51 protein-coding genes, 1 other RNA gene and 1 pseudogene (1 of these 53 running past the window's edge) are annotated in these 51145 nt (G+C 40.1%); 20 read left to right on the top strand and 33 right to left on the bottom strand.

The features are described from left to right. Nucleotides 1-115: 115 nt before the first annotated feature. The 10 genes and pseudogenes from N473_RS26945 to N473_RS23005 form a co-directional block, all read right to left on the bottom strand. Nucleotides 116-367 (bottom strand): annotated as a pseudogene (locus tag N473_RS26945) (transposase family protein). A 198-nt stretch (nt 368-565) separates the two neighbouring features. Next, nucleotides 566-1456, bottom strand: a complete 891-nt coding sequence (locus N473_RS23045) for a helix-turn-helix domain-containing protein (RefSeq protein WP_063369989.1) — start codon at nt 1454-1456, stop codon at nt 566-568. A gap of 85 nt (nt 1457-1541) precedes the next feature. Continuing rightward, entirely contained in the window at nt 1542-2588 is a 1047-nt protein-coding gene (locus N473_RS23040) for a S66 family peptidase (RefSeq protein WP_063369988.1), read from the bottom strand. A gap of 192 nt (nt 2589-2780) precedes the next feature. Continuing rightward, nucleotides 2781-4967, bottom strand: coding sequence for an OsmC domain/YcaO domain-containing protein (locus tag N473_RS23035; protein ID WP_063369987.1), 2187 nt, complete (start codon nt 4965-4967; stop codon nt 2781-2783). Nucleotides 4968-5200: 233 nt separating this feature from the next. After that, entirely contained in the window at nt 5201-5419 is a 219-nt protein-coding gene (locus N473_RS23030; RefSeq protein WP_039609151.1) for a DUF6500 family protein, read from the bottom strand. 84 nt (nt 5420-5503) lie between these two features. Then, nucleotides 5504-6403 (bottom strand): helix-turn-helix transcriptional regulator, encoded by a 900-nt coding sequence (locus N473_RS23025; protein ID WP_063369996.1) that lies wholly within the window; start codon nt 6401-6403, stop codon nt 5504-5506. 81 nt (nt 6404-6484) lie between these two features. Then, a complete protein-coding gene (locus N473_RS23020) occupies nt 6485-9577 on the bottom strand; it encodes an efflux RND transporter permease subunit (RefSeq protein WP_063369986.1) in 3093 nt (1030 codons plus the stop codon). Beyond that, a complete protein-coding gene (locus N473_RS23015; RefSeq protein ID WP_063369985.1) occupies nt 9561-10733 on the bottom strand; it encodes an efflux RND transporter periplasmic adaptor subunit in 1173 nt (390 codons plus the stop codon). The genes N473_RS23020 and N473_RS23015 overlap by 17 nt, the downstream gene beginning before the upstream one ends. Next, nucleotides 10723-11610, bottom strand: a complete 888-nt coding sequence (locus N473_RS23010) for an ABC transporter six-transmembrane domain-containing protein (RefSeq protein WP_063369984.1) — start codon at nt 11608-11610, stop codon at nt 10723-10725. Before N473_RS23010 ends, N473_RS23015 begins: the two co-directional genes overlap by 11 nt. Before the next feature lie 168 nt (nt 11611-11778). Continuing rightward, nucleotides 11779-12825: an energy transducer TonB gene (locus N473_RS23005; protein ID WP_063369983.1), complete on the bottom strand. Its 1047-nt coding sequence runs from the start codon at nt 12823-12825 to the stop codon at nt 11779-11781. A 374-nt stretch (nt 12826-13199) separates the two neighbouring features. Here N473_RS23005 and N473_RS26390 point away from each other — a divergent pair, with 374 nt between their 5' ends. Then, nucleotides 13200-13373 carry a hypothetical protein gene (locus N473_RS26390; RefSeq protein ID WP_155735717.1) on the top strand — a complete coding sequence of 58 codons (174 nt, stop codon included), beginning with the start codon at nt 13200-13202 and terminating at the stop codon, nt 13371-13373. A gap of 229 nt (nt 13374-13602) precedes the next feature. On the opposite strand, the gene N473_RS23000 is transcribed toward N473_RS26390, so the two are convergent. After that, complete coding sequence (locus tag N473_RS23000; protein WP_063369982.1) at nt 13603-14529, bottom strand: ADP-ribosylglycohydrolase family protein; 927 nt, start codon at nt 14527-14529, stop codon at nt 13603-13605. A 217-nt stretch (nt 14530-14746) separates the two neighbouring features. Between N473_RS23000 and N473_RS22995 the strand changes: the two genes are divergently transcribed. From N473_RS22995 to N473_RS22980, 4 genes are all read left to right on the top strand, one after another. Further along, nucleotides 14747-15244 (top strand): hypothetical protein, encoded by a 498-nt coding sequence (locus N473_RS22995; protein ID WP_063369981.1) that lies wholly within the window; start codon nt 14747-14749, stop codon nt 15242-15244. A 50-nt stretch (nt 15245-15294) separates the two neighbouring features. Further along, entirely contained in the window at nt 15295-15957 is a 663-nt protein-coding gene (locus tag N473_RS22990) for a hypothetical protein (RefSeq protein ID WP_063369980.1), read from the top strand. Nucleotides 15958-16146: 189 nt separating this feature from the next. Then, nucleotides 16147-16504: a transfer-messenger RNA gene (ssrA, locus tag N473_RS22985) on the top strand. A 352-nt stretch (nt 16505-16856) separates the two neighbouring features. Next, nucleotides 16857-17045 (top strand): hypothetical protein, encoded by a 189-nt coding sequence (locus tag N473_RS22980; protein WP_046357316.1) that lies wholly within the window; start codon nt 16857-16859, stop codon nt 17043-17045. A 255-nt stretch (nt 17046-17300) separates the two neighbouring features. On the opposite strand, the gene N473_RS22975 is transcribed toward N473_RS22980, so the two are convergent. From N473_RS22975 to N473_RS22920, 12 genes are all read right to left on the bottom strand, one after another. Beyond that, nucleotides 17301-18209 (bottom strand): reverse transcriptase family protein, encoded by a 909-nt coding sequence (locus N473_RS22975; RefSeq protein ID WP_196766464.1) that lies wholly within the window; start codon nt 18207-18209, stop codon nt 17301-17303. A 37-nt stretch (nt 18210-18246) separates the two neighbouring features. Further along, entirely contained in the window at nt 18247-18537 is a 291-nt protein-coding gene (locus N473_RS22970; RefSeq protein WP_063369978.1) for a helix-turn-helix domain-containing protein, read from the bottom strand. A gap of 22 nt (nt 18538-18559) precedes the next feature. Then, entirely contained in the window at nt 18560-18811 is a 252-nt protein-coding gene (locus tag N473_RS22965) for a hypothetical protein (protein ID WP_063369977.1), read from the bottom strand. A 668-nt stretch (nt 18812-19479) separates the two neighbouring features. Then, on the bottom strand, nt 19480-20829 hold the full coding sequence (locus N473_RS22960; protein WP_063369976.1) for a zonular occludens toxin domain-containing protein: 1350 nt from the start codon (nt 20827-20829) through the stop codon (nt 19480-19482). 2 nt (nt 20830-20831) lie between these two features. Further along, a complete protein-coding gene (locus N473_RS22955) occupies nt 20832-21248 on the bottom strand; it encodes a DUF2523 family protein (protein WP_063369975.1) in 417 nt (138 codons plus the stop codon). Further along, the gene (locus N473_RS22950; RefSeq protein ID WP_063369974.1) at nt 21248-22750 is read right to left on the bottom strand and encodes a hypothetical protein; all 1503 of its coding nucleotides are present in this window, start codon (nt 22748-22750) and stop codon (nt 21248-21250) included. Before N473_RS22950 ends, N473_RS22955 begins: the two co-directional genes overlap by 1 nt. Before the next feature lie 96 nt (nt 22751-22846). Next, nucleotides 22847-23113 (bottom strand): hypothetical protein, encoded by a 267-nt coding sequence (locus N473_RS22945; RefSeq protein WP_063369973.1) that lies wholly within the window; start codon nt 23111-23113, stop codon nt 22847-22849. Between the two features lie 17 nt (nt 23114-23130). Beyond that, on the bottom strand, nt 23131-23376 hold the full coding sequence (locus N473_RS22940) for a hypothetical protein (RefSeq protein WP_063369972.1): 246 nt from the start codon (nt 23374-23376) through the stop codon (nt 23131-23133). 2 nt (nt 23377-23378) lie between these two features. Then, complete coding sequence (locus N473_RS22935; RefSeq protein WP_063369971.1) at nt 23379-23705, bottom strand: hypothetical protein; 327 nt, start codon at nt 23703-23705, stop codon at nt 23379-23381. A gap of 140 nt (nt 23706-23845) precedes the next feature. Beyond that, nucleotides 23846-25966: a replication endonuclease gene (locus N473_RS22930; RefSeq protein ID WP_081221382.1), complete on the bottom strand. Its 2121-nt coding sequence runs from the start codon at nt 25964-25966 to the stop codon at nt 23846-23848. A gap of 5 nt (nt 25967-25971) precedes the next feature. Further along, a complete protein-coding gene (locus N473_RS22925) occupies nt 25972-26502 on the bottom strand; it encodes a 3'-5' exonuclease (RefSeq protein WP_063369970.1) in 531 nt (176 codons plus the stop codon). Nucleotides 26503-26515: 13 nt separating this feature from the next. Then, nucleotides 26516-26755, bottom strand: coding sequence for a hypothetical protein (locus N473_RS22920; protein WP_063369969.1), 240 nt, complete (start codon nt 26753-26755; stop codon nt 26516-26518). Between the two features lie 86 nt (nt 26756-26841). On the opposite strand from N473_RS22920, the gene N473_RS22915 reads away from it, so the two are divergent. Continuing rightward, entirely contained in the window at nt 26842-27261 is a 420-nt protein-coding gene (locus N473_RS22915; protein ID WP_081221380.1) for a helix-turn-helix domain-containing protein, read from the top strand. A gap of 76 nt (nt 27262-27337) precedes the next feature. On the opposite strand, the gene N473_RS22910 is transcribed toward N473_RS22915, so the two are convergent. The 5 genes from N473_RS22910 to N473_RS26385 all read right to left on the bottom strand — a co-directional run bounded on the left by N473_RS22910 (nt 27338) and on the right by N473_RS26385 (nt 29817). Beyond that, nucleotides 27338-28114, bottom strand: coding sequence for a hypothetical protein (locus N473_RS22910; RefSeq protein ID WP_155735716.1), 777 nt, complete (start codon nt 28112-28114; stop codon nt 27338-27340). Between the two features lie 97 nt (nt 28115-28211). Beyond that, a complete protein-coding gene (locus N473_RS22905; protein WP_063369966.1) occupies nt 28212-28901 on the bottom strand; it encodes a phospholipase D family protein in 690 nt (229 codons plus the stop codon). An 8-nt stretch (nt 28902-28909) separates the two neighbouring features. After that, entirely contained in the window at nt 28910-29179 is a 270-nt protein-coding gene (locus N473_RS22900; RefSeq protein WP_063369965.1) for a hypothetical protein, read from the bottom strand. Continuing rightward, nucleotides 29161-29673 carry a hypothetical protein gene (locus tag N473_RS22895; RefSeq protein WP_063369964.1) on the bottom strand — a complete coding sequence of 171 codons (513 nt, stop codon included), beginning with the start codon at nt 29671-29673 and terminating at the stop codon, nt 29161-29163. The genes N473_RS22900 and N473_RS22895 overlap by 19 nt, the downstream gene beginning before the upstream one ends. A 6-nt stretch (nt 29674-29679) precedes the next feature. Continuing rightward, complete coding sequence (locus N473_RS26385) at nt 29680-29817, bottom strand: hypothetical protein (protein WP_155735715.1); 138 nt, start codon at nt 29815-29817, stop codon at nt 29680-29682. A 74-nt stretch (nt 29818-29891) separates the two neighbouring features. Between N473_RS26385 and N473_RS22890 the strand changes: the two genes are divergently transcribed. From N473_RS22890 to N473_RS22880, 3 genes are all read left to right on the top strand, one after another. After that, complete coding sequence (locus N473_RS22890) at nt 29892-30884, top strand: tyrosine-type recombinase/integrase (RefSeq protein WP_063369963.1); 993 nt, start codon at nt 29892-29894, stop codon at nt 30882-30884. Nucleotides 30885-30996: 112 nt separating this feature from the next. Then, nucleotides 30997-31440, top strand: a complete 444-nt coding sequence (locus tag N473_RS22885) for a hypothetical protein (RefSeq protein ID WP_155735714.1) — start codon at nt 30997-30999, stop codon at nt 31438-31440. 207 nt (nt 31441-31647) lie between these two features. Further along, on the top strand, nt 31648-32721 hold the full coding sequence (locus N473_RS22880; protein ID WP_063369961.1) for a GTP pyrophosphokinase: 1074 nt from the start codon (nt 31648-31650) through the stop codon (nt 32719-32721). Between the two features lie 317 nt (nt 32722-33038). On the opposite strand, the gene N473_RS22875 is transcribed toward N473_RS22880, so the two are convergent. Further along, complete coding sequence (locus N473_RS22875) at nt 33039-34175, bottom strand: hypothetical protein (RefSeq protein WP_063369960.1); 1137 nt, start codon at nt 34173-34175, stop codon at nt 33039-33041. Nucleotides 34176-34342: 167 nt separating this feature from the next. On the opposite strand from N473_RS22875, the gene N473_RS22870 reads away from it, so the two are divergent. Next, nucleotides 34343-35248, top strand: a complete 906-nt coding sequence (locus tag N473_RS22870; RefSeq protein WP_063369959.1) for a DUF1444 family protein — start codon at nt 34343-34345, stop codon at nt 35246-35248. A gap of 368 nt (nt 35249-35616) precedes the next feature. Continuing rightward, complete coding sequence (locus N473_RS22865; RefSeq protein ID WP_063369958.1) at nt 35617-36498, top strand: GIY-YIG nuclease family protein; 882 nt, start codon at nt 35617-35619, stop codon at nt 36496-36498. A gap of 91 nt (nt 36499-36589) precedes the next feature. Here N473_RS22865 and N473_RS22860 read toward each other — a convergent pair whose 3' ends face one another. Further along, nucleotides 36590-36874 (bottom strand): helix-turn-helix transcriptional regulator, encoded by a 285-nt coding sequence (locus N473_RS22860; protein WP_063369957.1) that lies wholly within the window; start codon nt 36872-36874, stop codon nt 36590-36592. Between the two features lie 226 nt (nt 36875-37100). Between N473_RS22860 and N473_RS22855 the strand changes: the two genes are divergently transcribed. Further along, a complete protein-coding gene (locus N473_RS22855; RefSeq protein WP_063369956.1) occupies nt 37101-37364 on the top strand; it encodes a helix-turn-helix domain-containing protein in 264 nt (87 codons plus the stop codon). A 204-nt stretch (nt 37365-37568) separates the two neighbouring features. After that, nucleotides 37569-38147, top strand: a complete 579-nt coding sequence (locus tag N473_RS22850) for a hypothetical protein (RefSeq protein WP_063369955.1) — start codon at nt 37569-37571, stop codon at nt 38145-38147. Nucleotides 38148-38278: 131 nt separating this feature from the next. On the opposite strand, the gene N473_RS22845 is transcribed toward N473_RS22850, so the two are convergent. Continuing rightward, complete coding sequence (locus N473_RS22845) at nt 38279-42277, bottom strand: response regulator (RefSeq protein WP_063369954.1); 3999 nt, start codon at nt 42275-42277, stop codon at nt 38279-38281. 285 nt (nt 42278-42562) lie between these two features. On the opposite strand from N473_RS22845, the gene N473_RS22840 reads away from it, so the two are divergent. From N473_RS22840 to N473_RS22820, 5 genes are all read left to right on the top strand, one after another. Continuing rightward, a complete protein-coding gene (locus N473_RS22840) occupies nt 42563-44137 on the top strand; it encodes a hypothetical protein (protein WP_063369953.1) in 1575 nt (524 codons plus the stop codon). Nucleotides 44138-45010: 873 nt separating this feature from the next. Further along, entirely contained in the window at nt 45011-45292 is a 282-nt protein-coding gene (locus tag N473_RS22835; protein ID WP_063369952.1) for a helix-turn-helix domain-containing protein, read from the top strand. A 20-nt stretch (nt 45293-45312) separates the two neighbouring features. After that, nucleotides 45313-45888, top strand: a complete 576-nt coding sequence (locus tag N473_RS22830) for a hypothetical protein (RefSeq protein ID WP_063369951.1) — start codon at nt 45313-45315, stop codon at nt 45886-45888. 364 nt (nt 45889-46252) lie between these two features. Beyond that, nucleotides 46253-46534, top strand: coding sequence for a hypothetical protein (locus N473_RS22825; protein WP_063369950.1), 282 nt, complete (start codon nt 46253-46255; stop codon nt 46532-46534). Nucleotides 46535-46986: 452 nt separating this feature from the next. Beyond that, entirely contained in the window at nt 46987-47574 is a 588-nt protein-coding gene (locus N473_RS22820; protein ID WP_063369949.1) for a hypothetical protein, read from the top strand. 12 nt (nt 47575-47586) lie between these two features. Here N473_RS22820 and N473_RS22815 read toward each other — a convergent pair whose 3' ends face one another. Both N473_RS22815 and N473_RS22810 read right to left on the bottom strand, forming a co-directional pair. Continuing rightward, nucleotides 47587-48297, bottom strand: a complete 711-nt coding sequence (locus tag N473_RS22815) for a substrate-binding periplasmic protein (protein ID WP_063369948.1) — start codon at nt 48295-48297, stop codon at nt 47587-47589. Nucleotides 48298-48445: 148 nt separating this feature from the next. Then, nucleotides 48446-49948 (bottom strand): DUF3612 domain-containing protein, encoded by a 1503-nt coding sequence (locus N473_RS22810; protein WP_063369947.1) that lies wholly within the window; start codon nt 49946-49948, stop codon nt 48446-48448. A 266-nt stretch (nt 49949-50214) separates the two neighbouring features. On the opposite strand from N473_RS22810, the gene N473_RS22805 reads away from it, so the two are divergent. Both N473_RS22805 and N473_RS22800 read left to right on the top strand, forming a co-directional pair. Next, on the top strand, nt 50215-50700 hold the full coding sequence (locus N473_RS22805; protein ID WP_039609169.1) for a malate synthase: 486 nt from the start codon (nt 50215-50217) through the stop codon (nt 50698-50700). A 247-nt stretch (nt 50701-50947) separates the two neighbouring features. Then, on the top strand, nt 50948-51145 hold the 5' portion of the coding sequence (locus N473_RS22800) for a cation:dicarboxylate symporter family transporter (protein ID WP_196766465.1). 1929 nt of this gene lie beyond the right edge of the window; only the first 198 of its 2127 coding nucleotides appear in the window; its start codon is at nt 50948-50950; its stop codon lies off the right edge, out of view.

Below are 51145 nucleotides of genomic sequence, written 5' to 3'. Positions count from 1 at the left end.
GATAAGTGCTTTCCTTGCTCTGGTCATTTCTACTCAACTCAACTTAGACTGGATATTTAAACAGTAGTCAAGTACAGCAATTAATGCAAAGAATATGTGCCTGTCCTATTTAACTTCATGTCCTATTTAACTTCATGACCCGTGCAATCGTGTCGTGCCGAGGCACACCGTTCGATAGTGCTATAAATTTTCGTAACCAAGATAGTTTGTCATAGGCAAAATCTTCAATTTATTCCCAACCTTGGCAACCAGCAATTACGGCACTGATTGTTAGAAACAGAATATCGAATAATGGATGTTGCACTTTGCCTTGTTGGCGTGGGTCATCAATGGAAGAAAAGTGTTCGAACAACGTATTGGCTGACATAATTGAGCTGCTTAATATCAAAAGCAGTATAAGATCATAAAATTATGTCAAGGTAAAGTTCATGATCTTGCCCTGACATAAAACTTACTTTGAGAGCATTATTTTCATCCATGGTCTAAAGCATATTATGAATAATACCCAATATATATATTTTAAATCACAGCAAAGCCATAACTCACATGAAATATGGCTTCTCAGTCAAAGTTTAATACCATCTTGCTTTGGTGTTTCGCCAAACTGGTTTTTATACGCTTTGATAAAATGAGAAATATTGGTATAACCAACTTCAAGCGCGATATCTGAGATGGATAATTTCCCTTGCTCAACTAAGGATTTGGCATAGTTTACACGTTGCTTGATCAACCATTGTTTTGGCGGTTCATTAAATTGTTGTTTAAAGTCTCTTTGAAAGCCCGATACGCTTCGTCCTGACAGTTTTGCCAAGTCTGAAACTGAAAACTTTAATACCGTTTTGTTTTCAAGTAGCCTTTTCAGATTTCTTCTCGCTGGTAGTGTATGGTCAGCCATATTGAGCGTGACGATTAAGTCGTCACCGAGTATATGAAGTAAAAGATACAATAACTCTGTCAGTTTAGAGTTTAACACCGGCGTAATGTCTATTTCCTGTTCGACGTATAATCTCAGCTGTTTAAAAAAACCTTCAACTAAACAATGCTCAAGCTTCAACGACGGTTGTACATTCCTCTTGCCTTTAGGCTGCTGTAAATGGTTTGAAATTAAAAATTGCTCAATAATACTTCTATCAAAAAAGACCAACCACGCTTTTAAGTTATGCGTACTATGTACAAAATCTGAATGTAAATTTTGACCCTGACATAGCAAAACGGATTGACCCGCTTTGAGTTCAATCGACTGATTATCCCAACAAGTGAGCGTTTCCGTCCCTTCTTCTACATGAACAATGCACAGCTGATTTGTGTAAAATTCCACATCAACCAAATTTTGATCCAAATCTTTGCTGTAAATCGCACAACCATTTAAGGCTGCCTTTTTATGCACATCAGAAAGTGCGCCAAGCGCCTGTGGGATCACCAACACATGCTGCTGACAATAATTTGCCGTATTCATCCTTGTTGCCTTTTCACTTAATAAATTACAGATAAGTTACATGCAGCTAATTTAGACCATTTTGTCACAATTAGTGAAGTGTAATTTACGCTTTAAACGCACTTCCTAACAATTTTAGCTGCTTGGCTGTTATATCAATCTGCAAATCACAACCCAGCGGTAAAATCACCTGAGGATCTGTATGGCCAAAGTCTAAATTGGTCACAACCGGCAAGCTATGGCACTCAAATTCGTCACGAATAACAGATAAAATCACCTCATCCAACTGTGCTTTTTCATCTGCACTGTAATCCCGTGCACGACCGACCAATAGCCCAGATAATTGTTCGAATACCCCCATCACACCATAATTACGAAGCCAATATTTCACATAATCAAGGGTAGGTTTCTCTTGAGAGGTCTCTAGAAATAACACTTTGCCTTGCCAAAAATCAGCAGCTGGCCAATATTGCGTACCTTTTAACATTTCAAGTACTTCGATACAGCCACCAAAGAGCTGCCCCGACACTTTACCTGCATCAACTGGGTTATCGCCAAAAAACCTTGGTCCAACATTACTTTGCGTTGGATTTAGCTGCCCGGCAGTAGAAACGCTGGACCAATCAGGGTATCCATCATAAAAGTGTGAAAAGGTGGGTAAGGTTGTGTCTTCAAGCTCACCGTATAAAAATGCTTTTATATACGCGCGATATTCTTCAGGCAAATTGTGTATCTGGGCAAGCCCCGCCATGACGGAGGGCCCGTTGAATGTTACTAAGCCTAACTGATTCACAAACACAGATACCGCGGTAAAGTCAGAGTACCCCATAAATAACTTGGGGTTAGCCTGAATGATTTCAGGGTCTAAGTACTTCAGTATACGCGCAGAATCTTCTCCGCCAATCAAAGAAATAATACCGTGTACATTACCATCTGCAAAGGCGCAGTTAATATCCTCAGCTCGGGCTTTGGGGTTATCAAAGACTTCTTTGGCTCCCATTTTAGTTGTCGGGTACTCAAGGACATTAAACCCCATTTCAGTAAGGTTTTTTATGCCCAATTGATAGATATGTGGAAAAACACAAGACAACCCCGCGGATGGCGACAGGATAGCGATATTACTGCCCGCTTGCAGTGGCTTCGGCTTTATCATGTAAACCCTTTTTAACACGTAAATGTAACAAGCAATATATAACTTAATCAGTAAGTTAGGTAAAGAGCATTATGAGGTAATAATATGATAGTTAGTATAAAGTGCAGAATTTATACTGATAAATAAAGGTGCAATGCAAGATAAATTTGAAAGTAAAAGCCCTAAACTGAGTTAGGGCTTTTAATATTAAGCTTATTTATTCGCTGCGATGGCTGCACGCGCTTTGTGCAGTTTAGTATAGCTTTCAATCAGTTTAAGGTGCTTATCTAGCCCTTCTAACTGCGTGTTTGTCTCTGTTAAGCCATAAAACTTCACGTCACCATTGATTGAACCAATCACATTGTCCATGTTTTCCTGTCCAAACATGCGAGTCAGGTTATGGATATAGTCTTCAATTTCTAGCTCTTCATCTAGGGCGATTTCAAGCACAGTATGCATCGCTTGATAGAAAAGTCCACGCTCAACGGTGTTGTCGTTGTATTGAAGGAAAGACTCAACCAAGTCCATAGTTTCTTCTAAATCACCTAGCGCCAAGTAAATCAGTAATTTCAGCTCAAGGATAGTTAGCTGACCCCAGACTGTATTTTCGTCAAATTCAATACCGATCAAGGTGATAATATCTGTGTAGTTATCTAGCTGGCTCTCTTCTAAACGATTCACCAGATCCGCCAACTCTTCATCAGACAGTCTGTGTAAGTTAAGAATATCTTCACGGTACTGAAGTGCTTTATTGGTGTTATCCCAAATAAGGTCTTCAGCTGGATATACCTCTGAATAGCCCGGTACAAGAATACGGCAAGCCACACCTAAGTCTGTAAACTCAGCAATATATGCTTCTTTACCAAGATCTTTTAAGATACCAAATAGCTTGTCACACTCTTCTTCGTTTGTGCCAGAGAAATCCCACTCAACAAAGTCATAGTCTTTCTTCGCACTAAAGAAGCGCCATGAGATCACACCGGTTGAATCAATAAAGTGCTCAACAAAGTTTTCTGGCTCAGACACCGCCATGCTGTTAAAAGTTGGACGAGGTACATCGTTTAGGCCTTCAAAGCTTCGACCTTGCAGTAACTCAGTTAAACTGCGCTCAAGTGCAACTTCTAAACTTGGGTGTGCACCAAATGACGCAAATACGCCCCCTGTTTTTGGATTCATCAGCGTCACACACATCACAGGGAACTGACCGCCTAATGACGCATCTTTGACTACAACTGGAAAGCCTTGCGCTTCAAGCCCTTTGATACCGTCAACGATATCAGGGTATTTAGCAAGCACCTCTTGAGGTACATCTGGTAATACAATTTCTTGTTCTATGATTTGCTTTTTAACTGCACGCTCAAAGATTTCAGACAAACACTGTACCTTGGCTTCTGCCATGTTGTTGCCTGCACTCATGCCGTTACTTAAAAACATGTTTTCAATTAGGTTTGACGGGAAGTAAACCGTTTCACCATCTGAGTGACGCGTATATGGAATTGAGCAAATACCGCGCTCAACATTACCAGAGTTTGTATCTATCAGGTTTGAGCCCTTCAGTTCGCCCTCTGCGTCATACACATCGCGCGTGTATTCGTCCAAAATCTCGCTCGGTAATTCATCGTTTGGACCCGGCTTAAACCACTTTTCATTTGGATAGTGCACAAAGTCGCTATTTGCGATTTCTTCACCGAAGAATTGGTCATTGTAAAAGAAGTTGCAGTTTAAACGCTCGATGAATTCACCCAGCGCTGAGCAAAGCGCGCTTTCTTTCGTTGCACCTTTACCGTTAGTAAAGCACATTTGCGACGCCGCATCTCTGATATGCAGTGACCACACATTTGGCACGATGTTGCGCCATGACGCCACTTCAATCTTCATACCCAAATCAGACAAAATACCCGTCATATTGGCAATCGTTTGCTCTAATGGCAGATCTTTACCAAGAATGAATGTATTAGCATCTTGCTCAGGATTCACCATCAGCATAGCTTGCGCATCATCATCTAGACTTTCAACATCTTCAATTTGAAAGTCAGGACCCGTTTGAATTACTTTTTTAACCGTACAGCGGTCAATTGAACGAAGGATACCTTTTCTGTCTTTTTCAGAAATGCTCTCAGGAAGCTCAACTTGAATCTTAAAGATTTGGTTGTAGCGGTTTTCTGGGTCAACGATGTTATTTTGTGATACACGAATACCGTCTGTCGGGATGTCACGAGATACGCAGTAAACCTTCACGAAGTAAGCCGCACAAAGTGCCGATGAAGCTAAGAAATAATCGAATGGGCTCGGTGCAGAACCATCACCTTTATAACGGATCGGCTGATCGGCAATGACACTAAAATCGTCAAACTTAGCTTCAAGTCTAAGGTTGTCGAGAAAATTAACTTTAATTTCCATTGAATTCTTCCACAGTTTTGTGCAGCTGCTCGGTAAACGCAACCCAACAGCAAAAAATGATCTTAACTGTGCAATTATCTTCTTTTTCGTGCCATTAGTCTTGGGTTAATTGCAAATATCAGCAAATAAAATTGGCTTTTAGCCGACCAACAGCAGAGTTCTGGGTAAAATTCACACTTAGACTCGGCTAAATATTCAAAAAGTGCTAAACCACTTGGTTATCTGAACAAATGTTAGACGCCCTGCTGCACCATCTCTTTTATTTTCAGCGCTTTTTCAAAATGATCTAATTGGTGCGTTTGGATCCACCATGTTGCCGCTTCCATTAATAGCTCAGGATCGCTATTTTTGTTCGCAAAGAAAGCATAAAATGATACCCCAACACCCTCTCCCTTTTTTTCTATTTTCTGTTCACACACTTGAATGATTTTATCTCTAAGGCTTTGTCTCATAATAATTTTATTATATTAAAATTTTCGCCATGTTACTTGCATTGCGACCTTTTCTCAATCGTGTTCAGACATATCTATCAGACTTTATATCTTTATAGGTACTTGAAATGAAAAAGTTACTCCGCCTGTATCCGTCATTTCGATGTCACGAATGATTTCAACCAAATACCCCTTTTCGTCCAACTGATAGCCTTGAGACTCGATGATACTAAATAGCTGCTCGAGCGCAGCGGCGTATCCCGCATCTGACACCACATACACATCACAGCAAAAGTAATGCCCTTCAGCCACGGATAAGGTGTGTTCAGATACAGAGGCTTGCCAATCACCTATGTGGGTTTCGATATCTTGCCAGCTTTTTTCTAATTGGTTGATTGGTGTCATTGCCATGATCCGTGTGGACTTCTCACCAAAGGTATCAAAAATCGTATCCCAGTCATTGCTCACATGCGGCAAATACTTCATGCCCCTTTGAGGGTACCACACCAATTCACAAGGCAGCTTGGCTGCCAACTTGTTTTCAATCGTGCCCTGCTCAGCAGGGTGAGCAAGCTTACTGATAATTTCAGCCGTTTGACGTGGTGTGCCACTGACGCCAAGCTCCCTCACTTGCTTCGCCGTTAGACCCAGCGCTTTTTTAAGTGCTTTACCCAGTGATTGAGACGACGAAAACCCACACTCTTGTGCAATATCAATGACCTTATAATCTTGCTCTGCAAAGAGATAATGCACCACATACTGCAAACGTAACCGGCTCAAATATTGCCCCGGCGTTTCGTTAAATAACTCAGTAAATTGACGGTGAAAGTGAAATGGAGAAATAGCACTTTGTGTCGCAATTTGCTCCCAACTTAGCCCTGACGCTAAATCTTCATGCATCAACGTCAAAGCGGTAGCAAAGCGAGTTTGGACATTCTTAGGTAACGACTCTAATAAAGCGTACTCAGGCACCAATACAAAAGGGGTTGAATTTTGTTCAGACATAAGCGAGATAATTGTGGCGAATGTCACAACTATCTCGCGCTCAGCAGATAAAAGCAATTTTCACTGTGTAAACAATTGTAGTTAGCTACTTTGCTCCAGTAAGCCAGAGGTTTGCGCCTTTGGCTGCTTACGGCAAAATAACCCAAGCAATACAGGGATGAGTATCAAGGTGACAGTCGTTGCAAACAGCTCGCCAAAAATAAGAGAAACAGCCGCAGGCTTTAAATATTGTGCCTGCTCTGCTTGCTCAAACAACAGTGGCAGTAAACCACAGACGGTCGTCACCGTGGTTAAAAATATCGCTCTAAAACGACTGAGCCCCGCTTGTATTAAAGCCTCATTCAATGGTGTGCCCGTGCGGTAAAGATAGTTAAAACGGGTGATCAACACCAAGGAGTCGTTAATCACGATCCCCGTCATCGCCATCATGCCAAACATTGACAATAAACTAATGGGCAGGTCCATAATGTAATGCCCAAAAATAGCGCCAGCAAAACCAAAGGGGATCACCGCCATAATGATCAACGGCTGCCAGTAAGATTTAAGCGGAATGGCCAATAAAATATAAATGAGGATCACTGTCATCCACATGGCTGATTTAAACCCTTTCGACACTTCTGATATCTCTTCAAACTCCCCGCCCGCTTTTATTTTTACAGTCGGATACTGCTGTTCAAGGCGACTTATCTCAGTTTGCAGGTTGACCAGCACCTCCTCTGGCGACTGAATATGTCTATTTTGTTTCCAGTACACATTGACCACCTCGGCATGCTCTCTTCGATAAATCACTTCTGGCACTTGTTCAAAATAGAATGTAGCGACATCCTCTAATCGAACGCTATGGCCTGAGTCTAATGTCAATATACTGTGCTTTAGCTGCTCGATACTTTGACGCTCATGCTGCGCATACCGCACTATGACCTTGGTCTCTTGGCCTTGATCTAGCAATCTGTGTATTTCCCTATGGCCAAACGCACCGCCAGAAAAGCTGGCAATATGATGCTGAGTCAAACCCAATTGCTGACCATACTGATTGAGTACAATGCGCACCTGCCATTGTCCGCCTTTGGCGTCATCATAAATATCCGACACTCCCGCTTGTAACGACAGCGCTTGTGAGAGCTGGTTGCTCACTTGCTTGGCTTGTACTTTTTCAGGCGCAGTGATTGAAATAAACGTCCCACCAGCGGGTGCTTCTGAAGCTGAGAACTGCACCGAGTAGGCACCTTCCACCACTCCTGTTTGCTTACGCCAATTATCAGTGAGTACATGACTTGGTAAGGTGCTAAGCGCCTCGTTTGAAAGTTCTAATGTGACCTCAATATCACCATATCCATCTGACCAAGCCAGTGCATTGACAAACGGCTGCTGCGCTAATTCAAAATCCCTTTGAAGCATATCAGACACTTTTTTCGCAGCGCTTTCTAATTGACTTAATGCGTTAGCTTGCAATGGCAAAGGCGCGCCATCTTGCAATGACACTTTGGCTGTAATGTAACGCCCAGGAATTTCCGGAAATACAGCGCTTCGGATCGTCCCAGTCGACCACATGCCATAAGCTAACGTAATAAACGCGGTAAAAAATAATAAGCTCGCTACCTTATAGCGATTGGATAAACTAAGTGCGGGTTGGTATACCTTGGTTTTTACATTGTTCAACAGTGCTTGTGCTCGCTTTTGCACCCAACTCACTACAGAGGGAGATTTGAGCTTGCTTGTTGTTGAGGCGCTCAAGTGTGATGGTAAAATAAACTTACTTTCAATGAGCGAAAATAACAATGCGAGGATCACCACCACGGAAAAGCCCGCCAAGAGCTTGGCTAACTCATTGTTGATCCACAACATTGGCGAAAAGGCGGCAATGGTCGTCAAAGCACCAAATATGGTTGCCACCGACACCGACTGAACGCCTTTAAATGCAGCCAGTTGTCTACTTTTATGCATTCCCCGCTGTTCATGAATGGCCTCCCCGACAACCACCGCATCATCGACCAATATCCCCAGCACTAAGATAAAACCAAATAAGGTAATGTCATTAATACTATGATCGGTCAGCTGAAGAGCCCCCAAGGTACCAAATAGCGCCACCGGAATGCCCGCAGATACCCAAAATGCCAATTTTAAGTCTAAAAAGATGCCAAGCAATACAATCACAATGAGCAGTCCTTGCCATGCATTATTACCCAGTCTAAATAGCTGATCTTCAATATAAGGCGCCATATCAGCCATGGTACTTAGCTGAACATCAGCCGGTAGGTGCTTACGCATTTGTTCAAGCGTGTCATTGACCGCTTTGCTCACATGCAGCAAATTATCTGACTGACTGGTACTTACAAGCAATGCGATGGCATTTTCACCATTGTTGCGCACAATCGAATGGGTTTGCGCGAAGTCACGATATACCTGTGCAATATCAGATAACTTGATTGTCCCTTGAGCATTGGTTACAACAGGAATACTGCTAAGCTGTTGGATGCTATCAGCATAGCCATCGCCTCGTAAAAGCAATCGACCACTTTGGCTTTCAAGCTCTCCGGTTCTGGTTTCTAAAGAAAACTGCTCTATCGAAACGGCTACTCTTTCCAATGTCAAACCGAGCTGGGCAAGTTTAATAGGATCAGGCTCAATCACCAATTGCGGACTACGGCTGCCCCAGTTGTCAACGCGAGAAATATCGGTATGCTTCTTGAGCGCCACTTCAACCTGTCTTGCTATAGGTTGTAAATCTTCGCTTGCACGCGGCGCAGAGACAATCACAAACGCTGCCAAATTGGTAAACTCGTCTTTACTGACAATAGGTCTCTCTGCCAATGTCGGAAACCCGACAATGGCATTAACCCGCTCTCGCACCTCACTCAATAGCTGATCTATATCTGTATCTGTCGTTTTACGAATGGTGACTGTCGATGTCCCTTCACTCGATTCACTGATTACTTGCTTAACGCCAGCAACATCACTCACGGCTTCTTCAATACGCTGAGTAACACCTTTATCAATTTGCTCAGCACTCCCTCCGGGATAAGACACAGAAACAGAAATAGCCGACGGTGGGATCTGCGGAAAAGACTCGACCCGCAATTGCCCCATCGCTAAAACACCGCTGGCGATGATGGCAAACATCAATAAGTTTGCCGCCACTGTGTTATCAATAAACCATTTAGTAAGCCAGCTCATCAGCCCCTCCCTGCGTATCTTGATTACCTGCAAATTGTGTGTGACTGTTGATAGCACTCACTTGCGTGCCCGCTATCATGCTAAGTAATGGGTAAACGACCACTTGTTTGGTATTTAAAGTTTCTGTATTGAAACGAATGTGTACATGTTCCTCATTGTGAGAGAGCACCTCTACCGCTTCTTTTTGTAGCGTATTATTTTCACTTAGTGTCCATACGTAGCCATCTCTGGTCACCGCACTTTGCGGGACTTGATATGACATGAGCGGCTCTGAAAAAGACACGCTTACCTGTACTGGCTGATTTGGCAACAATGGCGATACGTGTGCATAAGGGTTAACAACATTCAAAACCAACTGGCGCTGGCGAGTCGTTAAGTCCACATTGGGCGCAACATACCTGAGCGCTGCCGGCCAAGTGTTGCCCGCACGGTCTGTTACATTTATCCTAATTTGTTGACTTAATAACTGAGGATGAAATTTTTGCCATAGAGGTTCCGACACTGGCACCACCACATCCATGCTGTCACTGGCTGCCACTTCAAAAAGCGCCTGTCCCGCAGTTAACAAGTCATTGGGGCTAACCAACCTCGATAATATAACCGCATCAAATGGCGCAATAATATTAGCCTCTTGCAATCGCTTTTGGCTGCTTTTTAATGCTTGTTTTGCTTGTGCTAAGTCAGATTTAGCAGCCGCAACTTGCGGCTCTCTTTTAGCGAAGCGACTTTGATTTTTGGTCGATAGCATACTCAGAGCAACAGATTGCTCGTGCAGCTGTCGCTCTAATTCAAGCTCAGCATGCACCACGCGACTGTTGGCCTGTGCCAGTTCAGAATGAAGATGGGTCACATCCAACTTAGCCAACGGTGTGTTTTGCTCAATGAGCGTGCCCGGCTCTAGTTGTTGATCTAACCAAGCTAATTGGCCGTCACTGGTGACTTTTAATTGAGTCACAAATCGTGCTCGTGTATTGCCAATTAACGCCACGGTTGGGTAGTGAGGTTTGGCCATTAAAGTTAATGTTGATACAGTTGGCTTAGTCTCAGAGTTAACGACTGATGGTTCAGGTTTGACCGCTAATTCATCCACAATCACCAATGCGATAAAAATTGCAAATAACCCAGCGCCGATGGCAGCCCCCTTTTTATACTTCATAACTTGCTTCCTTATCATTAACAACTGACTCATCTCGATTGAGGCGCTGAGTAATTTCTTCTAAGCGCGAAAGCACCTGCAGCGTCACAGGCAACATAATGGCGGTATCAACAAACTCGAGTGAATACGTGAGAATGGAAAAAACTTCACCCGTAGACGGACTGGGTAACATATTGACTAACCATAAGTTGCCGAGCACCGACACAAAAAGCAGTGAAAAAATGCAGCCGTACACTAGGGCCTCTGTGTCAGAAAGGGCAATTTCATGTTTTTTGAGCTTTTCTAGGTGGGCGCTTAAAGCGGCAAATGGTTTACCACTTAGTATTTTGACTTGCTTCTCAGTTTGGTCATTCAATCTGCCGTTGAGGTGTTTAAATGTGCTATGACAACACCCATAAACCAATAACATCGCACAACTTGCAGCCAATACACTCAATGCAAAGTAAGTGTGAAATGTCGCTAAAATGATCACGATGGACACGAGTTGGATCCCTGCCGTCATCAGTGCAGGTAAGTCATTTTCTAGAAAGTCCACCAACTCTCGAGACATCATAAGACGAGCATTTTTGGCGGATATATCTGTACCACGTAAATTATGTGCAACCGTTTCGGCCAACTTAACACGAATATCACCATACACCCGCGTATCGTAAAATCGACGCAGCACACTTACGACCACCAAACCAAATAAGCTCGCCGCAAAAGCAAGTAAAGGCGCAGTATTGTTCTCCAAGACACCGTCAATGGCATAGCCTATTAATAGTGGCAATAAGATCAGCAAAATATTTTCTGCCACAACCATTAGCCATGTCATAGCCACCTTAAAGGGGCTTAAGCTAACAACAGAAAATAGTGAAATGGAATTTTGATTGGACATAACACACTCCTAAATACTTCTAGTGCGCAGTATGGCCAATTGAGGGGAAGAAAAAGTGTCCCCAGTTGCTGTTTTGTCACTATTGCACTTAAAAACCCACAATAGTTTGAACATAAGTAGAATTGAATGGCGTGTGCATAAAACTTGACCACACGCCATTTTAACTAACTAGACCTCTTCTCCATGTGGCGTTTCGACTAGGTGAAATGACGCACCCTTTTCTCCGTACACGTACACCTGGCAGCCTTGCCAATTTTTCGGGATATTCCACTTCAATCCAGGCTTTACATCATACGATGAGAATTGATTTTTACACCTGACTTCTAAAGAAGATAAGCTGCCATTGATATCAGCAATCGTAAATGCGTTTCTTACCAATTTATGGCTCCACACAGATCGCTTGATTTTCCCTCTTACCCAAATCGTTTTACTGTCGTCTTTTATTAAGGCGTGAGCTTTATCGATAAATGGCTTTAACTTGTTAATCGATGCTTGTGCATCAGGAAATTCAGACAAACGCTCAAATGTATGTAGTGCATAAAAGAGCAGGTTATGCTCTAGGTTTAAAGCGGTTGCTCGACTCAAAAAAGCAATAAACATATCATCTGGTATATACCCTTTTCTAGCTTTTATAACTCTTATGATCGCGTGCAGCTCGAGATATTTATCTCCTATTGCAGCATAATAGCGCGCTTTTGCTACCCAATAATATGTATCTTCAGTAAAGTTTTTAAGCTTCCGCTCTCGCATTTCACCAAATAATTCAGGTATTGCCTCCAAATCATTGCTATCAATTTTTTTACCGATTTTTTTATAACGATTCAAAAATGAAGAAGAAACACTACGAGGCGCACCTTGGAGATAGAATGACATTTGAACTTGGTTTTTACATTGCTTAACTGGCTTATTATTTTGCAATGCAGGCTTAAATTTCCATTCATTCACAGCCTTAAGTGCTGAACGCTCAAATGAAGCATGTCCTGACGAATATTCTATAACTGGTGATTCAACTTCGCCTTTCTCATTGATGACATAACTTAGTTGTACCCAGCCTTCTCTACCGCGATTAGCAGCTAATCTTGGAAATTCTGCAGCGGGTTTATTTATCGGTACTGCGTCGATAACCTCTCCACTTAAATCCTCATCTGTTTGTGCCGCGTTTGCCGCATAAGTTAAAGTAGACGCAGCGAGTAGCAATGCTGAAATAAAATTCATATTCTTCCTTTTTGATTGAAATAAAGCACATGCCAGATAAAAATTTATCAAAGATATATTTCAATACGCTCATTTTATCACCGTTACAATTCGAGATTTTATAGCTTGGTTATAATGGATGATTACAGCGGGCATGCACTGATTTTATTTTCGCATATCGCAATAATAAAAATAAACAAATACAGAACCCTTTTTAGGTAAAAACCAAAGCCTCGATTATTTTTAAATCTAAAATTTGAGTTATTAGCTTAGATAAGATGATAAATTTTCAATAGCCTTAATATGAATTAATGCATAAGCTCAAAATACTTTCTGTGTGCACAGACACACAAAGTGAAAAATATCATCAGCAAGTTTGAATAAAAGGACGCATTGTGAAACTAACACTTGATAAGAAGCGCATTAAAGATCTGAGTAAACACAAGCAAGCATTACCTGACGCACAAACACCTAATGTGGCAGGTGGTTGTAACTCTGGCTGGACAAATTGCTTTGGTAATACTCAAGCGTGTTGCTCGCAAGGTACTTGCTATAGCCGTTATTGCTAATACCCCCTTAAAACACCATTATAGCCGCAGCTTTTACGTGGCTTTTTTTAATACCGAGTATGAAACCCATAAAGTACTCATCTACCAATGTATAATCGAAATAACCACGACAACTGCCACTTTTAGCATGCGATACATACCGCAATAAAAACGAGATATTACAGCTAGAAAATTTAAATTTAACGCGAGAAGTATACTTGTTAGCTTCTAACTGATGAGTACCAAACGCTTAATTAATCGATTCAATGCGTTCTTGATAGTGTAAATAAATTTGACCTGCTAACTGCTCAACCAAGGTTAAATCTTCGATGCGATTGTCGTACTCAATCATCGACAACCCACCATTACATGCGCCCCAAATGGCCCCAGCCATTGCAGCTATGGTATCTGCATCCCCTCCCAAATCACAAATTGCTTGCACCATGTCAGAAAATGATTGCCGTCGATATGTGAAAGCAAAATAAAGTGCCGTAATACAAGACTCAGTCGCGAGCATGCCATTACCGAACTCATTCTTTATTAACGCTGAGCTGTGCGCCTTTGCATCGACTATATAATCGAGACATTTACGAAGTTTAAGTTGATAGACTGGATCAACGGCACTTGCACATAGAGTTTGTAAGATCCCAATCGTTTCAACACCTCTCATTGATAAATGCGTCGCTTTAGCAATTAACTGCGCCCCTTCTATTGCCAGAGGATGGGCATGCGTGATCTCTGCGCTTTTATGTACATACTCATTTAAACTCTCTTCACAACCTAAACAACATAATGCTGCAATTGGCGCTCGCATAGCGGCTCCGTTACCCATAGAGCCCTGCGCGAACTTTTTTCGATTGAGACTCTCCCATGATTGCCCGTTTTTGATGCCTTTAAGCAATGAGGCAGCGCTTGGTCCATATCCTCGAGACCACTTATAGCTGTGAGCAAATGTGTGTGCAAGATGGGTTTGATCTATGTGTTTGTGAGTTAAAAATGACTGTGCAATATCAATAGACATTTGCGTATCGTCTGTATACCTTCTTTGTCCGGTTTTTGTTCGCCCTAAAAAACGCCATAAAAGCCGCTCTACTGGACCTCCTTCATAAGAAGCAGCCAACGCATCGCCAATCGCAAGCCCCTTGAAGCATCCAACAAACTTACTTTTTTCAATCATTATTTAGACTCCAAAGGTATTTTAAAAAGGCTAAGTAATAAAAATTAATACCTAATTTTAGCTGAATACTGAATGAAAGCACTGCAAAACTATATTTACCATCAATGACTTAAATACCTAACACCCAACCAAATGTAAATTAATTATTAATAAATGAAATTAAATGTTATTATCACTTTGGCTTTAACGCCTAATTAGATAAATACAAGGAATGAAGATGGAAAGAAAAACTAAAAAAGTCGCTTTATTATTAAGCGCACTATTAGCCACAACCAGCCTATCAACTTTAGCTGCTGACAAAACGCTATACCGAGCGTACAAACATGGAAATCACTTTTACACAACCAACGTGACTGAAATGCTTAATGCAGTAGGGTCTGGGGGCTTTACCTATGAAGGCCCAGCTGTCACTTTAGTCAGCTATGACGATAACGATGCTAATAAAGCATTTTATCGTATGCATAACCCAAATGCAGGCCCTGGTGGAAATCACTTTTACACATCAGATATAAACGAAGCACTTAATATAAAGTCTTTAGGTTATGAGTACGAAAGTACTGAGGGTTATACCACTCACTCTCAAGCTAAAACTATCTACCGTGGCTTTAACAGTGAACTGGTTAACCATTTTTACACTGCCGATGTCGTTGAAATGCTCAACGCAACTTCATCTGGCGGCTATGTTTATGAAAAAGAGGAAGGTTACGGTAAATAGACCCAGCTTGGCATCAGCTCAATTTGGCTGATGCCTTTTAGGAAATGAATATGACATACTCTAAAACCCATTATTTGTTTATTTTATTAACCTTGGTATTGTTGCTTGCCAATATTGCAGCGCAACTTGAGTTAACTAAATTGTCTGGGCAAATTAGCAACCTTGAACAACAACTCACTTTGCAATCACAAAAAGATAATGACCCCACCGCAGATGTGAGTACAGAACTACAAGATATACAAAATCGATTGCATCTGCTTGAGCAATCCGCACAAAACACCGCTCATCAAACGTACGCTAAAAAGCAGACAATCAACCCTAACAACAAACCATCAACGCTTTCAGCACAACAAAGAGTAGATCAAGAATTTTTAGCAGGCCGGACCCAGTGGCAAGAACAATATTTACCAACCTTGCAAGCCGACTCAGATAAAAAAGCACAAATGATGGTCGCGCATTTATCACAAAATGATGCACTCACCTACAACCAACAGCAACAAGTCTTTTCAATATTGCGCGACAACTTCATTGAAGTGGCCTATGTGATAGCTGATACCGATACCTACGCAGGTTTTGACGCATTTAACGCACAGGTCAAAAAGCTAAACCAAGTCAAAACAGAACAATTGTCACAAGTATTAAGTGCAAAACAACTATCACAATTACACCAAGTTGACTGGAACGCCCGATTTAAACAGCATGCATTACATTAATGGCATGAACAGACAGAGTTCAGGATACTTTACAAACAAAGCGGTTAGTTAATCAGCAACTAACCGCGAGCGTCACACAAAAGCCATAAAAACTATTGCTAAGCCAATATATTAGGGCTACAATGCCCGAAAATAACAGCTTAACTTAGCATTAAAAGTAAACTGTTATGTACTGAATGAAAGATTTCAGGGGCTGATTAGGATTCGACAGGATTCATGAAGCCTGAGGTGCATGTCGAGGGGCGGTTGGCCTCGTAAAAAAGCCGCATTTAAAGTAATCGCAAACGACGATAACTACGCTCTAGCGGCATAATAAGCCCGCTAGCACTCCTCCAAGAAATGCTTGTGGTTCTGGATTTGGAGTGTCACCCTACATAAGATCGCTACGGAAACCCTGGCCGGGGTTGAAGGGCTAAATATAAGCGGCCTCGCCTTTACTTATCGTGTTCGTCCGAGACTTAAAGGTTAACCAATAGACGATACTAAACATGTAGGACCGAGGGTCGACGCTTTCTGGACGGGGGTTCAAATCCCCCCAGCTCCACCACATTAAGTGTTATAAAACAGCCAGTTAGAGAACTTCTTTAACTGGCTTTTTTGTGTCTACTGCAAAACATCCAGTTTCCATCCACTTTTTTAAAAGCATAAACAAAACCCTTCCCCGCGCGGGGCGGTCACTCGCCGTGACAGGCATTTAATTTGTGCTCTTTCATACATTCTTCTCGCATCAATAAAAATAACGGAACCCCCTACGGGCTACCCCCGTGATTTATTCTTGACCCGCTCATCATTTCTGAAATGGTCGTTGTCACTCAATTAAGCGCGGGCTAAACCGCTCGCAAGCGAGCAACCCTAACTGAATTGATTAACACTCAGAGCACTTGAAAGGACCATTTGTCATGACTAAGAATCAAAAGTATGAAGCGAAATTGAAAGCGCAAGGATTAAAAAAGACCACTGTGTGGCTACCTGAAGAGCTAGAACCAGAGCTAAAGGAGTTGCTGGAGTTCTTTAAAAACAACAAACACTGTGACCCAGTTCTGGTTGCTCGCAATAGAGAGACGAATAAGTTTACGAAGATTTCTTGAGCACTTGTTAGCCCTCGAAATAGAAACTCGGGGGCTAGAGTCAATACGAGTCATCGTTGACCTACCTTCAAATTTGATTACATCAGGTAGTCATGTGCCACCAAAAACCGCTCAACTGCAACTCAATATCTGATGTTCACCTAAATCGTATTTGGACAAAGATGTGTCAGCACCTTTGCTAAATTAGTAATTAGATGAGGTATTGCAAAGTCCCTAATCAAGCGGCCAAATTCATTCACCCAATTAATATTACAATTAATTGCTAAGCTTAACTCTCTTAGCTGATGGTTTTAGTAGATCGAGACTTTCTCTGTACTTTTTCCCTTGATGCTCATTCAATTGCTTTAACTTCGCTACTAAGGAACTTGCCGAGTTGAATGCTTTCGAATATTCGTCATACGAACAAGTATTATCTTTAAATAGTGCTTCTAGTCTATGCACCGCACTTCGAACTCGTTTCTTTTCTTTTTTTCCAAAGCTTGGCCGCTTACCGTTCACCCCAACTCGGTGTACCATTTGATGCATGCCGTTACTCAAGACCTCGTGTTTCGCTTTATTTGGCTTAACACCAAAATGCTTCAACATACCGTATATAGAAGCTATAACGTTGCTTATCTCTGCCTTCTCAATATAGCCTTTAGAAGAGACAGTTATATCGTCGACATAGCGAGTATAAGTAAGGTTCTTAGCTTGAAATAAAGATACTAGGGCTGACTCCTTTTCCCACATAACTAGGTTTGCAATATAACTACTACAAACGCCCCCTTGTGGAACCGTACCATTTAGAGTGACTAACCCAGTGAGAATACTAGCCACTTCTTTAGGAAAGTGGAAAAGACGCATGAACATCTTTTCGACATCAGACTGACGTATGGTAGGAAAAAAATTTGTAATATCTTCACATATGATAATAGTACTCTTGGTATGTTTCCTTACGTTTCCGATATAGGATCGACCAGAGATTGCACCTTGAATGTAGTCAGGATAAGAAACATTCTGGAACAACTTTACCTTTAGTGTCTTATGTATATCTTTAAGCGAGCGATAAGCATCATAAGTAATACGCTTGTCTCCGTTTGCCTTTGTTTTAATTCCAGCAACCCGATAGAAATCGGATGCATTTTGGGCAAAATGACGAATACGAGGAACTGGAAGTTTAAGCATTCTTGAAAGCGCTTCTACACTTCCAATTGCTCTCAAGCTATATGTCGGAGTCAGTGTCATCGATAAGTTGATACATGAGTGACTCAAGCTTATTTGAAAGCTCGTCACTGAATGGTAAGTCTTGCTCCTGCGATGTTAGGAACATAAAGACTGAAGTTGGGATGTCTAAAGCATGGCATAAGTCTTCAACCAGACCTAGATTAGGCTCTCGCTTACCTTGCTCTAACAAAGTAATATACGAGGCACTTTTACCTATCCTGTCTGCCAAGTCTTTTTTCGACATTTTTCTGTGCTTTCTGCACTTCTCTAGCGTATTTGAAAAATTCATAATAAAAAATTAATGGTTTACTTTACGAATCGAAAATTGAGAGAACCTTATCAAGTAATTCAGCCCCTTTATGGATTACGCTTAACAAAACTCCGAACGTTTCCAAAACCTCTCGTTTGGTAGTCTTTGCCTGCGAATTCCCAGAAAGTTCAGCGTCAATCTGCTCAATTAGCGCCTCAACTTCTGACTTCGTATTGCTATCTATATCATCATGCTTTTCACGTAAAATCTGTTTAAGAACTTCACGTGACTTCTTTAAAACTTGTGTATTCATCTAATTACCTTTTTATTCATTGTTGGGAAATTTCCCCTCCAAAAAATTACCGAACCGAATAAAATGATACAGATAGCGTAAACCACAATCTTCAGAGCAATTTTTTGCTCTCCCCCTCCATACAATTATCTATCTGCCTGTAAGCAGATATTCTGTCTATGCAACGTTACGAACCAAGCCTTTACCTACATGGAATCAATTGCATTTAGGTTAAGCTTACGTCATTACGAGCTGTGGGTACGATCGGATTACCACTAAGATAATCGGCATTTCTGCCAGTTACGATTCGAAAAAGGATATTAGTTTTAAAGAGCATCAGGACGAAACATCCTGTCGAGTTTTAATATAGCTACATATTGACAAATAGTCAACTTTAATATTTTTTAAGCTTCAGCCAGAATTAGTATTCATTCTCTTTTGGAAACCAAAGCTCGACAGGTAAACCTTACTGTCATTAACTCACCAATAGTAATAGCCCCATAGAAACCTATAAACTTCATAAAGTTTTTATTCAAAACTATCCGGTCAAAATGAGCTACTACAATAAGAAATTGGTCATCGTTGACCATGCCTTAAATAGAACTTATCCACCCAATCAAGGCAAGCCAACTAATCCTATGAATCAACCTCTAAAAATCCCAATCACATAAAGTAATCGACAAACCAAGCTAGACCCCCTGCTCTTCTTTATCCGAACCAAAGCCTAGACCCAAATCAAAGCCACCTTCTGTGCTGCCTCCCCTTTCTTGAGGTAACGGAAGTTTGTTGTAATCGATTGGTTTGCAGTAAGCGGTATATGCAAATCCGCCATTTGAAATAAGCACCTTACAAGGGCTGTAATACTGCACTTTATAACCCATCATTTTTAGATCGAAAGCCGTTAAGCTCACATCTCCAAAGTCTTTCGTTTTTAACTCTAAGGCAACGTCATAAGTTATCGAGGTACTACTTACCACCTCAACCGAACCTGTTACAAAAGCATCCGATGCGCCATAGGGCAACTGAGCATTTCTTACAAAATGAGGTTGAGTACCACTAACCGAATAACGGTCATCACGATAAGTAATACCACTATTCGCTTTAGCAGCTTCATTATGAATCGGCGTGACTTGCTCGACTTCCTCCACATTTTGCGAAGTACTGAAGTAGTAAATGAAATAAGCAATACACCCGAAGAACGTAACGAACGGAAAAAAGAACTCAGGGCTAAGCAAAAGATTCTTTCCTCTGGCTGCTGTAACAGATTTGGTTGCTGTTGATTTGTAGAGTTTGTGCACTTGGATGGGAACTTTGACCCATCTTTTGCTTTCGTCTTTTTTCGGTACTTTGCCATCAAGTTTTGGATTGTGTTCATGAACGCGAGGCCTTCTGTTGTAGTAAGGAATGGCTTGCAGTCCGTCAAAGTACTTATGCGCATAGGCAAACTGACAGACATTACGAATGTATTTGTGAACGGAAGTAATATCTGGAGTACAACACACAATATCCCAGTTGTACTTTCGATGTCGCATATAGGCTTCTTTCAAAGTGCGCGGGTAGATTATATGCCCGTGCTCATTAAAGAGATCGTTCCCTAAATCATCCACATCCCCCGGTGACGAATCTTCAGGAATGTATGAGTCAAGCGTATCCAAATGGTAGCGATACCAGCTTGCATTGATGGTTTCGCGGTAATGAGAAACGTGTTTGTAATTGCATGACTCAGGTTTAAATTGCGTGGTCTCAGTCGGATAAATGTCTTGTACTTCATCCATTAAAATCAGTGCGCCACATGGCATCCAGTGATACCAGTTACGCCACAACATTTGCCCGACTTCATTTTGCGACGATAGCCGCCAAAGCTGAGCCGTTGCTGGAAACTCTTCATCAAGCTCTCGTTCTATTTCATCCAGTGGAAGTATGCCCTCAACATTGGTGACAACTAACCGCCCTTTTCTAAGAGCCGGTAGCACTTCAAACCATACGGCGGACGCTGATTTAAAAGAACCTGGGGGACCATGAAAGATAGATGCTGCCATAATTAGATGAACCTCATTACGTAGCGCGTTACATACGCATTGATAATTAGGTTAAACCCATCAAATATTCGCATATCCATAAGCGCTGATTGCATATCAACAGGTAACGCGGAAGCGGCCGCAGCGATACGAGAGCCAACCTGAAAGTTCTCCAAGATTTGCTTTGCCACAAGCCAAGCGAATTGGATCGACTGGAGTTCTAACTTGAGTTTTAGCAGCGTTGCCCACTCGATGGCCCACGCGTAAAAACGGATAACAAACTCGGGAAAGTCTGTATCAAAGAAAGCCCAAAAGTCGGTGATAAAATCTGATATCAAATCGAGCCAACCATCCAAACCAGTGTACTGTGTGGCACTGGCCGTAGACATGTACAACATGAATATAATTAAGCCCGAACATATAAAAACGTATCGTTTCATTATCGTTCCCTCAGTAATATAAATAATGCTGTGATTGATGCCGCTAACATGATTGGGGTTGATAGCATCTGAAAAAACTCAGAATAACGGCGCAATGAAATGTCTATTTGTTCACCTTTAATCTCAATGGTCCGCGCTTCATAACCACCCACAAGAGACGGGTCAATGGAAAACATAGAGCCAAGCTCGGTAGAGATAGCATCGAGCTCGTTTTTGTTGGTAACTAGCTGCTCATCAATTTGTGTTTGAACAGTGAGCACATCCTCAGATGTAAACAACGAAGCCAACCCACCTTGCTTACCCGTTTGAGTAGTCGATATGTCAATACATTCAATACCTGTACACAGGTTACAATCTGGCCCCTCGCACGGTGTATCTCCACCACCATCACCGCCCCCATTCCCGCCGTCTGTGATTGCCGAGGTCAATGCATCTAATGAAGCGGTGGTTGCAACGCGGTTATTCTCACTACTATTGAGCATCAAGCTAAGTGTGTCATTGGTACTTCTGGCCTCTGCAAGTTGCACTGCTTGGTTATGAGACATGGGCATGAGGATATTGTTTGTATTTCGGGTGATGTCTGTGTTCACTTGGTCTTGGGCAACTAAGTGTTTCAAGATAGCAACGCTATCGTGTTGCTGCTTGAAGTTCGCAGCGTCAAAAGTAGCGTTATTCGAAATCAAAGACGCTAAGTTGTCATTGACTTGATTGAGTGCATCAATATCAATTGTGGAGTCAGAATTATCACCCGAAGCGGCATCAGGTAATGCCATTGGGCCGTATAAGTTGTCAGGTAATGGATCTAAATTTTGCGGGTCAACGACTGAAGCAACAATCGGGTCTTCTTTAATAAAGTCAGATTGGCCGCACACAAACCATTCAGCTTTTATGTTTGCGTAATAGCTTGAAACCGAAAACCCTTTACTTACTTTCGAATAATCATATTGGCAAATAGAGCCATCAGCGTTTTTAAAGCAACGAGAAGCTTCGCCAACAGATGACATAAACACATCAGTATCAGGGTTAGGCGTTGGGCAATCAGGATCTAAGTTAGAAGACAAATAACAAACGTAAGAGCCATTCAATTCCTTAGGGCCGTTTTCATAAAGCGGGTTAGGACACATAAAGTTTGTTTCGGTTGGTCCTGTTTCGTAGATACTGACAGCTTCTTTGAAAGTTGTAAGAATGTGATAGCGCTCCCAAGACGGTATCCATTCTTTTTTGGTGTATTTTTTCTTGCAGATAATAGATTTTTTAGACTGGCTTACAAAGCTATGCTCACATGTACCAGAGCCTGCCTGAGACCAAGAATCGTCTGGGGGATTGATTTGTGACAGTGTAATTTGTTCACAACGGCCAGTTGCGCCCCGACCAACTCGAATGCCTCGACATAGATCGTAACCACCATCTACGGGAGTTGCGCTTATATATTCGGGGGTTGAATGTGAACTTTTTGAGAGAAAAAAGGCGCTAAAAAGCGCCGTGTAAATGAGTAAACGCATTTAACGCCTTCCTTGTTTAACTAACTCGGACTCCTGAAGAAAAACCCTCTACGAAAGCCCAAGTTAGAAACGTTGCAAAAACAACGGTTGTGACCATTAGTTAGACAAGCGCTTCGCTAACAAGCCAAGGCCAAACGAGATAGCACAAAGTGCGATAACGCCAACCACCACCAAGGTATAATTTGCTTGACCTGTAGAGACCGCCGTATTGATTTGGTCCTTTACTGGGTCTCCAGCATTTGCCCAAGCACTGGCACTCCCCATCAATGCCATGGCACCCGCTCCCGCTCTAACACCAAACTTCTTAAGACGAGAATCTTGCTTAGCTGTACCTTGGATAAATTCACCGTTTACTGATTTCATAATAATTTCCTTACTGTTTAAACTTTGCCCATGGTTCGAGCGATACGCCCAATCGCATGGCCTGTAAAAAATGCGACTAACATGCCGCCGTTGATTATCGAAAACACCTCTAAGTCAAATGCAAATAACTGATTTAAGGTGTCTATGACTCCATTCAACTGTAACGACTGCAATTCTGCTTGAGTTATCAGAACGTAGTCGCATACAGCAGAATCATTGCTGATGTATAGCGCGCCGGATTGTGAAGTCGTGACGCACTGCATCGTTATGCCTTCTTAACTGGGTTGGTTGACGCGATGGAATTTAAGCGGAAACCATTCCATGCCATTTGGCGCGCCACGTTTGCCCCCTCGTAATATTCAAGATTGAGTAGTACTGGACGAAGCCCCCACCCGTTTGGATCGGATTGCAGTTCCTCAAGCCGTTTATACGTACCGTTCTCTATTTGCTCAGGTGTGACTTTCACCGTCCAAATACTGGCGGGGGCCTTAGTATGAAACTTAAATTCACCCGCCGTAGGCAGAGCGCCGCCCTTGTCGTCCGTTTTTGTAACAAGCTTTAATTCTGTGATTGCACCTTCTATTCCGGCCATGGTTAGCCCTCCTTTTGATATTCTTCAATTAATCTGTACTGCGTTGTAAGTAAGTCTTTAATTCGTGTCTGGTAACTCATATTTGTTCCTCGGTTACAGTTAATGACACAAGTCCAAGCGCTAGCGGCGAGCCGCTACGCTCAGGCTTCGCTTGGCGCCTCTCCGCTAGCTATGCATGGAATATCTGAACTGTGTACGACTGAGCTAAGCGCTTCGTAGTCCATGAACAAACACATGTTTTGATAATCTTCGATTGCACACGATTCGAGGAAGGCCATTTCTTCTTCACTCGGTTGTAAGTAGCGTTCGTCCTCTATCCAGCTATGAATAGATTCAGAAACACCCAGCATGATTTTGCGTTGTGCTTCGATTTCTTTTTCAGTCAGCACTTGGCTTGTGCCTCTGCGGCTGATCACCACCACTGAATCCCAAGCAACACCTAAAATTCGATTAGCTGGACGGTCACCGTATTTGGTAGCAAACAATGGAGACTTGCCTTCACTGCGGCTAATTTCACCTGTGATACGGTCAACAATGTCTGGGATTTGGTAGTGAATTCGTACCGTTTGGTCTTTGCGTTTAACCTGGACACCACCCATGGCAATACAAAACGCGGCCCAGTCAGACGCATCCGCAGCAGCGCGTACCTTTTCCAAAGCAAAACGTGAGATATTATCTAATGTTGTATTCATACTATTTGCGACCTCGCATTTACCGGACTCACCCTGTCCTAGTCTTCTCAACTCACGCCATGCTGTTACACTAGGACCGCCGATTTGTTGGAAACGTCTTAAGTTAAAAGTGGATGCCCATGTACTTGCACGTTCGGCAGCATCTGCGGGTAATACAGATAACTCACCGGATTGGGCGCAAGTCACGGTGTCTATGTTTGAGCCTGTCACGGCCTTAGTGATGTATTTAGCGATGTAACCCGCCGCACTGCCCTTGTTAGGGTCAATGCGGATAGGTTTAAAACGGGCTGTACTGGTTTTAAATTCTTGTGGGTTATCTTCAGTACATAAGCTTTTTAAAATTTTACGAGCCTCAATGGTTTGACCTTTTTCAAAGAACAGAAGCATATGCCAGTGTGGGCAACCATCATGATGCGGCTCAACAACTCGAAAGCCATAAGGGCGAATTTTTTTCTTAGCGAACAAAGCACGCGCCCTTTCCCATAATTTGGTGAAGTAATCTTGGGCCTCTTTGGGTGTAGAGCCATCGTATTTTTTATTGGGAATACCCGTTGCATGCACTGAATGAAAACGGCTTGGGGCAGTCATTGTGTAAAACTCGCCAACATGACCAAGTAGCTTGGCGCACTCTTCAAAGCCACGAATACGGACCATAAGCTCAGAGGCCAATTGAATACCACTGGTAGAACTGCGACCAGCTACGTCTTTTAAAGACTCAAACTCACTAAATGGGTTCGCATCTTCTGGCACAACAAACAGATCGCTCATTAGCTGCTCTGATTTGGCCGCACGTTCGCGTTTGCTTCTGACCGTAAATTCACTGACATACGCAGAGGATTTTTTGTGAACGGTTCTCAAATCACGAGCTAATTGCTCAATGACCAGCGCTTGTTTTTGGCGCAGCTTTCTACGCCACCACAAAGGGCAGGCCATGCGATTAAGTGCGCCGTTCAAAGCTTCGTAAGCAGCTTCAATCTCTTGCTCAGTAAATGCGTCTTTAAATACCTGATGCACATCAAAGTAAGTGGTATCAAACTCAGGTGGCTCAATTGCATACTGGCGAATACAGTCCGAACAGTATGTGTAATTGAAATAGGTATAGCCTTCAGTTTTTAACTTAAGCTCAATCTTGCGCGCTTTTTTCTCTGCGATTTCACATAGCTCGTCATCGCTAACAGATAAACGAATATCACCAAGCATTAAGCATTTATCAGCATCTAAAAGGCGCTTTCTTGCTTCGTCGTAACCGAAGTACTTTTCAGTTTGTAAGTAGCCATTGGCTAGCATGATAGACAATGAGCTATGTGTTTGAAGGATGTTAGAGCGCTCGCTATCAAAGGTGCAATAGTGACCGTACTTTTCTAACCACTCACTACGGTCTTTTATGCCGCTCAACTCAGATATAACTTTTGCGGTTCGAGGTGGTGTAACATCCTGAATCGCTTTTGCTGATGACTCAGCAGGGAAAATCTTCTCAAAAAGCGATAGCGAGCGCTGATGTAGAGGTTTAATTTCTGGTGTTGGTTTAATCGCTTTGATGCGACGTGTACGTTCTGGTTGAGCAAGCATGATTGTTACTCCATGAAAGAGCGCGCCAGCGCCAATGTCATTAAACAATCATCTAAAGCTGAGTGCGCTATAAATGGCTTAGTATCGATATCTTGTTGCTCAAGTGCGTTGGTAAGCTTTTGCCATTTATAATCACCATAGTGGTTAAGCTCTCCATAAAACTCAGCATACTCTTTCATTACACAACGTGTGTTTTGAGTCAGCTCAGATACCTTTGGGTGGTACATGTCTGAACAAGACTGTTTGAGCATTCGAATATCAAATTCAGAGTTATAAATTAGTAACTCCTTCCCCTCTAACAGATTTAGAATGCGAGGCATAACTGAGTCTAAAACCGGAGCATTTGCCAAACTGATTGAGTCATCACTGATTTGATGAATATCAGTCGCTGATTGTGGTATCGGCATTTGTGGGTCTATCAGTGTGTGTAATAGCGTTCCCCCATCTCCATCAATTAAAGCGATTTCACATATACGGGATTCAGAATCTAGACCCGTTGTTTCTGTGTCTAAAACTACGATGTTGCTTAAGTCCATTTCGCTCACCTCATTAACCGATTTTGATTTCTATACCAGCTTGCTTTGCTGCATCTGCGTACAAAGCAACCATGTTGATATATTTTTTCACTCTAGCTGAGTTCTCTTCGCCATTGGTTGGCGGGGTATACACAGGAAGTCGGCCAAGATGCACCGCGTTGTAGACGTCCTTTTTGTCCTGACCTTGCAATTCTGCGTATGCGTCATAAGTTAGAATTGGTGCAGGAATCGATAAAATTAATTGCTGAGCCATGTTATATTCCTTGATTGTCTGTCTGAAACTAACGAAAACGAGCTTAAGTAATAAATTTTATTACGTCAAACTAAAATTTACTTACTTTGGTAGCGAGGTATATTACTTTGGAGCCAAACGCGTCAGAAGTTTTTGAAAAACTTAAAGATTTATATGGGTGCTCTACCCTAAAAGAAATTTGCGAAACGTTCGGAAAGAACAAGGCATGGGCTGGTCAAATGATAAAAAACAACTCAGTTCCATACCCGCAATGTGTGCAAGCATGCAAAGATCACAATGTCTCTATGGATTGGTTGTTGTTTAATAAAGAAGGACAATCTGTAGATAAAGCAGAGCTGCTTAACCTGATTCAGGAAGGGCTATTTGAGTCGAAAGAGTTAGATATTTTGGAAGATCTGACATTTGAGCAGCTAAAAGCAACTTCGGCTTTAATCTTAAAACAGATTGAAAAAACTATACCTATTTCAAACTTTAATGAAGAACCGAATAAAAAAGCAATTTATTAATAAGCTACATTGCCTGACACAATATATTGTTGTAGCGCTATCATAAATAACGGCGCTACAAAATTAGAATATGCTTTTAGTTAGTGTAGTCTTCCAGATATACAGCTTCTTCATCATTTAAAAGGGTATCAGTTAAGGATTTTTTCCTACCTTCCATTCTCCAGTACAAAACAAAAAATATTATTGAAACTACTGCTAAAATAGCCATTACTCCATATGTTTGCCCAGTAGTGGAAGTGTTAAACGCTATATTTCCCAACATCCCAAGGAATGCTCCCAAAAAAACAGCTGTAAATGTTAGAAATACGTTTATGTCAGAATTATGTTCTGATAAACGATGCAGTGAGTCAGCAGAAACAAGCTGAACTTCCATATCTTTCGGCGCGGGTAACTTTATAGCTGCGGTAAAACTTTTGCTTTCTTGAGCAATTTTAGTGACTGACTTTTTAAGCTCGTTAATGCTTGGAATATCTGTTTCACTGATTTGCTCTAGTTTAGAGCGAAGTTCATTCAACTCTTTTTCCATATTTTCAGTATCTATATTTTTTTTAGCTTCTACAACAGAGCGAAGTTTTCTAGAACTGGTTTGCTGTGTAAAATTGTGTAAGAATACCGCGTTTTCTTCATTACTAAGCTCAGGAGGAAATTCAAAAGCTATAAGAATATCTCTAATCTTAGCCCTATTTAAGACTACACCATCTTCTGTAAGTCTCGTCAATAATTCTATCAAGTTAGCTCTTGAGATCTCATTTGTATTTAAGTCTTTTAAACCAACGAGCTTAAGGTGCTCCTCAACACTAAATGTTCGTGGTTTTCTCTCACCTAAAACTTCTTCAATCATATTAACTAACACTCTAATACTCCCCCATGAGTGGAAAATAAATTAATGTAACCACACAGTTTTAAAAAATAAAAGACCAATGTAAAGAACGCTTGTAGCACATCGTATATCAATCAATATTCAAACCATGCGGCCAAATAAAATAACTACCAAATCGTTTACTATACTTTTGCTCCGCGCCGACATCAGTCGCTTTAGCAGTTAATTTAAAACCATCACCCGTAGATTCTAAATACCCAAGACCCTCTAACTTTTCTAAAAACTCAGATGTTTTGAGTTTATGCTGCTTGGCCAGTTTTGATGTTGTTAGCTTTTGGGTATCGGCCTCTGCGCTTTCTTCTGTTTGGGCTGCCACCTTCTCAATCGACATTTTAACTTCATCACTAATTCGAATAATCCGCTGGCACTCTTCATATGTATCGCGATAAACGCCCTCGTCTTCATCACGTTCTACGAGAATACCCATCTCGTTATTGTTTATTTGACTAAACTCATAAAGATTTAAGCTTGTGATGATTGCTGACTTCTCATTTAAGTAGCACTTAGCATGTAGGTTTTGACAAAAGCTAGTACGAACGAATGATAGATTGTTTAGCCAAGAGATCTCTTCTGGTTGTAGTTCGCTCTTACCATAGACAACTCGAATATCAATCTTCATTCTATCCTTGTCTTCTAGTAACTCTTTTATACGTGAGTTCAACTTCAGATAAGGGCTTATCAATATCAAGCGCTCACTTGCAGATTTGATAAGCTCTTCTAGGTGATAGTTAATAGCTGTTGTGTTTAAAAACTTACTCATAATTCCCTCTATTTGATTAGCTGAATATTAAACTCAGGCGGTTTAGCACCCGATGCATCCAAACGATTACAATACGCATCAAATCGGCCTTTCCACTCTTCCATTGCATCTACTCTTAGATTGATAGGCATTTTCAATATAGCTCTATAATCAGAGAGCAATATCATCGCCAATTCCTCTAATGGAATATCATCGTCGCACCTTTCATTACACGCCTTGTAAAGTGCAAAAATAGATAGAAATAAAAAGACAATAACAATCAAGACTTCAAACTGCATAGTGCTCTCAAACGGTAACTATCAAATTTAAGCAGTAAAGATGCCGCTATCAATAACGCTGTGACATTAATTCCTGCTGAGTATATTGGATAAAACCAGTGTGACGTGTAGTGCAACTCAAAGGCGAGATAGTGCATAGCCAAATAACTAAACATATTTACGATAGTGAGCGCGTATGCAACTTTAACAGCACCAGAATGCCTAACCTTTAATCCTGTATGTAAAAAGTATATTGCTAGTACAGTTGCAGAGTCATACAAAGACCAATTTAGGTAATATGCCTCTAAAACAAAATAATTGACCCCGTCAAAATCTACACTGCCAGTAGCATTGCTTAAACCATGAGAGATCGTAAAAACAGTCAATGCAATTTTAGAAGACTTTGACGCGCCAACTTTAAATGATATTAGCCAAGACAGAATAAATGCAATAAATATAAACCAGCCAATATCTAACGACAGATTCCAGTTATTAAAACTGAATACTTCGACCATAACAGGCTATGACTTTTGAATTTTATTTGGGTAATCTGGCACTGCTTTTGTTTTTGGGATAACAACTAAGCCCCCATCACGACCACCAGAAACCATATTAAAATATTTGTTTTCGAGCTTTTGGATTGATTTTTTATTAGACATCGCTATAACCTCCTTATGTATGCGATGCAAACATATTAATTTTTTGTAACTTTTTGTCAACAGGAACGAGTTGTATGCCTATTAAAAAAATAGATGGTGGATACTTTCTAGATGAGAGACCATGGGGTTCTAAGGGAAAAAGGATACAAAAAAAGTTTGTTACTAAAGCAGAAGCTCAGCGCTACTTAAACTATGTGGTAACCAATGGTGAGCAAAAACCTTGGACCAAACAAAAAGAAGATAAAAGACGTCTGAGTGACTTGATTGACAAGTGGTATGAAGTACACGGGCAGACATACACTGACCCCGAGTCAAGCAAACGTAAATTAGATGCGATAGCCGTAGCACTCAACAACCCTATTGCATCGCAGTTAACCCCAAAAGCATACAGTGAGTACCGAGGTAAACGTTTAGAGTCAGGAGTTAAACCCAAAACGGCCAATAACGATTTAACCCTATTAAAAGGCGTATACAACAAACTAATCAGCCTTAAAGATATTGGTTACCCCAACCCAATAGCCAATGTCGAAAAGATAAAAGTACAGGAGCAAGAGCTGGCGTTCCTGACCCATGAAGACATAACTAAGCTATTTAAAGCTATCGAAGGGGCCAGACACCCAAACTTAGATATCGTGACTAAAATCTGTTTAAGCACTGGCGCAAGAATATCTGAGGCGTGTGGTTTACACGGTTCTCATGTAATCAAGTCTGGTAATACGTACAAAGTGACTTTCGTAAATACCAAAGGTAAAAAGAACCGCAGCGTGCCAATCAGCCAATCGCTATACGAAGAGATACCCAAAAAAACAGGCCCACTATTCACCGATTGTAGAAAAGCATTCGAGCGAGCAATTAACAGAGCTGGCATCCAACTACCAGACGGCCAATGCACTCACGTCATGCGACACACATTCGCAAGCCATTTTATGATGAACGGCGGTAATATTTTGGTACTTCAGAAGGTCTTGGGGCACGCTAAAATCGAACAAACGATGATATATGCACACTTTGCCCCAAGCCATTATGAGGATGCGGTTAGGTTGAATCCATTAGCAAAATACAATTAAACTACAAACATAAAAAAAACATCAAGGAAATGAGAGTGTCTGAAGAATCTATAAAGCACGTACAGTGGATATTTAGTGGTGCTGGAATACTTGTAATTACATGGTTCATTGCTTGGGTAAAAAAACAAAACTAACCACAATTAAAGACAAGCTTTCAAAAGCTCATGGCTTTCTTGTTAGTATATTTTGTTCGAAAACTGTAAACTTCAATTCGTTTGATATTACTATTAAACAAGTAATGATCGAGTTTAACTATGGAGGGATGCATGCTGCTTGCAACACATTCCTGCAAGGGCGTGATATTGGTAAACATTCAATTAACGATGTTATTCTTGTCGAAGACAACCTCACAGGGGAACAGGCTGACTATATCGCTGGGTTTAATGATGAGCCAAACTGCATTGTAAGAATTAAAGCTATCTTAAAAGCACCGACCAAAGAGGTTATATACGAAAGTGACTTCTTAGAAGGCTCCAAGCCTTCCCTTATAAACGCAAATGGTCGAAGAGTAAAAATGAAAAAAATAGAGCGTAGAAAAATATTAAAATGCTCTTGAATATTTTAAATGCAATATATACTCACTCCTCCCCAAGAAAATTAAGTTTTACGAGGTTTGAGTCGTTGTTAATACAAATTATATTTTATTGGAATAGACCTTTTATCAAAAAATTTGCATACACTAATTAATTTAAATTACTGAACTTATACATTTTATAGCTTTGATAGACCTTGGATATAAGTTACTAAGTAAGGAGCACCGACTTTGACAACAGAAAAACTGATGGTTGAATACGATAATAGTATTGAAATTCTTAACCAGTTCTCTTCTTCAATGCAATCATTAGTTAGCAGGCTTATGAATGCATCCTCGATTACAGCACATTCAATTAGCGCTAGAGTGAAAAGTAGAAATAGCCTGCAAACAAAAGCTACAAAGAAAAGTAAATACTCTTTACTTAGTGAAGTCACCGACATTGTGGGTATTCGAATCATTACTCATTACTCTGACGAAGTTGACCAAATAGCAGACCTAATTGAAAAGGAGTTTACAGTTGACACAGATAATTCAATTGATAAAAGAGCTAGTTTAGACCCAGACCGTTTCGGATATCTTTCATTACATTATGTAGTTAGCTTATCTAGTAGTCGCTCTAAATTAATCGAATATGAAAAGTTCTCTTCCATGAAATTTGAGATACAAATACGCTCAATATTGCAACACACTTGGGCGGAAATTGAACATGATATAGGTTACAAATCTAAAATTGAAATCCCCAAGCCAGTACGAAGAAAGTTCTCTCAGTTAGCAGGTCTTTTAGAAATGGCTGATGATCAATTTATACAAATTCGTAATGAACTAAAAGTTTACGAAGATGATGTTGCAGACATAATAGTTCAAGCACCTAATGATGTAGGCATTGATAATGTTACAATTCATAACTACATTAGAACAAGTAAACTTATAGCTAAGATTGAATCAGGTTTTACAAATAGTTTTAACATGAAATTGTATGAACAACCTGTTTGGAACCTCTCACGCTACGTCAAGTATTGCAACTATTTCAGTATAGAAACAATACACCAGCTAGATGAAGAAATGGCTAACTATGAAGTGCATATTAATCAACGAGCGAGCGAGGTTATAAATCCAACAAATACCCTACCTGTCGGCTCATCTATATTATTTTTCTTTCAAGTACTAGCTTCTAAACTAGAATCCAAAAAAGCAATTATGAAATTTTTAGACGAAATGGATGTAGAAACAAAAGCCAAGCGGAGTGCTTTCGCATCTTATTTATATACTTTCGGAGAGCGGCAAGGGCTGCGAACCAATTAAGTAATACAGTCAACATCCAATTTCCATCCACTTTGGTAAGCAATCGCTAGTATCAACTGGTAACAGTAAGATTCTAACTTATTGAAAAATAGGTAAGTCATTGTTTCTATTATGGGTGTTCGATTATCGACGCTTTCTGGACGGGGGTTCAAATCCCCCCAGCTCCACCACATTAAGTGTTATAAAACAGCCAGTTAGAGAACTTCTTTAACTGGCTGTTTTGTTTTTAATTCATATTAATAATGATATTGGTGTGTCCAAAAAGCTTCCTAATAGTGTAACTACCCCATAATCAATTTAATACGCTAAACTACGGCTTAATAGTCATAGACTTGATCTATTACCTCTTCGCCCCACTCCGATATAGAGACCAATGAAACATTGCCTTTTTTATCTTTGCGATATATACACACTGCGGTACTAAATAACCATTGAACAAACAGTCTATTGTTCTCAGACCTTTCGAGCTCAATCGTCTGTTTTTCTCGTTTAAAGTAAGAGTTCGACTCTTCTAGTACATTTTGAACTGAATACGTTGACTCCAGCTCTGAAGCGATTGCACTGCCTGAAATCGGATCCTTAGACTCAACTTTTAAAGCGGCTCTAATAGACATGAAGTTTGTGAGCGTACTCTTAATCGCAGACGTTACCTCAACCGTTGTTTCATACGCTTTTGTGACACCCGCTGGGATCGTTTCTGTTAATCGAGGATTAGTATTAACAAAGTATAATCCAACAGAAAAATACTCATCAACGTAGGTGTCCTTCGCATATCGAGAGGTATATATTGGATCTGCAATGCCTTGCCACAATTTCTTCTCAATTAAATGTTTGTCCGTTCTAAACAGCAATGTATCCTTAGGAGGGTACATGTAGCTTTTAGGCACATATTCAAGGATGTTAAACTCATTTTTTGCTTCTACGTCTTTTAACACCTCCCAGTTTTGCACTACAGCATTGAGCTCAGCGGTCACATTCAAGTATTCTAAGAATTCTGATTGAACTCTTTGCACATCTTCATCTACTACCTGTAGCTGATTCCCCACTTCTATAACCGTTATATTGCGCGTAAAGTGATGGCCACTTTTAGGAAGGTCCTCCCACCCTTCGACAGACACTAGCCCGTTCACATCTAAGCTGGACTCGTTATCACCCGAGAACGGGACGTCAATATAAAGACTGATGGTACCTAGATTACCTTCTCCTTTTGTTTCATCTTTCCAAGTCGCATCGCACTCATATCCTGTCCATGTCCCGCTGGCAGCCCTTACACCCAAGGCTTCTACATTTTCTCGTGCAGGCACAGTCACTGGCGCGCTGTCATCTTCATTATCTCTATACCAATAGCCCCAAGATAGATTTGAATTCGTTAATGTTAAATCTCTATCTGTTTGATTATTGATATTCAGTTTAAAAACCCAAGATGTGCCTTCTAGCGTGCTAGAACTATTCATAACTATTTCCTTTTTGGTTGTCGTATTCGGCAAACAAAATGATAGTTACATGGCTAAAAGTTACTATTACAATTTATTACAAGCACTATTCAGTTAAAATCAATAGTGAAGGACATCAAGGGGAAATTTCGCTATTCTACGTAAAACTCTTTTTATGATTCTAAACAATGAAAAAAGCGCTATTTCTATCTTGTGCACTGGCTCTGTCAGTCGCGTTCTCTGCTGTTTCATCGCCCAGTTCCAGCGCTTTTCTTTCGGAGCAAGCATTTACAAAAGCTTATGTAAAGGAAGCAAAAAAGCACTTTAAAGACGCTAAATTTAAAGTCACAGGTGAGTTAACAATCGAAGTCACTCACTCAGAGAATATGACCCAGTCTACCGATCTGACCAATGCTTATTTGAGGTATTCGAATGAAAAGGCAAGCCTTAAAGATATCTTTTCAGATCACATAGCGTCAGCTAAAAGCATCAATTCTCTAACAGATGAATCAAAACTTCAGCTCAGTCAGCTAAGACCTGTGATTAAACCCGCCGCTTATATTGACAACATAACCGCGCAAATTAATCAATCTGGTGACTCTGACATACCTTTCCCGTTTTATTACGAGCAGCTCAATGATGAACTGGTATTGCTCTTAGCAATCGATACACCGACAAGCATACAGTATGTTGGCCAAGAGAAGTTGGCTGAATTCAACCTCCCTGTTAAGCAATTGAAAGACATCGCAAAATCAAATTTGGAGTCGTACCTTGCAAAGATTGGTGCAAAACTACAAAAAATTGATCAAAAGGATGAAACCAGCAACATCTACATGTTTATTGCCGACGAAATCTACGAAGCCAGCGCTGTTTTCTCAAACTACTTCGAGCAGCAAATTAAAGCTACGTTTAATGGCCCTGTAGGGCTGGTATTTCCTAATAGAAGTAGTGTGCTCGTGGTACCACTAGATGATGAAGCTGGACTGTATCAAATAGCAATGCTCGCTTATTCTGAGTATCCAAACCTGTCTTATAATGTGTCACCATTTGCGTACGAATATAAAGATGGGGTTTTAAAACGTATCGAGTTTTAATGCTATCAATGGTGTGGCTTTTATACTTTAGCCATACCTCTTTTTGCTTGTTTTAATGCTATACGTACAACCTCAAACAACAAGGCCTAACTTTCAAAGCTGATATCGGTTAACAGTTTAGCTGTCTAATTTTGTATACTCCCACGCACGTAATGATATGATGCCTTTTGCACTTTCCAGGTTCGTTATCAAGTTTAAGTAGCTTCGATTAGTGTATAAGTTACGCCCTTGATTAAGTGGCGATCAATTAAAGTAGGCTAACTACAAAGCCCACCCTCTCAATTTTCCAACTTTTATAAAGCAACCTGTTTATCAATTACAAACAACATGCTATAACCCCCTGCAATACATTGATATAAAGGAATAATATGTCTAAATTTGGCCGTAGTATCAGAACATTTCTCGCTGATGGTAGTCCCTCTGGTTTAAGACATGTCGAAATCGCAAATTGGTCTGGGCAGGCGCTAGCATGTCCCCGCAGCCGCTTTTCAGAATTGAAAGAGTGGGATGAATGCAAAAGGCCTGGCGTATATTTTTTACTGGAAAGAGCAACCAGTGATAACAACACTGCGTATATTGGCGAGTCTGAAGATGTACTCAAACGACTTGCAAACCATGATAGAGAAAAAGACTTTTGGAATGAGCTCATCATCTTTACCAGCAAAGATGAAAACTTAACAAAAGGCCATGTAAAGTACCTTGAATCTCGCCTCGTTCAAATAAGTAAAGATGCAGAACGCTATCAATTAGAGAATAGTGTCTCTCCTACTCAGTCGGCTTTGCCTAGGGCCGATGCAGCTGCAATGGAGGAGTTCATCGATAATATTCGCTTAATCCTCGGCACACTAGGGCATCGAATACTAGAACCTATCTCTGCCAAACGCGCTTTGGTTACGAGTAACAGTAGTTTTATACTCAGTGATTATGACTTTCATTTTAAAGTGAATCAGGTCAAAGCCGCGGGAAAAATCACCGATGATGGTTTTTTGTTGCTTAGGGGATCTCAACTGTCGCTAAAATCCTCTGATAGTATGCCAGGAAAAAGCAAGGACATTAAAAATCAACTTATTGATAGTGGCTCCTTGGTCGATAAAGGTGAGTATTATGAATTGGTGAAAGACAAGCTATTGAGCTCCTCTTCATATGCCGCTTCACTGGTAGCCGGTAGCAGCCGAAGCGGCCCACAAAGCTGGAAAACGCAAGAAGGGGTTATGCTGAAGCTAATCGAGGAGCAGTTGTTAAAGCATTAATAGCAAGTGAACGTATTACTGGCAACTATATTACTTCTTTGCAAGTTAGGTTGGGTTATTTAATTACCCAACCTACTCATTTTTATGACGCTCAATTAGGAGGTGACTTTTTATCTGAATAACTAATACAGGGTAAAGAGAAATCATTACCAAATATTAAATACATTTCATACACAAGTTCGATGGTCATGTACGTTTTGCCGTTCTCAAAATTACTGATTGTCGCTTGATCAACGTTAAGCTTATCGCCCAATTGCTTTTGCGTTAAATTATTATTTTTCCTAATAACTTTTAAGTTATGCTGCATTTCTAGCATCAACTTATTAATTTCCAACCTGCGCTTCACTGCGTCATGTCTCATAAATCTGCTAACCATACATTGTCCTTAATAGAAGTGGTTATTAGTCACAAGCTGAATTCATACTCAGCCCCTATGCAAAATACTCCATATTAGGCTTTAGCTTGCACAAGCGAAGAAATAACTCGTCCATAAGCACTAAGCAAAGCCCCAAATGTTTACTTATGAAAAATCGATGTTAATATTATGAAACATCGGATGCGGAAAAATCTCCGAATGGACAAAATGGAAGAGGATAAGGAAAGTGATTAGCGGTGAGGACCTAAAAAGCATGAGAGTCAATGCAGGTTTTACCCAAAAAGAGATGGCTGACAAACTGGGCATATCCAGAGAAACTATCAGTAACTATGAATTAGATGTAGGCCAGCCCAAAATGAGGGACTTTCTAAAATGGCTGATTGTTTGCAAAATAGATACTCGCTCTGTAGTCAATCAGATCGATGCAATACAAAACCAAGTTGATAAGAATGTTAAGTCAGAACAGGGCAATAAAAAGAAATTGAAATAGCAAAAAGTTTCACGCATTTAAAAACAATAGATAAACACTTTCATAGCTAAGCATGTACATATTTATAATTTAGTCTTAGTTACCAATACTGAGTTGAAATATAAAAAATTTAATCACAAAATAGACGACTAAATAATATAAGTTACACATGCTAACATATTCAATTACAGCTTATAAAAAGCACCATAAGCACATAAAAAGCATATGAGAACCACCTTTTTAATTGCATTAAGCGTTGTAGCTATTTTAGCTTTTTTTATACAGTTAAAAACTCCATTTATCGTAACCCCTTTATACATAATGCTTTTATGCACTTCCCTCTTTGCAGGGCAAGTACTAAAAGATATAAATATCTTTCATATATCTTTGTTTTTGCTCACTATCAATTCTCTAAACTATATAATTTTCATATCAGGGCTTATAGACTTAACAGCAGTAGATAATGACTACCTGAGTCAAGGTACTTTCGTTTTCGGTGCACAGCTATTAGTCAACTTTATCGCATTTTGTATTTTTATTTTCAGGGTACAGGTGTCTAGAGCTCTTTCTCGCTCAAAAAATATCAAGCTCACATATTTTGATGCTTTATACCACTGGTACTTTCTTTTTCTTATGGCGGTTTGTTTTTTAGCCTTACTAGAAAATTATCTGAGAAATGCTTTTCATTTAAACTTTACTTTTATTTACGATACATTTGAAATACTGCACTACCTTCCTTGGTCTTTAACCTGTGGTTCTCTATTAGCAATGATCATTTATTCAATAAAAGAAAAAAATAATTAAGAAGCTCTTACCCGCTTTAATCCAAAAACCAACACCAAATCAAAGTAATATAAAGATTTCCCTCCTCTAGCCACACAGATTAACAGCGTTATCTTAGGGGAAAAACAAGACCTTATTTTCTAAGGTGAAGGCTAAACTGCTTTAGTGGGCTTATGCTTTTCTCTTTGCTTTTGAACATAGCTTTTTGCAGTCAAGCCGTAGTGCTTTTTAAAGCATGCACTGAAATAAGAAGAAGAATTAAAACCTACCATGTCAGCAACCTCTGCAACACTTTTACCATGTAATAGCGGGGTGATTGATTGATATAAACGATAATTCCTCAAATATTCATTGGCGCCCATTGACATCACAGCCGTCAACTTTCGATGCAGCTGACGTTCACTTAGCGCCATCTCTTTGGCAAGTTCAGGGACCCCGATATCTGGATCTTGATAGCATTTATGGATCACACCGTCTAACTTATCAAGAAAGTCATAAATATGAGGTTCATCTTTAAAACTCAATTTAGGCAGCATGGGTAAATCATCGGCAGCGCCTTTAGCTGGCTTCTCAATACGTGCATGCCATTTTGCCATGCTCGCTGCATGGTGAATAAACACATTACGTACTTTTAATTCTAAAGCCTGAACACTAAAAGGCTTGGTAATGTAATCATCAGCCTGACGACTCAACCCCTCCAACTCCTTTTGTTCATTTAAATTCGCAGTCAACAGGATCACTGGAATATGTGCTGTTAGAGGTTCCTGCTTCACCATACTTAGCAAGCCAAACCCATCTAGCTTCGGCATCATCACATCTGAGATGATGAGATCTGGCAGTAGTTCTTTTGCCATTTTAGCCCCTTGCATACCATCAGAAGCCAACTCGACCTTATAATCTGCACTGAACACACTTTGGAGTAAAGTCAGCATGTCAGGCGTATCGTCAACAATCAACAGTGTTTTATCACTGATATCATGCAACTTATTGGGTTGTTCTTTGTTTAACGGGGGGTGATTAACACTAGAGACCATATCAAACGTTAGACTGAACTCACTGCCATTACCTAATTCAGAATACACTTCTACAGCGCCATTTAGCTCATCCACTACCGACTTTACAACACTTAAGCCAATGCCCAAGCCTACATTTTGCATACGGCCATTCTCGGTCCGATATTCAGGAGAAAAGATGGCTTTTTGTTCAGCAGCTTCTATGCCTATACCAAAGTCTTTAACACGCAATCTACACTTTGATTGAGGTAATGATGACAGCGACTCAAGATTGAACACAACTTCACCACCATGGTGACTGTATTTAACTGCGTTACTTAGCAAATTGCTCACACATTGCTCAAGCTGATCAGGCCTTGCATGCACATAAATATGCTGCTCTATGCTCACAGTCAATTTAATACCTCGCTGCGCAGCGACGGGTTGAAAAGCCGCAACTTGCTCTTCACAAATTTGGGACAAACTAAAACTCGTAATTGGCACGTGCGCCTGTTCTAATGCCAATGAGGACGCTTGATTTAAATTAGAAACCTGCATGAGTTGTTGAATCAACACTTTAAGGCGTTTGGCATTACTAACGACAATATTTGCCATTTTACTGCGTTCATCAGAGTGCTGTAATTTTATTAATTGCTCTGCGGGCCCTTGGATCAAGGAAACAGGTGTCATCAACTCATGTGACAACGTCCTCAATAAGGCTGAGCGCTGTGCTTGTGCATCCGCCAATGCTTCTGTTTTTTCAATCAGCAGTTTATTTTGTATACTAATTTCTTGAGTTTGAGCCGCAACCTCTCTCTCCAGTGCAATTTGAATGCGTCTCAGGGTTTTAATACGGGCTCGGTATAAAATAAATAATATAAACAATGACAACAAACCATAAGAACAAAACGCCCATATAGTTAAGTACCAAGGTGTTTGAACCACAAAAGAGAAACGCCCAATATTATCTGACCAGTTGCCGTCACTATCGGTACTTTTTAACAATAAGGTGTATTTTCCATGGGCGAGCTTTGGGATCATGAGCACTCGGCTCTTACCCAGTTCAACCCAAGTATCTGCCACCCCCTCAAGTTTGTACTTAAACTGCTGCTTAGACGCGCTTGAAAAGTTTGTATTAGCCAAAACAAATCGGATACTGGCGTGATCATATGGCAAAACAGGAAGGTTTATCTGATTAAAGTAGCTTTGAGTCTTGCCATCCGTAAACGTCAATTCAAATTCACTGACTTTGGGTGATGCATCTGCGAAATCCAACTTTTCTGGGTAAAAGATACTCAATCCATCAGGCGCAGCAAACACAATTTTACGATTTAAAGCATCACCTGCGCCGCCTAAATACCCTTGAGGATACAAGCCATCCCCCTTATCAAAATGGCGTACCAGTGTGTTTTTATCTTCTCGAGACCACCCCATTAATCCATGGCTACTGGCAAACCATGTAAAACCAGTATCATCAAAAGCAATACTTGTGTCTGTTAGACTTTTAATTTTGTCTGGTAATGTAATCCAAGACTGTGCATTTAAATCAAACACTCGTAGGTCAATATCAGTTTGGATGAATAAAAGTCCTTGGGGACTCACAAATAACCCATATACCGCTGTGGTAATATCATTAGCCAGTGATGTATTTATTCTAAACTGCCCAGACTGCACATCAAAAGCCTGCAACCCCTTGGATGTTGCAACCCACAAGGTATCTCCATGTAGTACAAGACTGTGCACCTCATCACTCTTCAATGGAGAATTACCGGTATGAAACCGCTCTACTTCTCTGGTAACTGCATTCAAACGAGTCAACCCATCAAAGCTGTGAGAAAACCACACCGAGTGGTCATTGTTTGATGCAATCGCATAGATCGAATCTGGTATTTGATAACTTGATAGGTCAAATCGCCGAACCACGTTCAAAGTCTTTGGTTCAATTTGAACAATACTTTGATACAAACTGACCCATAAAAGGCCATTTTCAGATTGCGCGATTGCTTGCGCTGATAAGTCATGGGTGTCTAAACACGCCTCGAAGATTCCTTCTAATGAATAACGGCAAAGGCCAGCGAGTTGATCGGCAAACCAAATCGCCTCTTTCGTCATTAAAATATCGTTAATTTCATATTGGCCTGTTTCACTTGGGTGAGTGAAATACTGGTTATTCACCGCGTTATGATTTGCTGAGCTAAAAGTCACGCCTTCACTAAAACTACCATATGCAGTGATTTGCTCATCCTGATATAAAGACAATAAGGGAGGTAACCCTAGATTACTCTCAACCGCGCCATCATTTAAAGTCAAAAGGCCAGTATTGAGTGACGCGGCCAAAAACTGCTTTTTATCTTTGTGTAAATCAAAAACATAACCGACAGTATCAAACTCATTTTCATCTATGTATTGCATTGATACTTGCGCTGTTTCTGAGCTGTACGTTGCTAACCCTTTTCCATGAATCGCAAGCCAGATTTCCCCATCACTCAAGCGCCAAACTCTATCTGCAAATACAGTTTCCCCTGCCTCATTTTGTAAATATTGCACTGTTAATGTGGATAAATTGACGCGCATAACACCATTTTCGGTGGCTAATAAAAGCTCATTGGTGTCCGTTTCTGTCAAAGATAATATATGAGGAATGATATGCTTTTCATTCAATGTCAAAATCACGGGCTTTAATTCGTTTTCACTATACCGAAACAGCCCGGTACTTGTGCCAACCCAAATAATGCCGAGTTGAGACTCCATCACACTGTAAGCATTCAGCTGACTGTCTTGTCCTTTAGGTGTGAGAGGTTCAAAACGTTCACTAAAAGGTGCCAGTAACTCAAGCCCTTGCTTGCCTGCCACCCAAAGGCGGTTATTTTTATCGAACAGTAAATCACGAACTTTCAGAGACAAGCTTAACTGTGGCGTTGTATGCGCTGAAAAACGTTTGACATACATGCCATCAAATCGAGCAATCCCCTGCTCTGTGGCCAACCACATATAACCTAAATGATCACGTTCGATATCAAATACCCGATTACTCGGTAATCCATCACCCACACCCAGCACATTTGCCAAACTGGGCTCAGCACTGCCGTTGTTGCTAAAAATTGCAACAAAAATAAGGAAGTAGCTTACAAAAAATGTGGATGATAAATTATGAATCATGTTATTAGGCTGTTGTTATATTTGCTTATTTTTATATTTCTAGTTGAAATTCATTGTACCCATTTGACACAATAGCAACAACCTAATAATTATGAAACTTTTCAGTTAACTTATCTTTTAGGCAGAAAATTGCGCTTTTTTGTCTGTTTTTAACTACCGAGTTTAGGCCAAGATTACTTAAAATCTTTTACATCAAATTCGCTTTGCAAATTTCAAACACTGCATAGCAGTATTAGAACAACTATCGAAGCAGTAACTTATAAACCTGCGTATTAAGGAACATGCATGTTTAAAACTCAATTAAAAACACTCACCCTGGCTATTTTATGTGGTTCTCTATTTACCGGTTGTGGTGGTAAAGGTGGCACCAAATCGCCTTCTATTGACCTGAATAATAAAAATACAAACACAACCCCTGCTCAAAATAATGGACAGACTGGTTCTCAAAACCCGGATACTGGAAACAGTTCTGACTCGAAAGATAATGCAGATTCAACGCCTCCTGTAGACACAGATCAAAACCGATACGCGAGAAGAGGACGTGTTATTGATGGTTACGTAAAAGGCGCAACCGTATGGCTAGACCTTAACAGCAATGCTAAAAAAGATGAAAACGAACCTTTTGCAATTTCTACCGACAAAGGTAGCTATGAGCTTGAACTAACTGAAGATCAAGCTCTGTGTGCCGCTTATGCTCCAACTTATGTAGATGTGCCAGTCGGTGCCATTGATGAGGACTTAGGTGAAGTCACAAAAGCATATCAAATGGTGTTACCTCCTTCTTTCACCACACCTGATGATGAGGAATTGCAACACATCACCCCGTTAACCACAGTATTATGGCAATCACTTTATAAAACAGATGAATTTAAAGACGCCACATGTGCACAAGTCATCGCTGACAACAAACTTAGAAGCCAACTACAGATTGTTTTAAGCGAGAGCATCAGACAAGTTGTTACTCATTTTAACATCTCTGAAGAACAACTATTTAGTGATTACATTGAAAGTGGCGATGAAAGCCTGAAAAAATTGGCAGAAAGTATTGTAAAAGGTTTGCAAGCCAGCGTTGAAAAGTATCTTACACTTGCAAAAGAATATCTTGATGCCCATGAAATCCGCGTGCTTCACTATAAAGATACCCCACCTGCACAACCACAAAGTGAAGAGCTTGTCTGGTATAGAAGTATTCATATTTCTAATAAAAACCATCAAACAATTGTGGATGAAACCGTACGAATGGACGAAAACTTAGAAGAGGTTTTATTTGTGCATTACGACCGAAAAATCACAACTCAACCTTGGGGCGATGGCCACCAATATAGTAGACATGTGGACATGGTCAAAAACACATCTGAAGATTTAGGTTATTGTCACCATTCAGAAATTCTAGATATTCATATTGGTGACATTACTTACAGGCTTGATAACTATAAATCCGTTGACCGAGCTTCTCATGACGAAATGTGTGATGGCAAAGTTGATTTTAGTGACGCACCATATCGAGGGCTGTCAGTTAGTTATGACAAAGGTAATGTTCACTACTACACCTCAATTACGCAAGATAAAGAATCGAAAAACGACCTAGCAGACTGGGTTAACCTAGCAGATAAGCCAAACCTGCTAGATATATTGGTGTTAACTTATTATTTTGTTCAATCAGGCCACGAGTTTGACAAAGATATCACCATTCCTTTTTACTCATGGGAAAAACGTATTACCGATGATTCTGGCGACAACCGGGTTACAACCTATAAATATAGCGATGGAACATGGAAGCGCGATACTTACCGAGATGACGGCACCTATATCACGCATTGCAGTATCGATGGTGAAACGTGGGAAGCGTGTGTGAACTAACATGCTCCCTGTACAATAAATAGTTGTTAGTTATCTTAAAACCTCCCTATAAACGGTGCAAACTCTGCCTGAATTGCACCGTTTTTTGTTTAACGCGGCATATCAAGACTCTCTAAATTTACAATACCTACTCGTAAGTCTTGCAAATAGTCACCACTTTTACTTACCAAGTACTTAGAGGTGGTGTATCAAGCTCTAAATACTGCGTCAGCATACAGCTACATTAAGTACGCTTTACATGCCTTTTCATAAAGGCCCTAAGCGGAACTCACTTCTACAACACTGAACTATAATACGATTTGTGGGACACAAGCTACGTCAAAATACTATTTTCAGCTCCTCACAAACTCCTAATATTAGACAAACCTGACTTACAAAGACTTCAATCTCAGTGCAAAGATAAATACGACATCGCTAAACGTTTTGTTGCCACTAGTCTATTAGCATTAGAGGTATAGCAGCATTTAAACACTATTTATAAAATAAAACCAAGCCAATTAATGCATTAATCGCATCAGATATAATAACACCCCTTTGAAAACATAAATAAAATTACAATACATTCAAAATAAAATCGTAAAAAACCTTCAACACACACCAACACTTTGGCGTTAACCTTACCAAAATAAAAAATAAATTTTTTACCTCCCAAAGTTTACATTTTATTTATCAAAAAACCTTGATATCATCATAAACACAAAATGAAAAATTTAATAAGGAACAGGTGGCAATATCATATAAGATCTATTTATTTATTCTTGATATCATGATTATATTAATATAAGTATTTAACCACCTCTAAATGCTTGCAATGGCAGGGTTTTTAGTGATAACTTTTGTTAAATTTGTTATCAAAAGGTAATGTTGGGACATATGAAATTGAGAATTCGACAACTAGGACTGTTTAATGGCTTATGGGGAGAAGCTGCCAAGTCGATAAGATCGATGCGTAAGGATGCCGGCTTCACTCAAAGCCAGTTAGGACAAAAGCTAATTCCCGCGGTGGATCAGGCGACTATATCTAATTGGGAAACAGGCAAAACACCTGTGCCCTTAACAAGTTATTTTTTAATTTGTTTTATATGTGGGTTTAGTCCAGAAGAAAAGACAAAGCAATTACTCGATAGTCAGCAGCCAGAAAATAAAAGAAACTAGAGAGGATAAGAATACACCTAATGTTTGCTTATGAAAATTTCACGGTATTATATGATGCCATAATGTATATGCTAGTTCCTATATATATAATATCGTTAATCATCGCCTGGAAAAGCATTAATGCAAGATATTTGATTAGTGTAATATTAATCGTTGAAGTTTTTGATGCTTTAACTTATGGCTTCGCATTTAGCTTGAAGAACAACTATTATCTCTGGGCTATTTTTGTAAGCCTGCTATTTATTGTTCCTGTGTTAGGAAGGAGGCTGATAGCACTAAGTTTAAGTTCTAGATTCAAGTTTTTTGAAAAGGTTCATTCAGATTATAATTTTACTCGGCAAGAAGGCGGACTTATTTTTTTATACGCTCTTGCGATTGTAGTTTGCTTTATGACATTCATAGAGGTATCTCTTTATGCTTCAGGAGTAATAACGGTGCACCCAATTAGAGATAATTTTTTCAGCCCTGTGCTATCAGTGATCCACACACTAGAAGCATTTCTAGTACTGAGTATAGCTGTGAAAAATAATGAACGTTTACTGATAAATAGAGCTGGCGAAACAACAAGGTTTTCTGCCCTTAATAAGAACACATAGCTCTATATCGGTCATCATTTGTTTTTATTATTCTAAAACAGAGTATTTCAATCTCAACGTATAAAGAACCCAAAGTGAATGCATAAACTACTTTTTAAATAGGAATATGAAGTTATAAGCAAATAAAATACTACTTTAAACAAGAGGAATAATATGAAAATTATTGTAAAAAAAATTAAAGAGCTTTCACTAAAAGATGCAAAAAATGTTCGTGGCGCTGCTGGAACTGGGCCGGGCACTCCAGAGCCAGAAAAGCCAGAATAAACATCCAAGATTAATTGTGAGTGTTAGGAAATTGCATTAGTGGTATGTGATATCTACCTAAAATTTCCATAACACTTGCAATGAAATTTTATGTTTCCATATGAATTTTAACACAGTGATTGACAAAGCAATAAAGTCGTTTTGGCTAGAAATATCTATAGTCACTAAGTCAATGCGCCTAGACTCAGGGCTGAATCAATGTGAGTTAGGTAAAAAGCTAACCCCTTCCCTAAGCAAATCTACTATTTCAGCCCGGGAAGAAGGAAAAAAACCAATTCCAGCTCACCAGTTTTTAATGTTCTGTTTTATATGTGGCTTTGCTTTTGAAAAGATAAATAAGCAAGAGTTAGAAAATCAGCATCAATATCCAGATAAAAAGTAGGATAGGTACTCAATTGTTACCTAAAGAATCTTTAACTCATGCTATGGTAAATACATTATTTTTTCACTATTCCAATTACTTTTATCGACCAGCCCCCCTCTCTAAAAGCACTCGTTGCGCATGACCACTTATTCAACAGCAATTTTCAGGTCATATCAATAGATAAGAAATAGACAAACCAATTGCAAAACTTCTTAATTGATTAAGCAACCTTAATAACACATTACGATACTGTATGTGATGTAAGGCTTTACATACACGAGAATGGTTAAATTAAAAATGACAACATTAAAATCAGTAAAAAAGAATTAATTTATATGTTAACCTTAGTTAAATTGTTATTTGGTATTATTTTATAGTCGATTCATCTTATTAAAGATCCATTACAAAAAAGAACATTATAAACTAAGTAACAACATGTATCCGCCCGTAATCTCGAAAGGCCAATACTCTTGCTAGAAGCGTTTTCCATAAAATCTATTTATCATGCAATTAACTTTATCAGTTTTCCGGTAATGCTCATTGCTTTACTGGTTAGCTGGAAAAGTATCAATACGCGATGTCTATTATTAATCCTAGCAACTATAGAGCTAATCGATACTATTACTGCAGAAATAGCATTTCATTGGGGAAGCTATTATTATTTGTGGGCTTTTTTAAATTGTTGGGTATATGCGTATGCTGTCTTTGGACGACGCTCTATTGTAAAACGTTTCCAAAAGTACAGTCAGTTTTGTAAAGATGTCTATGAAAACTTTTATTTCACTAAACAAGAAGGTGCATTACTTTTCATATACTTCTCATATATGATCGTCACTTTTATAGCTTTAATTGAATTAAGTTTCTTTTACCTTGATCTAATAGGCTCTGTTCCTTACCTTAGACATGCATTTAGCCCTTTGTTAACATTCTTCTGCCTATTAGAATCTATTGTGATTCTATGGTTAGCAACTCGAACAGTGCCTATTGATGAGCACGTACTGGCAATAAAACATGCCCGAAAAATGCAAAAAAACAACCATTTCAACAAGCGTGAGTAATATTCAATTACTTTACTCTACATCATAATCCCGCTTGTGTGCTTGAATAATTTCCTTAATACGCTGGCTGTTTTTAATGATAGCCAAATTGAGCTTCTGAAGTTGCTTCTCTGTTAACATTCCAGGGCGGAGCATATAGTGAATAGAGTTTTCATAAATGCGGATTGCGGTGGGTTTTATTGTGTCTTTGTACTCTGGCCTTTGTAATAAATATGTACCGGTTAAAGCGTCTTCTATCGCATATTCAACACGCTTCTTGTTGATTAAATTAAAACGTTCATGAGCAAAATTTGTTTCAACGACACAGTCTCCGCACATGCGTCTAAAGTCGGCAAAGGGTTTCCCATATACACTTCCACGGCTGACTGCTACAAGATTATTTCCAAAATTCTCTAGTAAGTCAGATGACGTCATCTTAGTAAGGCTCAATATGCTTTGTTGATTGTGTTTATGTGTAAACAATAACATCAGCTCCTGTCGATATGGAATGCTGAATTCAGCATACTTTCGTCTAGACTGGGTAAAGCTAGCAGCTGGGATTAAATCAACTTGGTTCTCTTGAAACTGTTTGAATGCTCGGCTAGAAGAAGGTAGCTCAACATATTGCCAGCAAAACCCCGCATCTCTTAAAATCAATTCTACGATTTCAACTTCAAGCCCAACATAGTGTGAACCAATGCGTTCAGAATAAGGTGGCCAGTTACCGCTGGTACTGACTCGCAAGGTTTCCTCGCAGCTTTTCTGCGCAGCACTTGATCCACTAACGAATATAACGAGCGAAAAAAAACACGCCCACGCGTCATGTCTTTTAATTAACGACCTACTCAATATTACCTATGCCTCAAAAAAACTTTTAATTATATTATAAGCATTAACTGGCTTCATAACAGCTAGGCTGTCTTGGACAAGCAGTACCCCGAGTACAAATCACTCTGACATCGTTATTAATACCTCGCTCTATCCAGTTAATATTCAGTATTTTTGCTACACTCATTAACTGTTTTTTTAGGTGCCACGGTACCACACTGGCCCCCCCTTGTTTTATGCATAATGCTTGCAGTTCTTGCACAACTTCATCGGCACTGTCCCCTTGTGCATCAATGGCTGGATTCAGGTCTATACCCGCACATAAAACATGTGCGTTTTCTACCAAGTCATTTACTTTGAGTGATTCACAGCAGTATAAATGTGGCTTTCCATTAACGTTTAGAATTGATAATTGTGCACTAGACTGTTCCGTTTGCGCTACAAACTTTCTAAACACCGCCCAATGCTGGCAAGGATCTTCAACACTGCGCATATTTCCCCAAGGCAGTGGGATCCCATTACCTCGATATACAGCTTTCAGCTTACCTGGTAAGTAAGCGTCAAAGTAGTGCCAATGCGGATAAGGAGAGACTACTGTCATGCGCCGCATTGCAACCGACGGAGAAATATTTAAGTGCTGATGAATGTCAATTTCATAACCATATGAATCTAATAATTGACGGTAAGCCACTTTTGGGCAAAGGAGTGCTCCAGCAAAGAAACTTGATTCAAAGTCATGCCAAGCCGTCAAAATATCTTGCGCATTGGGTGTCGTATCGGTAGCAGGCAAAACAGCCGTATTAAACCCACCTGTACGCAAAACACAGCGTAGGCCTTCTAGTTCATGTAGAACACTGTGACCAATATGCACGGCTAAATCATACTTCAGTCTTGCTGGGTTTTTCTCCAACGATCGATTAATGTGCACAATATTCGGCTCACTAAAGTAGGAAGTGATTAAGTGGTTAAACACATGGCCGCTGTCATCCATCACTTCATTGGGCACCTTATCAAACCATTTAACCACTAAGCCGTGTTTTTTAAGTAACATTAATAATGCTTCAACGCTTAGATATAAATTTTTCCCACCTACTTCATCTGCAGCACGTTCTAGGTCGGGAAAATGATTCTGATGATGCTCCTGGTGAGCACGGATCAGTAAATGTGCAAACTGACGTCCGCTGATCCCAGTTTGAGAAAGCATTTCTGGTATCGCAATTTGTAAAATGTCATTTGAAAATAGAAAGTTGGGCTCAAGCGCCATGCCCTCTATCCCGCCAGAGCGCCCTTTTTGTGGCGTAATGTCATCAGGCTCAGGATCTGTATCTAAAAACCAAGAAAGCGGCTTTTGAAACACCTCTGCAAAGTTATCTAACATGCCACTACTTGGCGTGCGCTTTCCCCGCTCAATCATCGATAAGTATGACACCGATGGTGCTGTATGCGGGTCAACTCTGATACAACGAGCGGACAAATCTTCCAACGTTAAATGGTTACGCTTTCGGAGGTTACGGATTTTGGTACCGAGAAAGTGAGACTTCCGCATCAATTCTGACGATTTTTTCATTTTTAATACCAATCCTTCTAATTTAAGCGACTTTCATCAATGTTCGCGACCGTTTTTGAACATGTGCATGATATAAAAGAGCATAAACTCGACCATTTTACAACAAGAGGTCAGACCAGACTTTGTAAAATTTACACTGTAAAATTCTTTTTGTGAAATTTATTGATATTTTTTTATACACTGAAATTGTAGTCAATTAATCAGCGTTCGTTATGAGACAACCATAACGTCACAACAATTTAATTTCGGTAACTGGGGATACATCAATGAAAGCACAACTTCAAACAACACCACCACTAAGCGAAGAATGCCAAAAACTTATCATCGCGAAGCAATTTTTAGATCAACACTGCCCGCTTGAGTTTGGTTCTCATACTCAAGTAAATGCTTACGTTGTCTACTACAATCACCTAATGGTGTTTTTTGAGGATGGTCAACATTGCGGATTGAAAAACACAAAGCAATTTGTTGCGCTCTGTGGGCATAAAGAAGAGCCTACGACTATTTTGCTGCAAAAGGACGACGGTTTACACATTGAGTTGAGTTTTAATATTGCAGGGGAAAATGGAAAGTACGACAAAGCTCATATAAACGACGTACAGTACGAAACGCCTTTCAGCTCGATTGATACACAAAACCGCCAACACACTAAACTCTGGATGAGCTTTATTGATGGTGTTCAGCATACTTTACTCGATGAATCTCGATGCAAATGTTACCGCAGCAAAAATGGCGAAGATTACGAAATTTAACAACCATCTCAAAATTCCAGATTTTTTTCTTCTTGAATTTTTATTCTGGCCGCACATTGAAACGCGGCCATATGTGAATACTTACTCGCACCAAATCTATATTTTATCAACGCTTAATTCCCTACTGCTTTATTTCATTTCATGCATTCAGATTAATTTCAGCTAACCTCAATATAATCGCGCACCTATTTAACTGCGGCGGGTAACAATGAATAGAGTATTCGATTTGATAAAGAACATGAACTGGATGCTGTGGGCACTGATCCTCGGTATTGCAACAGGGCTTATTTTTGGCGAACGCGTAGCATTTTTAAAGCCTATTGGCGAAGGCTTTGTCAGCTTAATGCAAATCACTATCTTCCCTTATATTGTTGTCAGCCTCGTCGTTGGCCTAGGGAAATTTAGCCCAGATCAAGTCAAGACAGTGCTCGCCAAGGCGGCCATT

The organism is Pseudoalteromonas luteoviolacea CPMOR-1 (assembly GCF_001625685.1).
GTDB classification, from domain to species: Bacteria; Pseudomonadota; Gammaproteobacteria; order Enterobacterales; family Alteromonadaceae; genus Pseudoalteromonas; species Pseudoalteromonas luteoviolacea_K.
This window is presented reverse-complemented; position numbering and strand designations above follow the sequence as displayed.

What these genes read in the sequence shown, in the direction of transcription:
- N473_RS23045 (WP_063369989.1), bottom strand. Translation starts at nt 1,456, where the DNA reads ATGAATACGGCAAATTATTGTCAGCAGCATGTGTTGGTGATCCCACAG.
- N473_RS23040 (WP_063369988.1), bottom strand. Translation starts at nt 2,588, where the DNA reads ATGATAAAGCCGAAGCCACTGCAAGCGGGCAGTAATATCGCTATCCTG.
- N473_RS23035 (WP_063369987.1), bottom strand. Translation starts at nt 4,967, where the DNA reads ATGGAAATTAAAGTTAATTTTCTCGACAACCTTAGACTTGAAGCTAAG.
- N473_RS23030 (WP_039609151.1), bottom strand. Translation starts at nt 5,419, where the DNA reads ATGAGACAAAGCCTTAGAGATAAAATCATTCAAGTGTGTGAACAGAAA.
- N473_RS23025 (WP_063369996.1), bottom strand. Translation starts at nt 6,403, where the DNA reads ATGTCTGAACAAAATTCAACCCCTTTTGTATTGGTGCCTGAGTACGCT.
- N473_RS23020 (WP_063369986.1), bottom strand. Translation starts at nt 9,577, where the DNA reads ATGAGCTGGCTTACTAAATGGTTTATTGATAACACAGTGGCGGCAAAC.
- N473_RS23015 (WP_063369985.1), bottom strand. Translation starts at nt 10,733, where the DNA reads ATGAAGTATAAAAAGGGGGCTGCCATCGGCGCTGGGTTATTTGCAATT.
- N473_RS23010 (WP_063369984.1), bottom strand. Translation starts at nt 11,610, where the DNA reads ATGTCCAATCAAAATTCCATTTCACTATTTTCTGTTGTTAGCTTAAGC.
- N473_RS23005 (WP_063369983.1), bottom strand. Translation starts at nt 12,825, where the DNA reads ATGAATTTTATTTCAGCATTGCTACTCGCTGCGTCTACTTTAACTTAT.
- N473_RS23000 (WP_063369982.1), bottom strand. Translation starts at nt 14,529, where the DNA reads ATGATTGAAAAAAGTAAGTTTGTTGGATGCTTCAAGGGGCTTGCGATT.
- N473_RS22995 (WP_063369981.1), top strand. Translation starts at nt 14,747, where the DNA reads ATGGAAAGAAAAACTAAAAAAGTCGCTTTATTATTAAGCGCACTATTA.
- N473_RS22990 (WP_063369980.1), top strand. Translation starts at nt 15,295, where the DNA reads ATGACATACTCTAAAACCCATTATTTGTTTATTTTATTAACCTTGGTA.
- N473_RS22980 (WP_046357316.1), top strand. Translation starts at nt 16,857, where the DNA reads ATGACTAAGAATCAAAAGTATGAAGCGAAATTGAAAGCGCAAGGATTA.
- N473_RS22975 (WP_196766464.1), bottom strand. Translation starts at nt 18,209, where the DNA reads ATGCTTAAACTTCCAGTTCCTCGTATTCGTCATTTTGCCCAAAATGCA.
- N473_RS22970 (WP_063369978.1), bottom strand. Translation starts at nt 18,537, where the DNA reads ATGAATTTTTCAAATACGCTAGAGAAGTGCAGAAAGCACAGAAAAATG.
- N473_RS22965 (WP_063369977.1), bottom strand. Translation starts at nt 18,811, where the DNA reads ATGAATACACAAGTTTTAAAGAAGTCACGTGAAGTTCTTAAACAGATT.
- N473_RS22960 (WP_063369976.1), bottom strand. Translation starts at nt 20,829, where the DNA reads ATGGCAGCATCTATCTTTCATGGTCCCCCAGGTTCTTTTAAATCAGCG.
- N473_RS22955 (WP_063369975.1), bottom strand. Translation starts at nt 21,248, where the DNA reads ATGAAACGATACGTTTTTATATGTTCGGGCTTAATTATATTCATGTTG.
- N473_RS22950 (WP_063369974.1), bottom strand. Translation starts at nt 22,750, where the DNA reads ATGCGTTTACTCATTTACACGGCGCTTTTTAGCGCCTTTTTTCTCTCA.
- N473_RS22945 (WP_063369973.1), bottom strand. Translation starts at nt 23,113, where the DNA reads ATGAAATCAGTAAACGGTGAATTTATCCAAGGTACAGCTAAGCAAGAT.
- N473_RS22940 (WP_063369972.1), bottom strand. Translation starts at nt 23,376, where the DNA reads ATGCAGTGCGTCACGACTTCACAATCCGGCGCGCTATACATCAGCAAT.
- N473_RS22935 (WP_063369971.1), bottom strand. Translation starts at nt 23,705, where the DNA reads ATGGCCGGAATAGAAGGTGCAATCACAGAATTAAAGCTTGTTACAAAA.
- N473_RS22930 (WP_081221382.1), bottom strand. Translation starts at nt 25,966, where the DNA reads ATGCTTGCTCAACCAGAACGTACACGTCGCATCAAAGCGATTAAACCA.
- N473_RS22925 (WP_063369970.1), bottom strand. Translation starts at nt 26,502, where the DNA reads ATGGACTTAAGCAACATCGTAGTTTTAGACACAGAAACAACGGGTCTA.
- N473_RS22920 (WP_063369969.1), bottom strand. Translation starts at nt 26,755, where the DNA reads ATGGCTCAGCAATTAATTTTATCGATTCCTGCACCAATTCTAACTTAT.
- N473_RS22905 (WP_063369966.1), bottom strand. Translation starts at nt 28,901, where the DNA reads ATGAGTAAGTTTTTAAACACAACAGCTATTAACTATCACCTAGAAGAG.
- N473_RS22900 (WP_063369965.1), bottom strand. Translation starts at nt 29,179, where the DNA reads ATGCAGTTTGAAGTCTTGATTGTTATTGTCTTTTTATTTCTATCTATT.
- N473_RS22895 (WP_063369964.1), bottom strand. Translation starts at nt 29,673, where the DNA reads ATGGTCGAAGTATTCAGTTTTAATAACTGGAATCTGTCGTTAGATATT.
- N473_RS26385 (WP_155735715.1), bottom strand. Translation starts at nt 29,817, where the DNA reads ATGTCTAATAAAAAATCAATCCAAAAGCTCGAAAACAAATATTTTAAT.
- N473_RS22890 (WP_063369963.1), top strand. Translation starts at nt 29,892, where the DNA reads ATGCCTATTAAAAAAATAGATGGTGGATACTTTCTAGATGAGAGACCA.
- N473_RS22875 (WP_063369960.1), bottom strand. Translation starts at nt 34,175, where the DNA reads ATGAATAGTTCTAGCACGCTAGAAGGCACATCTTGGGTTTTTAAACTG.
- N473_RS22870 (WP_063369959.1), top strand. Translation starts at nt 34,343, where the DNA reads ATGAAAAAAGCGCTATTTCTATCTTGTGCACTGGCTCTGTCAGTCGCG.
- N473_RS22865 (WP_063369958.1), top strand. Translation starts at nt 35,617, where the DNA reads ATGTCTAAATTTGGCCGTAGTATCAGAACATTTCTCGCTGATGGTAGT.
- N473_RS22860 (WP_063369957.1), bottom strand. Translation starts at nt 36,874, where the DNA reads ATGGTTAGCAGATTTATGAGACATGACGCAGTGAAGCGCAGGTTGGAA.
- N473_RS22850 (WP_063369955.1), top strand. Translation starts at nt 37,569, where the DNA reads ATGAGAACCACCTTTTTAATTGCATTAAGCGTTGTAGCTATTTTAGCT.
- N473_RS22845 (WP_063369954.1), bottom strand. Translation starts at nt 42,277, where the DNA reads ATGATTCATAATTTATCATCCACATTTTTTGTAAGCTACTTCCTTATT.
- N473_RS22840 (WP_063369953.1), top strand. Translation starts at nt 42,563, where the DNA reads ATGTTTAAAACTCAATTAAAAACACTCACCCTGGCTATTTTATGTGGT.
- N473_RS22835 (WP_063369952.1), top strand. Translation starts at nt 45,011, where the DNA reads ATGAAATTGAGAATTCGACAACTAGGACTGTTTAATGGCTTATGGGGA.
- N473_RS22830 (WP_063369951.1), top strand. Translation starts at nt 45,313, where the DNA reads ATGTTTGCTTATGAAAATTTCACGGTATTATATGATGCCATAATGTAT.
- N473_RS22825 (WP_063369950.1), top strand. Translation starts at nt 46,253, where the DNA reads ATGAATTTTAACACAGTGATTGACAAAGCAATAAAGTCGTTTTGGCTA.
- N473_RS22810 (WP_063369947.1), bottom strand. Translation starts at nt 49,948, where the DNA reads ATGAAAAAATCGTCAGAATTGATGCGGAAGTCTCACTTTCTCGGTACC.
- N473_RS22805 (WP_039609169.1), top strand. Translation starts at nt 50,215, where the DNA reads ATGAAAGCACAACTTCAAACAACACCACCACTAAGCGAAGAATGCCAA.